The organism is Gluconobacter japonicus, assembly GCF_002723975.1.
GTDB lineage: Bacteria > Pseudomonadota > Alphaproteobacteria > Acetobacterales > Acetobacteraceae > Gluconobacter > Gluconobacter japonicus.
Window position 1 is genome coordinate 173,015 of record NZ_BEWO01000003.1, and the last position, 44,447, is coordinate 217,461.

Consider the following 44,447-nt stretch of genomic DNA (forward strand, 5'->3'; position numbering starts at 1 on the left):
ACCATCTCAAACGGCGAGGTGTGAAGGCAAAGGTCTCGTCCATCCGTGGTCTGACGCTGTATGGCGTTCAGTGGCTCACACGAAAGACCCCCAAGGTCACGATCATCATCCCTTTCAAGGATCAGGTGGAAACCACACGCCAGTGCGTGGAGGCTCTGCTAACCAAGACGGCCTACAAGGCGTTCGACATCATCCTCGTCAACAACTGGTCCGTTGAAGACGAAACGGCTGCTTTCATTGAGGAAATGCAGGCTCATCCGAAGGTGTCCGTGCTGACGGTTGAGGAGCCCTTCAACTACTCCCGCCTCAACAATCTGGCCGTAGAACAGACCAAGGCCGACTATCTGATGTTCATGAACAATGACGTGTTCGTGGAACATGAGGACTGGCTGCATATCGCCATCGGGGAAGCGCTTTCCGCTCCGGATGTTGGGGCTGTGGGCGCAAAACTGCTTTATCCGAACGATACCATCCAGCATGCTGGCGTGATCGTTGGGCCCGCGGGCATTGGCGCGCATGTCCATCGTGGTGACCCGGTCTCTGAATATGGCTTTATCGGACGCACCATGCTCTCCCACGAAGTCACAGCCGTCACGGCAGCAGCAATGCTTGTTCGTGCCGACGTCTTCCGGGAAATCGGGGGCTTCGATGAGAAGGAACTGACCGTCGCCTACAACGACGTCGATCTGTGCCTGAAGATCCGTGATGCGGGATACCGAATCATTTTCTGTGCGGAAATCGTTGCGTACCATCATGAAAGCCTGTCACGCGGCAGCGATGACCGTCCGGAACACGAAGCCCGGTTCTTCCATGAAACCCAGACGATGCTGGCCCGTTGGAGCAACAATCCACTTTTCGAACGCGACCCGGCTTACCCACGCTACTTCACAGTAGACCACCAGCCGTTCTTCGATCTCGTGGATCCGGAAACACTGTGAAACCCATTTGGGAGTTCTGCGTTTCTGGATAACGAACCTGTTACAGGAGACTTATCGTGGCTACCAAGTCCAACCGTCATGTCACGCAGAACAACACGGCAGACAACACCAAGAGCGTCTCAATCGAGACGCTCAATGCCCGTCTGGCAGACCTGATTGATCTCGCCTTGATCACGAAGCAGGCTCATTGGAATCTTAAGGGTCCACAGTTCATCGGTGTTCATGAAATGCTGGATGGTTTCCGCGCCAGCATTGATGACTTTGTCGATACGACAGCAGAGCGCGCCACCCAACTTGGCGGTACAGCCTATGGCACAGTGCAGGCTGTTGCGAAGAACAGCAACTGCACCCCTTATCCGACCGATATCTACCGCGTTGCAGACCATATTGCCGCTCTGATTGACCGCTACGCAACCGTTGCCAACAACGTCCGTGAAGCCATCAAGATTACGGATGAAGCAGGTGACGACGATACTGCTGATCTGTTCACGGAAGTGTCCCGTGGTCTCGACAAGCACCTCTGGTTCCTTGAAGCCCATGTTCAGGAGCCAACAGGTCAGATGCGCGACGGAGACCACGACGGCAAACGTAGCTGATTAGCTACTACCGGCCAGAAACAGAAAAACGGGGCAGTTATCTGCCCCGTTTTTTATATGCATTCCAAGTGAAAGTTTCTTCGCTTCTTCAAAGGCAGCGCGCCAGATGCTCTCGCGCAAACCGGAAAGCGTCTTCATCCAGAAGCACGGAGTCCTGAGGCATTCCATCTGAAATTTCAGCCGGATTCTGAGACGCCTCTATCACTCTCACTGGTGTCAGAAGCCCTTTAAGAGCCAGCTCCACAAACATCCGATACTCTTCGAACCTGAGGGGAAAGGGTATCTGACCTCTTTGGCGCTGAACAATCCATGAAGCCGTCAGGGTCTGGAGGCTGCCCCATTCTAAGACCAGCTCTCCAACGGCACGTTGCTTCAGCGTTTCAATACTCGCCTTCGCAAGGACTTCGATATCTTCGTCCGTCAAGCGCCGTGGCGGTAAGGAAACCTCTTTCTTCACTACCCAGGACTGTACGATGTCACGCAAGCCGGGAAGTATTTCGAAAGACATTCGGACCGCTCCTGTCACATCCGCCTGCGTAGCGCAGATGTTTCTGTAACTCTCTATGGCAGGAAGGTTATCATACCTGCCAGTGTCATGGAACGTGACTTTATCCATGCCTCTGCCACAACTTCAGAGTCACGGCAGAAGGTATATTAAATACAAACCGTCAGAGCCTGTTCTGACTCACAACATCCCGGACCAAGGCATCATATCGTTGCAGATAATCCTGCAAGGACAGTTCGGCTTCTGCATATCCTCTGGCTCCCTGCCCCAGACGACGTGCCTGTTTGCGATCTTCAAGCAGTTCAAGAACGGTCTCAGCAATCCGATCCGGTTCAAGAAATGGCACCAGACGGCCCGTAACTCCATCTGTAATAAATTCACTGACCGGGGCCGTATCGCTGCCAATAATCGGGCATCCCGTCGCCATGGCTTCCCGCAGAGACCAGGAAGCCACGAAAGGATAAGTCAGGTACAGATGAGCATCTGATCTTTTGAGCAGATTACGGAAATCATCATAGGCAACCTTACCGACGAAATGAATCCGACTGAGATCCAACTTGCCTTCCAGTTCCTTGAGCATGATGTCTTTCCAGCTTCCGCGATCCGGAGGCGGCGCACCGTAACTGACCTGATCACCCCCGACCAGAATGACCTGCGCGTCCTTTCGCTCATCCAGAATACGCGGCAAGGCGCGCATGACGCTATGAAAACCACGATAAGGTTCAAGGTTACGTGCGACATACGTCACAAGCGCATCACGTGGTGAAATCTTTACACCATTGATCACGAGGTTCCGTCGACGCGCCTGACCATCAGGCTGACACAGCTCGAGATTTACGCCTTCCCGGAGCAGAGAGATTCTGTCCTGCGCCCAGCCGGGATAGGTAGATTTCTGAAACTGCGTTGGGGTCTGTCCATAACCATTTGGCAAGGAAAGCGCCTGAAGATTTATGGCATTTTTCACCCGGACAGCCGCCGCCAAATCCGGACTGGGAGGAAATTCCGGGTCGAACCCTACGTCATTCCGATCAGTATGATAGAAAAATTCAAAATATCCCAAAATAGGACAGCCAGGGAAAACATCCACAAGATTCAGCAGCTCACCCCAGCCATGATGACCGATGATAATATCCGGCACATAGCCAAGCCCCTTGAGCGTCTTGGCAGCCGTCGCAACGGCCTCCGCCCTCAGGAGCCCATATTCAAATTCGCGCAGATGCGGGTGCGTGGCGGATGAGGGCAGACGCGGGACACGATAAACAGCGCGCCTGACGCCAGGAATTTCGCCTGCATTTGCCTCAGAAATGAAGACAATTTCATGCCCACCCTGCTCATGAAGATGGCGCACGAAATGCAGAAACTGACCGGGAAAATTCTGATGGACAAAAAGATACCGCACACCAAATCCCGGTCATTCAAAAAGGGCGGAAGGCAGAGTTGAAACATAACGGCGCTTCAACTCCGATTTGATATTTGAAAGCTGGCTTCCCGCTCAGGCAGCCAGCTTTCATTCGTCATCAGTCTGCAGCGTCAGCCTTAGACTTCGCAGCGGCTTTTACAGACTTCCCACGAGAGCGTTTGGCGGCCGGTGCTTCAGCGCCTGCATTCGGAATGATTTCCAGAAGGAAAGCCTCAAGCGGAGCAAGGCTCTCTGCTTCCAGAGCATCCGTCCCATCAAGCGGGCCAAGGCGTGAGCCGTCCGTAAAGGTGGAGGAAAGACGGATATGATGTGTTTCTGCCGATGCTCCCTTCAGACGAACCCGCAGACCGAGAATGGGAAGCGCCATACCGCGCGAGCCACAATACTGGCCGCCCTCAGACCAGGGCGAGAGCCACCCCTTCCCCAGAACAGCCTGATATTCGATATCGGAAGCCGGAATGCTGTTTTTCGGAGCGATGGCAAAACCTTCGATCCAGGACTGGCTGCCCGGTGTTCCCATCCATTCGCCGATAGGAGCCGCAACATCGCCGACCCGCTGGACATGGGCAGAAATTTCAGCCGCTTCGATGGGCAGAGGCGCTGCTTTCTGCGCAGGCTGCGCGACAGCGACCGAAGCCGGACTGACTGAGGTTGGACCTGCAAGCTGTGCGACCTGAAGCTTGGGAGCGTCGTGGGGGCTACCAGGCTCCTGATAGGTGGTTACCAGAACAGCTGCCGGCCCGCGGGTAACACGCACCAGAGCAGCGCCATTGGCACCACCAATCCAGCCATCTTCCTCGAATGTACTAACGGTCACAATGCCCGGAGGCGTCCCGGGAGCACGGGAAATCCGAATACCTGGAAGCCCGGAGGGCCCTGGGTCCTGCTGTCCCGCGGCATGAAAAATGCAGAAAATTCCCGCATCGAGAACCATCATGTGAGCGCCAGACTTGAGGTCAATCACCCGGTTCTGCGTTGGTGCTTCAGCCGTCTTTGACATTCCCTACTCCACTTGTTCCCGCATAACGGGAGGAAAAACTTTTCAAGCCCAGCGGCTATAGCAGCCAGTTCAAGACAGGCATTGTTTGCGGGTTATATTTACCCGTTCCAGTCGAAGCGTAAACCCCGTTCACTTCAACTTACCGGCCCCCAGCGACGCAAAATAAATCGAACAAGAAATTCAACAGGCATTCCCAGTGGAACAACTGCGCCCCAATCACTACAACGCACCCGCTCCGATTGCGCTCCAATGTCAAAGCACAAAACTTCGAGCCCGCTTTTCCACAATATTCCAAGAGCATAACACCAGGTTTCCGGTGCAACGGAAGGAATAAATCCAATATCGGCGTTCTGTTCGCGAATCAGGCCCAGAACTTCGCCTTCCTGATATTCTCCTGTGACCTTAACTCCAGCGGCAATCAGGGTTTCATCATCGGGCGTATGTCCTACCAACACAAGCTCGACTGGAAGAGACATGGCCCTGATGCATTGCGCCATAGACAGGAGAACGTCATATCCCTTCCAACGGCTCAGCCCTCCAACAACACAAATCCGCAAGGCACGGCCCGAAATAACGCCTGTTCGTCCTGAAACATTTGACAAAAGAACGGCATCATCTTCCAGCGGAACAGGCCGAAAATGAGTTTGTGGAAAATGCCGCGCCATTCTCTGTGCGGTATCACGAGAAGGCACCATCACCGTATCGGCCTGCCTGAATTCGCGTTGGGAGCGACTGATAAGATCCGGGACCGCCAGATCCTCTCCCAGATAACCGCCCCACGTCGCGATACAGGCCTCACAGCCTGCCACATCCGGCTCACCACAATAGCGGCCATTTCCATCCAGAAGAGAAATACGAGGGCAAAACCAGATATAGTCGTGCACAAACACATCATAGGGGACACAAAGATCTTCATGGAGTGTTCGAACACAGGGCGCATGGCCTACGAGATGATGCCACTCGATGCGACAAATTTTCAGCCGTAACAGTGCTGCGACCAGAAGAGGCAATTCCTCGGGAAGGGTAAACTTCAGGTTCGGGGCGAAGTTTTTCTCCCCCATTGGCCATTCAAGTTTACATCCCAGAGATGTTGGCCGAAGCGTCAGGGCCAAAAAACCCTGCTGCTCAAAAGACTGGGCACGCTCCAGCACGACACGCCCTACACCCCCGCCTGCATCATGCTGAACCAACAGCATGGAAGAACGTCCTTGGCGTTGTTCGTCTATCCGGGACATATCCAGTTGCCGCCGGAACTGCCCGAGGGGATCCCTCTCTATAAACGCTGCGACTTCTGCATCGTACCCGGGATGCAAGGCATTCAGGATTTCCAGATTTCGCCCCATCAGGGCCTTACGGCTGCTTCCAAACGACGTTGACCCTGTATGCGCCACATACACATCCGGTGCAGGAAAGTGACGATATCCCTGCGCAGAGGCCCGAAGACAGAAATCATTCTCCTCGCCATAGCCCTGTGCAAACAGGTCTTCCCTGAAAAAACCCGTCTCAGCCAGACATTCGGCGGTTATCGCCATGCAGAAACCATTTCCGGTTGGCAAATCGATACACGCGTCTTCCTGTGAAAACAGAGCCTGGCACAGAACATCCAGTTCTCGTGTGCCCGATCCATCAGGCACCATGTTTTCAGTGTCCACCGAAGGATAGGACAGGATGCTCGCATCATTGGAAAAAGGCGTTACGGTTCCCACATCTGTAAAAGCCAGTCGTGTCCGTAACCGCTCAATCCACCCTGAACACACAAGTGTATCACTGTTCAGAAGAATAACGTCCCGCCCTGCCGCAAGGCGCATACCGTCATTCGCAGACGCCGGGAATCCCTGATTGGACTCATGTCGGACAAGCGTAATTTTGCCGTCCTGCGCCAGCATATCCAGAAAGTTTGCCAGCTTTGGCTCTGGCGTTGCATCATCCACAACGATGATTTCGATACCCGGCGGGACCGTTGCCAACACACTGCGCAAACAGGCCTTGCTTCCTGCCAGATCACGATACACCGGAATAACAACAACACACCCGGAACTGCCTCTGGGCCTTCTCGGTCTATGAGGCCATGCTTCCACATGAACAGGGCGCAGACGTTCTGGCAGCCTGCCACGCTTAGAAACCAGTCGGCCGACCATGGGATCAATCGGCGCACCCACAAGAGGCCGCCCGTGCTCATCCCTTAAAAGTAGCGCCCCACAATCGCCTTTCGGCAAACAGTTTTTCTCAAAACGAAAAGAACGCGGCCGCGACAAAGGGACATCACTGTCTACATCAACCGCAAACGCCGAAACTGACAGAGTGCGATCGTCCCATAACGTCACGGAGGGAACATGGTCTGGTTCTGCAGGGTACCAGAGCCATCCCTCAAGTCCCTTGCCCGTCGCACGCACAAGCGATTCACAGCGTATGAGCGCCTGCACATTAATCGGGCTTCCAAGTACATGCTGGCGGCCTGCCCGAACCTCAAGACGTGCGGCCTTCTGCCAACCGTCCGGAAGCTTATAGCGTCCGCAGAGACCTCGTCCCGCTTCGACACCATCCAGTAGCACCCGGATGCTGCCAGTCGCCTCCACTTCCACCCAGCCGGCATTGGACGCCGTACACCATCCTGGCTTCCCTGCACTTTTGGAGAGCTGGCTCGCCAACTGCCGAAGTTCAGGCAGAATATGAAATTTCGATAATGCAGTCCCCAGCCTCGAAGAAGCCTGCGTCGTCTCATTCAACCGAACAAGACAGACAACGGAAAGAAACGCCGCTTCCCGCAAACCATATGTCTGGTAAAGCCGCTCCATCCGTTCCAGACAACTCTGAACACGACCAATATTCAGAAACGCGATGGCCAGCGCCCAGATAACATTCGGGCTCTGACGCGCCATTCTTTCGGCACGCTCCAGCCAGAAAATACCGTCCTGCAGGCGCCCAGCCTGTATGGCCTCCTGTCCGCGCTGAAAAGCTACCTGCGCGCGAGCGTTCATCACCTCCCGCCATGCCGCTCGATCTTCCGGAGTTACGACATGACCGTATCCTCCGAAGGCAGCTCTGGACGTTGTTCCCGTAAGATCAGGATTGCTATCGGACGTCACGCCGATCAATCGTCCTCGTCAGGCTGGGCCGCATCAAGATTGATGAGTTCGGCCTCAGCATCCGCAATCCCCTGGGCTTTCGCATGCTCCAGCCATTTCCGGCCTTCCTGCAGATCCGTCACCCCTGCCAGACCGCGGATCAGATACCGCCCCAACATAAGTTGGGCCAGACCATTCCCAAGTTGGGCCGCCTTCATGAACCACTTCTGAGCTTCAACGCGATTTTCCGGCACATCATGTCCGCCGCCATACATGGCTGCGAGCGAGAACATCGCATCCACGTTTCCGCTTTCTGCGGCGGCACGATAAAGCTCCATTGCACGACCATGATCTTTGCGGCCATTGATCTGCCCCGTGACGAGAAGCTGCCCGACGGCAACCTGTGCCTCTCCCATTCCGGCCTCTGCCGCCTTCTCCATCCAGTGCATGGCCTGGGTTGGATCGGCCTGTACGCCGCGCCCCTCCAGTAGCATTTTACCGTACCAGAACTGGGCGTTCACAACGCCATCTGCGGCCTTCTGCATCCAGCGGGCTGCTTCCCGACTGTCGACCGTACCGCCGACACCCTGATCGAAGCACACACCAAGATTGAAAGCCCCAACCAAATCCCCACGTTCGGCAGCACGCTCGAAACGCTCTTTCAGGGCCTGCTTTTCATCATCCGTTGCAGAAGCTCCTGTCAGAATCAGATTGCCGAAATCGGCATCCGCATGACGGTCTCCGGCTTCTGACGCTACCTGGAACCAATGGGTCGCCACCTCCGGATCACGGTGGACGCCATTTCCAGTCAGGTAAAGCAGACCCAGTGCTCGCGCTGCACCACCATGTTTCTGCTCTGCAGCCAGGCGATACCAGTTTGCCGCTTCCATCAGATTGGGGGGAAGCTCACCACCCTGGGCATAAAGATCCCCTAGCAGCGCAGCTGATTCCGCATCCCCGTTCAGGGCAGCCCGTCGCAGCCAGGTTTCGGCACGACCATAATGCTGCTCAATCCCGACGCCTTCCAGCAGGAAAAGGCCATAGCGGGCCTGTGCACCCACAATATTCCGTTCTGCCGCCTGCTGATAATATCGTGCGGCAGCTCCCATGTCCCGAGGAACACCAGCACCGGCCTCGCTCATGCGCCCAAGAATATCGAAGGCTGTCCCCAGCCCACCCTTGGTCGCTTCTTTCAGATGATGAGCCGCAAGGGTTCTAGCCTCATCTGTTTCGGCCTGATGGAGAATGGCCAACGCCAGACCAAGATGCCCCTGTGAACATCCCGCAGCAGCAGATCGTTCGTACCAGGCTCGCGCCTGAACAGCATCCCGCAGATCCTCGGGGCCATTGGTCAGAATATAGCCAAGAAGGGCCTGCGCATCGGCAGATCCTGCATTGGCGGCAATCTGTCCCCAATGAAACCCTTTGTGGAAATCAGGGTGTCGCGTTCCCAAAGTCGGGGGAGCTGCAAGATCAAACGTTGCCGCCGTTTTGCGGATTTCAAAACCTTCAGGAAATCCGATCGTATAGAGCGTTGCCAGAACAAAGGCAGCTTCAACATGGCCTGCTTCTGCAGCACCAAGCATCCAGTATGCGCCTTCCTCGAGGCTGGGCGGAACTCCTGTCCCATCAAGATAGGCCCGCCCGATGCGGAAAGACGCTTCCGTATCGCCCGCGATAGCCAGACGGCTGAGAAGCGCAAACCCCCGAACGGAATCGCCTGCTTCCATCAGCCGAACGCCTTCCTCCACTTTCCCTTTTGAAGAAAGAAGAGACGCAATGCGACGCTTGAATGTCATGGTTTCAATCCCGGTCCGATAGAAGTGAAAAACGCCCGGAGAGCCCGGGCGTTCTCTGGCCTTACGGCTCTCTCATACCGTTCGTCAGGGCCGGAGCAACCCGCCCGAAGAGATACTTCAGGATTGTCCGCTGGCCAACGTCAATATCTGCTGTTGCCGGCATACCGGGCGTAGGATGGAAGAAGTCCGGCTGTCCGTGGAGTGTGTAACGATCAATCCTTAGGCGGACACGATAGTACACTGATCCGTCTGGGCCTCCTGCTACCGCACTATTGTCTCCAGGATTGCTCCCATCAGATTTTTCAAAAGAGTCTGCGCTGATAACATGCACTGTTGCTTCAGCACCGCCGTACTGATTGTACTGAAACGCTGCAAATTTCACGATCGCATGATCTCCAATTTTCACGAAAGCCGCATCGCTGGCTTTCATGACAGCTTCCATCTCCACACCGGAACCTGTCGGAACCAGTGTCATGAACTGACCGGCTGACTGCAGGACAGAACCGATTGAAGCCTTGGCAATCGTGAGAACAATACCGTCTTCCGGAGCCTTGAGCAGAATAAGATCCTGACGCAGACGCGCCTTCTCATATGAACTGCGATATTCATCCAGATGATGCTGGGTTTCCGTCAGGTTCGTGTAAACCTGAGCTTTCCAGTTCTCGATATAGCTGTCGCGTTCAGCTTTCATGGCCGCTATCTTGCTTTCAGCAGAGTTTGCACTCTGCTGCGCAGAGATTTCTGCACGCTCAGCTTCCATCATATCATTCTGGGCTGCGAGCGTAGAGAGACGTGATCCGACCTGATCAGCCTGTTCATGCTGGCGCATTTTCAGAATTTCAGAAGCAACACGCATCTTGCTGGCATACATGGCCGCATTGGCCCGATACCCTTGCAGATCGCTTTCCAGACCAGCCAACTGCTGATTATAATTCTGGACCCGCGCACGATATTCACTCCGCCGCCGCAGGAAAGCAGCTCCCTGCTGAACAGATGCGGGATTGGATGTATCAGGCACATAGTCCTTGTCGTCAGCTTCCGCTTTCAGACGATCAAGTTCAGCCTGATAGGCATCCCGCTGCAGACCCATGTTCGTGATGTCGGCTTCTGTGATGGTCGGATCAAGATGCGCCAGCACCTGTCCCTTCTTCACGAAGTCGCCCACATGCACATCGATGGAACGAACAATCGATGTTTCCAGTGGCTGCACGACAATGGTGGGCTGCGTAGACGTCAGACGTCCTGTCGTGCTGACAACACGATTGATTGGGAAAAATGCCATTCCTGCCAGACAGGCTAGAAACAGACATCCAATCAGCCAGACCACGTAACGCGCAGAAGGCGTGGCAGGCAGATTAACCAGCCCTGCTGTCGGGGAATGGAATTCCAGCAGGGCAATGGGCATATCCTGCGGCGCAAACGGATCTGTCGCGGCACGCGGTACATGGCTGTTGAAGTTCTCGTGACCATTCTCTTCTGGAGCCTGACCATTCTGCGGAATCATGTCGGAGGAGCTCATGTCTTATTCTCCTTCGGTCAGTTGGCTGGACTCGCCAGAGGCGCCCGCAGAATTGAGATGGCGATTCTGCTGTAGCCACAACGTCCGGTAGATCTCACAGCGTTCCAGCAGAACATGATGCGGTGCGATATCCACAAGCTTACCCTGGTCCATCACGGCAATCTGATGACAATCCACCAGCGAAGACAGACGGTGAGAAACGATCACCATCGTTCTTCCCTTGCCGATCCGCTGAAGATTGGCGTTCACCAAAGCTTCGGATTCAGGATCAAGAGCGGACGTTGCTTCATCAAGAATCATCAGCTTCGGATCACTGATGACGGCACGCGCAATGGCCAGACGCTGACGCTGACCACCCGAAATGTTGGTCGACCCTTCCTCAATAAAAGTATCGTATCCGGCAGGCATCCGTTCGATGAATTCTTCAGCCCCCGCCAACCTTGCAGCGCGAATGGCGTCATCAATGGTTAGTCCAGGACGTCCCGCGGTAATATTGTCCTTGACTGTACCACGGAACAGGAAGTTGTCCTGCAACACCACACCAAAAGAGCGACGCAAATGAGTCAGGTTGATCTCACGCAGATCCACCCCGTCCAGACGAAGATAACCCGTATAGTTGCGGCTGACACCCTGAAGAAGGCGTGTAACAGTCGACTTACCGGAACCAGACCGCCCCACCAATCCCAGCATCGTTCCTGCCGGCACTTCAAAACTGACGTTATTCAGAGCTTTCGTGGAAGAACCCGGGTAAGAGAAGTTTACATCCCTGAAAGACAGAGCCCCCTTGATGGGAGGCCGCATCCCGGTCGTAAGCGCTTTTGTCTCGGTCGGCTGGTTCAGCACAGCGCCTGCCTCACTCAGTGACACCGTCACTTCATTCACAGCCTCCATCAGCCTTGCCAACCCAACCAGCGGCTGGGCCACACGACCACCTAGCATCATGAAGCCCGCCAGCGCGCCAGCCTGCATATTGCTGGCGTTCGTCAGCACCAGATAAGCGCCGACAAGAATGACGCCACGACTGATGAAGGCATCGAAAGGCATCACGAGGGTCTGAGGCCAGTTGGACATGCGCCCAGCAGCCAGTTTCCACCGAACCACTTCCGCCGTTTTCTCATCCCATTCTTCACGACGGGTTGGCTCAAGCGCCAGTGTCTTGACGGTTCGAATACCAGCGACTGTTTCGTAAAGGGTTGAGCCGCGGTTCATTTCCGCCCGAACCTGACGTCCCATGATACGGGTCAGAATAGGCAGGAAGATAACGACGACCAACCCGATACAGCCAGCCCCGGCAATCGTTATCCAGGCAAGTGTCGGACTGAGTACGAAAAGAATTGGCAGCACGACAACAAGTGTAAACAGATCCAGAAGGGTACTCATCAACTGGCCAGTGAGAAAGTCACGGACCTTGAAGATCGCCATAAAGCGACCCAGAATTTCGCCTGTCTGTTGCCGCTCATAGAATTCGAGTGGAAGGGCAAGCAGGCGGTTAAAGGCATGCAACGAAATTCTCGCGTCCAACCGGGTCGACAAGACCAGCGAAAGCTCTCGTCGGGCGTAACTCAGGAGAACTTCATAGAACGTCAGAATAACAACGAAAGCCGTTAGAGAAACCAGTGTCGCCATCGAGTGGTAGTTCACCACCCTGTCCAGCACCTGCATCACGATCAGGGCGGGAAAAACCTGAAGAATACTGAGTACCATGGAAGAAAAAGCAATATCCCGGAGAATATACTTCTCCCGCATGGTCATCTTGGCAAACCAAAGCAGGTCAAACCGCGCATCAGCTTCAGACTCGTTGATGCGCCTCTTCACCAGAAGCACATCCCCAGTCCAGACCTGGGAAAGACGCAGTTCATCAACGGGAACAGGCGCATCCCCTTCGCCACCCATCGGATCCCGGAGCCAGACAATGCCCTTGTCCGCATTCGCCGAGACCATAAGTCCCGCAGAGCCGTCTTTGAACATCAGAACAACAGGCGGGGTATTCCGAAGACGGATCAGGTAGCGCCACCGGAGACGCATTCCCTTGGCCACAACACCCTGCGATGTCAGCCAACGTGCCAGAGACGCAGGAGAAGGCGAGGATTCACCCGGCTCGGCCGCAAAGTCGCGGATATCAAGCTCAACCCCGTGGAAACGGGCAGCAGCCATGGTTGCATATAGTCGGATGACTGCCGGGCTTACGTCCCTTCCGGGGCCAGACACGCGCTGGGTTTGCTCCACGAAATGTCCTCTATGCTGTGGTCCCGCACAGGCGGCATCAAAGGCAGAAACGCCCGTTCATATTTCATGAATAGAGAATACTATCTTTTCCGTCACCTCCCCCTTTCTCCCTGAAGAAAAAATCTTTTCAAAAAGAAGAGTCACTTCCTTCCAAAACTTGTTTCTTTTCGAAGAAACACCAACACGAAACTCTGTGCGGAAATGTCTTTTTATGACTGTGCTTCACTGGCGTTTGGAATTCCATGGTAAAAACCTCCATAAAAATCCTGTGAGTTCTTTCATGATCTTCCGCGGTGTCCCATGTGAGAAGGCACCAGCATCCATTTGACAGAGACGTTTCATGCAGCTTCTTCGCCAGTACGCCACCCTGCCGGAACGGTTCTCTACCCCCCTGCAAAGCCGTCCTTTTCAGGCGCCTCTCCTGATCGCGCTGAATGAGCCGCTTGCCATAGCTCTTGGACTCTCACCCGAGTGGCTGAAAAGCCCTGCCGGAATGTCCCTGCTCTCTCACGGCCTGCGTCCGGACGGCCTTCCCTCTGTCGCCATGGCCTATGCGGGCCACCAGTTCGGGCATTTCGTTCCTTCTTTAGGAGATGGGCGAGCCATGCTGGTAGGAGAACTTCAGGACTTGCACGGACAGGTCTGGGATCTACACCTCAAAGGCTCCGGCCCAACCCCTTTTTCACGTCGCGGAGACGGACACGCAGCATTGGGGCCAGTCCTGCGCGAATATATTGTCAGTGAAGCAATGGCCGCTCTGGGTATTCCGACAACCCGCGCTCTCGCCGCCCTTGCAACCGGAGAAAATGTTCTTCGGGAAACGCTGGTGCCCGGCGGCGTCATTGCACGCATTGCCACAAGCCATATTCGCGTTGGCACGTTCCAGTACTTTGCAGCACGCGGAGATCTGGAAGCCCTGCACATTCTCATCGATCATATGATTGAGCGCGTCTATCCAGAACTGGCGACCAGCCCCAATCGTGCTCTGGCGCTGCTGGAAACTGTCGTACGCCGCCAGGCCCGGCTGGTCGCCCAATGGATGCTTGTCGGCTTCATCCATGGCGTCATGAACACGGACAATATGTCCATCGCCGGAGAAACCATTGATTTCGGTCCCTGCGCGTTCCTTGACGCCTATGATCCGGGGCAAGTTTTCAGCTTCATTGACCAGAATGGCCGCTACGCCTACGGCCAACAGCCAGACATGGCACTATGGAATCTGGGCCGCTTAGCAGAAGCTCTTCTGCCGTGCATTGATCCAGATACGGACAGTGCCGTCAAAATGGCAACAGAAGCCCTGACAGGTTTCGACGATATCTTTGGAGAAGCCTATCTCGCAGGCTGGCGTCAAAAACTGGGGCTAGCGACAGAGCAGAAATCTGACACTACGCTGATTTCCAGACTTCTGACCCTGATGCATCGCAGTGAAGCAGACTTCACTTTGACGTTTCGTGAACTTTGCAATGTTGCCCAGACCGGCAAGGCATTGAGCTTCCTCAATATCTTCAAGGATCAGGCGCCAGCGACTGTCTGGCTACAGGATTGGCAACACCGCCTTGCCCCGGAGACGATAAGCGCGGAAGAGCGTGCGTTGGCGATGAAAGCCGTCAACCCGCGGATCATTCCTCGCAATCATCATATTGAGGCCGTCATTACAGCCGCTGTGGCAGGCAACTACGCGCCTTTCCATCGTCTGAGAGAAGCTCTGTCGCATCCTTTTGACGATGCAGACGATGGTTTGGATCAGCCCCCCGCCCAGCATGAGCAGGTTCGAAACACGTTCTGTGGAACCTGACGGATCAGGCGCCCTGCAAGGTCAAACGGCTGTTGTTGAAAAGACGTCTGACCTGACAATAGAGCGCCAGAAGATCTGGCATGCACGCATTATGCAATGCCCGAACACTCTCATGCGTCGCATAGAATCGCAGAGTGTTCATGCTGCTGTTCATGATGGCCGTTCCCAGAAACACGCCGTTGACATGAATAACCTTGGAATTCAGCATCGATCCTGACCTTGATTGTCCTTCCAACCGCGAAAGAACGTCCTTTCTGCCGCCACCGACACAGGTCAGGGCAGTGCAATAACGGGGTTCATGCCAGATCGTTTCCCGTTAAAGCGTGACCTTTTTATGATATCTGATGACAGCATCATGGCCGGGGGGATGGACTTGCCCCGGACCATGCGGGAAAACGCTGGAATGTCCTGTACAGTCTCACCCGCCACAGTCTCATCCACCGAGGCGAACCGTTCCGCGGCCGACCTCCCGCATCTTTGGCTACCCTACACACAGATGCAGACCGCTCCTTTCCCCGTGGAAGCCGTCCGCACATCCGGAAGCCGCATCACGCTGGCGGATGGTCGCGAACTCGTGGACGGTGTGGCGGCCTGGTGGACAGCCTGTCACGGCTACAGCCATCCGCACATCCAGCAGGCGCTCATCCAGCAGGCGAGCGCCATGCCCCATGTCATGTTCGGGGGCATGGTCCATGAGCCGGCGCGCCGTCTGGCCGCGCGACTGGCAGAGCTTCTGCCCGGCGATCTGGAACGGACATTCTTCACGGATTCCGGCTCGGTCGCGATGGAAGTCGCGGTCAAGATGGCCGTGCAGTACCACATCAATCGCGGAACAGAGGGACGCACGAAAATGCTGTCCTTCCGTGGCGGCTACCACGGGGACACGCTGGGCATGATGTCCATCTGTGACCCCGAAGAGGGGATGCACAGCCTGTTCGCAGGCGTACTGCCAAAACAGGTTTTGGCTGACCTGCCCGTCGATGACGCCAGCACTGCCCGGCTTGAAGCCCTTCTGGAAAAGGAAGGCCACACGATCGCCGCCATCGTCACAGAGCCTCTGGTTCAGGGCGCGGGCGGCATGCTGTTTCACAACCCCGAGGTGTTGCGTCGTCTGCGGGAACTCTGTGACCGCTTTGGTCTCCTGCTGATCCTCGATGAGATCTTTACGGGCTTTGGCCGGACCGGGACCATGTTCGCCTGTGAGCAGGCCAACATCGTGCCTGACATCGTGGCCCTTTCCAAAGCCCTGACCGGTGGAACCATGGCACTGGCGGCCACCGTTGCAAGAAGGAGCGTGTTTGAGGCGTTCCTGTCGACGGAAGGTGGCAAAGCACTCATGCATGGCCCGACTTTCATGGCGAACCCATTGGCCTGTGCAGTCGCCAATGCGTCATTGGATCTGTTCGAACAGGAGCCACGCCTTGAACAGGTCGCCCGGATTTCCGATCAGCTTCGCCGCGAACTAGAACCCTGCCGAACGATCCCGGGGGTCAAAGATGTGCGCGTGCTGGGCGCAATCGGCGTGGTCGAGCTTGAGAAGATCGAAAACCCGGATGTCCTGCGTCGCGCCTTCGTCACGCACGGTACCTGGATCAGACCTTTCCGCAATATCGTGTACCTGACACCGGCCTTCACGATCACACCCGCAGACCTTTCCCGCCTGACGTCCAGCATCGTGACCGTTCTTCAGGACAAAGCATGACCGTGTTTGACGCCCATTTCGCTGCGGCCCTTCAGAAACGTGAGACAGCCGGAACTCGCCGGAGTCTCCGCCCTGTCACCCGCGAGACAGGCGCCATCCTGCGCGATGGGCAACGCCTGATCGACGTTTCCTCCAACGATTATCTGGGCCTTGCGGATCATCCCCTGTTGCGGGAAAGGGCAGCGGACTGGGCCCTCCGGTATGGAACCGGCGCACGGGCTTCCCGACTGGTCTGCGGCACGCTGGATCTGCATCACGCGGTTGAAGAGAAACTGGCCCGATTCAAGCATTGTGATGCAGCACTGCTATTTGCCTCAGGCTGGCAAGCGAATGCCTCAGTTGTCCCCGCACTCTGCGCCCTTTCGGTGGCTCAGACCGGCCATCCAATGATCGTGTTTTCGGACCGGCTGAACCATGCCAGCCTGCATCATGGATGTGCGGCAGCAGGCGTCCGGCAGGTGCGGTTCCGCCACAATGACCTTGCCCATCTGGAAACACTCCTGAAGCGCGAAGCCGCCACACCCGGCTTGCGGATGATCGTAACTGAAAGCGTATTCTCCATGGATGGAGACCGTGCCGACATCCCGGCTCTTCGAGCGCTGGCAGATCGCTACGACGCATTCCTCTACGTCGATGAAGCCCATGCGACTGGCGTTCTAGGGCCTCATGGACAGGGTCTTTCGGGCGGTCTGGCTGATTTGACCATGGGCACATGCAGCAAAGCCCTCGGCGGAATGGGCGCCTACATCGCCGGCTCCCGGCTGCTCTGCGACTATCTGATTAATCACGCCTCAGGGTTCATCTACAGTACGGCACTCCCTCCGGCAGTTCTCGGGGCCATAGATGCCGCGCTGGACGTCATTCCCGGCATGGACACGGAACGGACAACCCTGCTGGGACAGGCCGAGACACTCCGGCCCCTCCTGAACAACGCCGGGTTCGATACAGCCGAATCCACGACGCAGATCGTCCCCGTTCTGATAGGCGAGGCCCAACGCGCACTAGACGTCGCAACAGCATTGGAAAGCGAAGGGTTGCTGGCGGTCGCAATTCGCCCTCCCACCGTTCCCGCTGGAACGGCACGGTTACGGATTGCCCTGCATGCCGGCCTTCAGGATGCCGATATCAAGCGACTAGCCGAAGCCATCATTCGACTGGCCGGAAACGAGCAATGACCCTTCCCCTGTACCTCGTGCATGGCTGGGGATTTGATGCGTCGTTCTGGACCGCCATGCTGGACCACTTACCGGGCGTCGAGGCCTCCATCGTAGACGCTGGTTATTTCGGTGCCCCCTTCCATCCGCCATTACTCCAGGCCCCTTATCTCGCCGTCGGTCATTCAGCAGGCAGCCTTACCCTGCTGAGTCAGGATCTTCCGGGGTGCGAAGGTCTTGTCCTTTTCAACGGATTTGCCCGCTTCTCTGCTACCGACGACTTTCCAGACGGTGTTCCCGCCCGTGTTCTGGAACGGATGAGGCGCCAGCTCCAGAAATCGCCAGAAGCCGTTCTGGCTGACTTCCGCAAGCGATGTGGCACGGATGAGCCACTCCCCGGCCCTCCTGCTCTCGAACGCCTTGATGCCGGACTGGAAAAACTGCTTCTGGATGACGCTAGGGAGCAGGCTGCCAGATGGGGCGACCGCCTTCACTGGATGACAGGGCGGTCAGATCCGTTCCCACCAGCCCGGTCCGGCTTTGCCAGTCCCGGCTCCACGGTGGACGGAGGTCATCTCCTGCCCCTGACGGAACCCGCTCTTTGCGCCAACTTTATCAGGCAATGGTCGGCACGCCATGGATGAGCGCAAGCACCAGATTGCCCAACGGTTTGACGCGGCACAGGATTACAATGCAGCAGCAGATATCCAGTATCGCTGCGCCGAACTTCTGGCCGAACGCATCCGCGAAGAACTGGCACAGTCACGCCCGACACGGATTCTGGAATTTGGCTGTGGTACAGGCTTCCTGACCGAACAGCTTGCAACTGCCTTCCCTTATAGCACCCTGATCGCTACGGATCTGGCACCCGGCATGATTACCCGGGCACAGGAACGACTGACAGACCGGCCTGTCACATTCCGCGTCATGGATGGCGAATATCCAGACGTGGACGGCCCTTTCGATCTGATCGCGTCCAGTCTTTGCTTTCAATGGTTTGAAGACCGCCCAGCCGCTCTTCAGCGCCTGTGCCAGAAACTTGCCCCCGGCGGCTCTCTCATGCTCACGACACTTCTGCCGGGGAGCCTTGGGGAATGGCGCTCCTCCTGCGAGCAGGAAGGCACACCCTGTGGCGTTCCTTCTTATACGGACACATCAGCCCTTCAATGGGAATGGCCAGAGGATGGCTCTGGAATGTGGGACGTCACCACCCTCCACGATCCAGTCCCAAATGCCCGTACCTTCCTGCATAGGCTGCGCCAGATCGGTGCCTCCCTACCCCAGTCTGGCAGTACTCCGGCAAGTCTAGGCGTCCTGCGTCGCGCCATGCGCCACTTTGACAGGCACCATCAGGCTGTGACCTACAGGATTGGCCTCGGAATTTTCAGAAAGGACACTCCATGAACAGTTTTCGCGGCGTGTTCGTCACCGGAACAGACACGGAAATCGGCAAAACGCTTGTCAGCGCGATCCTGACGAAAGCGTGGAACGCTACTTACTGGAAACCACTTCAGACCGGGTTGGCTGATGAAGCAGGTGATACACCGACCGTCCGCACCCTTGCCGAACTCACAGCCGACCGAATCATTGCCCCGGCTTACGGATTGCAGGCCCCGCTAGCGCCCTTGGCCGCTGCCAATCTGGAAGGCGTGACCATCAATCCTGGCCGTCTGGTGCTCCCGGCCGTACAATCCCCCCTCGTGGTCGAAGGCGCAGGCGGCCTGATGGTTCCGATCCGGGAAGACATGCTGATGATTGATCTGATCCAGCAGATGGATCTGCCCGTCGTTCTTGTCGCCCGAAGCGGGTTGGGCACAATCAACCATACCCTTCTCAGCCTGGAAGCACTTCGCAGGCGGGGAATTCCGATTCTTGGCGTCGTCCTCAGCGGACCTGAGAATTCAGGAAATGCGCGGGATATTGAAAGGTTCGGGAACGTCCGGATACTGTTCAGCGTTCCACATCTTGAAGAAATAAATGAAACGGTTGTTTCTGAAATATCCGACCGCGTGCCACCTTTTTATGTCTGCCAGCAACAGAGTTCACAATGATGTGTCCTTTTCCGGCTCTGCCATGAAAAGGACATGCCCAACCCTTGTGAAATAACTCTGCAATCATAGAACGTCTCTTCGCAACGAACTGCATCCGGCGTATCGGTGGGACATAACCACTCCGATTTCGGAAGTTTGGTAGAAACTGGGACTGTAGGGAAAAGTATGAGTATCCTGCGTCGTGATCTGGTAAAGCTTGGAGCTGGGATGTCCCTTATGGGGGCTTCCGGTGGCCTGGCTTATGCTCAGTCCGCGCCGCCTGCCGCAAAGCAGGCTCCAAAAACTGTTCCGTTCGATAACGGGACCGTTCGCGCTATTGCTGAAAAGCTCTCCAGATCGCCCTACGCTCCTCCCCCCCAGAGTCTGCCCTCCGCAATCGCCAATCTCGATTTCGATCAGTTCCGTGGCATCGCGTTCAATCCGGACCGCGCCTTGTGGCATGGCCAGAATCTGGCTTTCGAAGTTGAGTTTTTCCCGCGTGGCTTTCTCTACAAACCCCGGATCGGGATGAATGAAGTGATTGGCGGTCAGTCGACCCCGATCGCCTATGATCCAGACCTCTTCACCTACGCCAACTCCATGCTGCGCGTAACCGACGATCTGGGTTTTGCCGGCCTCCGTCTGCGCTATGCCATCAACACCCCCGGCGTGATGGAAGAATGTGCTGTCTTCCTCGGAGCGTCCTACTTCCGGGCCGTCGCAAAAGGTCAGAATTACGGTCTTTCCGCCCGTGGCTTCGCAAACGGAACAGGAAATACCAAAGGGGAAGAATTCGCGCTCTTCCGTGAATTCTGGCTGGAAAAGCCTGAACCCGGTGTTGAATCCGTTGTGATCCATGCCCTGCTGGACAGCCCATCCGTCACAGGAGCGTTCCGCTTCACGATCCGTCCGGGTGACACGACTGTTTTCGATGTCCAGTCCTCGCTTTTCCCGCGTCAGGACATTACAGAATCCGGCGTCGCACCGCTGACCGGCATGTTCTATTTTGATGCCAACGAGCACAACCACGTCGATGACTGGCGTCCGGCCGCTCATGACAGCGAAGCCCTTCAGGTCTGGACCGGCTCGGGCCAGCAGCTTTATCGTCCGCTCGTTAACCCGACAGATCTCCAGTTCTCAGCCTTTCAGGACAGCAGCCCGCATGGCTTTGGCCTGATGCAGCGCAAGCGTTCCTTCCACGATTACGAAGATCTGGCGCTTAACTACGAAAAGCGCCCCTCCCTATGGATCGAGCCGATTGGGAACTGGGGCGACGGCGCCGTCGATCTGGTGGAAATCCCGACGCCCAATGAAGTAAACGACAACATCGTGTCCTTCTGGCGTCCGAAGGCACCGCTCAAGGCCGGTCAGGAGTACAGCTTTACCTATCGCATGTACTGGGGCTGGGACACACCGTGGCCGACACCGCTGGCTCGCGTAGGCGGGACCCGGATTGGTGCGGTAACGGATCACGCCGATGCCCGCATGTTCGTCATCGACTTCACGGGGGCACCTTTCCAAAACCTTCCGGCGGATGCGCATTTTCACCTGATCTCACAAAGTACGCCGGGTACGATCCGCAATGTCGTTGTAGAGCCCAACCCGAACATCAAAGGCTGGCGCACCACTTTCGAGTTCGTACCGGGGGATGCCAAAGCCTCCGAGCTTCAGGCCCAGTTGGCAAACGATCAGGGGCCGGTTTCTGAAAAATGGATGTATCGTTGGACGCCGTGACAGATTTTTCCCCGTCCGAAGCCCCTTTTCTTCCCCGTGAAGCTCCGCTCAAAATGGAGCCTCAGAACCTCCAGCAGCAGCCGGATCGCCACGGGCGCCCCTTCCGCATTCTGGACACAACACCGAAGCTGCTTTGGCTGCGGCGGTTGTTCGTGTTTGGTACGGCCATTCTGCTGACAGGCTTCGGTGTTTATAAAATCAACCAGGTTTTCAACTCGCTCGGTGTTTCGACATTGGGCGTGATTGTTCTGGTGCTGTTTGCCATTCTGGGCTTCTGGATCGCGCTATCCTTCACGTCCAGCCTTGGCGGATTTGTGTCTCTGATCTGCCGTGGTGGGTTAGGCCTCGGTATCCAGCGCACGGGCGCACTTCCCCGTCTGAAGGCCAGAACCGCCGTCCTGATGCCGACCTACAATGAAGACCCGACGCGGGTTCTTGCAGGTCTCAAAGCCATCTACGACAGTATTCTGGCGACCGGCCAGATTGACGCATTTGATTTCTTCATCCTGTCAGACACAACCAACCCGGATGTCTGGCTACAGGAAGAGCGGGCTTTTCTGGCGTTCCGTCAGGCTACTGGCGATCATCAGCGCATCTTCTATCGCCGCCGTCACCAGAATACGGACCGCAAAGCCGGAAACCTGCATGACTGGGTGGTACGCTTTGGTGGCTCCTACCAGCAGATGCTGACGCTGGATGCCGATAGCGTCATGGATGGCAGCCTGATCGTCCGCGTCGTGTCTGCTATGGAAAACCATGATGGCGTCGGCCTGATCCAGACACTTCCAGTGATCGTTGGCGGCCGCACACTTTTCGCACGGATGCAGCAGTTCGCCGGGCGTGTTTACGGCCCCCTCATCGCGCATGGAATTGCGTGGTGGCATGGCTCGGAAGGCAATTACTGGGGTCATAATGCGGTTATCCGCACCCGTGCCTTTGCCGAACAGGCTGGCCTCCCGCATCTGAAGGGCCGTCCTCCCTTCGGTGGCCACATTCTGAGCCATGACTTCGTTGAAGCCGCTCTGATGCGCCGCGGTGGCTGGGCCATTCACATGGTGCCAGGGCTCTTCGGCTCATACGAAGAGAGTCCTCCCTCGCTAACGGACGTCGCTATCCGTGACCGCCGCTGGTGTCAGGGCAATCTTCAGCATGCCAAGATCCTTGGAACAAAGGGCCTGCACTGGGTCAGCCGGACCCATATGCTCACCGGCATTGGCTCGTACGTCATGTCCCCGCTGTGGCTGCTATTCCTGCTGTTCGGAATTCTGATTTCCCTTCAGTCGCATTTCTATCATCCGGAATATTTCGGCACGAAACCAACGCTCTATCCGCACTGGCCGCGCGTTGACCCGGTCCAGGCGAAGTTCGTGTTCATCGGCACGATGGGCATCCTGCTGGCACCCAAGGGGCTGGCGTTTATCGCCATGCTGTTTGACCGTGCAGCACTCCGGGGGTCAGGCGGTGTTCTCAAACTGTTCCTGTCCATCATTCTGGAAACACTGATTGGCGGCCTGATTGCCCCGATTGCCATGCTGATCCAGACATCCGGTGTGATTTCCATCCTGCTGGGCCGGGATTCCGGCTGGAATGCCCAGAACCGCGAAGATGGTCGGGTTTCCCTGCGTGAAGTTGCGCGTGGCTATTGGGTTTACACGGTTTTCGGCGTCCTTCTGGCCGCAGCGGCCTGGTCTGTTTCGCAGGCGCTGTTCCTGTGGATGACGCCCGTGCTGCTGGGGCTTGTTCTGGCTATTCCACTGGCGGCCCTGACGGCAAGCCGCGATGTCGGGCTGGGATTGCGCAAGGCTGGCCTGCTGCTGATCGAGGAAGAAACGGCTCCGCCGCCAATCCTGCGCCTTGCGGCAGAGAATGATCGTCTGCGGACTGAAGCCATGCATGCGCCGCATCAGCCGCCAGAAGAAGCTTTTGCGTTGCTCCGGACAGACCGTACCTTGCTGGACGCGCATCTCGGCGCCCTTCCTCCAGCCCGCAAACCGGGAAGTGCCATTGATGCAAACCTTCTGGTGGGTCTGGTCAAGCTGAAGGAAGCCTCGTCTCTCAAGACCGCTCTTTCCAAACTGAACCGTCAGGAAAAAGCTGCTGTCCTTGGGTCTGCCGAAGGTGTGGCCCTGCTCGAAAACCTGCCTGAGTAAGCTCATTCCACGCCTGACACCATTCTGTCAGGCATGGACTTCATCTGGCATCAAACGCCGTCCGGGCGGCTTCCACTTCCGTCAGATTTTTCTCCGCCCAGATCCAGACCCCGCAGAACGCAGCGCCGAGGCTTAGACCCAGCGGCGTGAGACGATAGTCCACGCGCGGCGGGATGACAGGATGAATGGTTCTGGTCACCATGCCGTCGCGCTCCATATGGCGGAGCGTCTGTGTCAGCATTTTCTGGCTGATGCCCTCAACCTTGCGCGCCAGTTCCGTGAAGCGCAGTTCTTTATGCTCTTCCAGCACTTCCAGAATAATCATCGTCCACTTATCGGCCACACGTCCGATCAGATCTGTCACCAGTCGCCCAACACGCACGTCACACTCGGTCGGCGCTGTCTCAGCAAGCCGCTGGGCACGGCGCTCTGGAGACGCCTCATAGGGATTATCCGTCATGGGCCGCTCTCCTTTTGGTGCGTATAAATCTTTGAGGTGCCTTCTTCCCGATCAACGATAGCCCGCTAGATAAAGTGTTCCAATTCATGAAGGAGCAACTCCGATGAAACAGACTGGAAATACAATCCTGGTAACCGGTGGCGGCTCGGGCATAGGACAGGCCCTGGCACAGAGGCTGCATGACGCGGGCAATACAGTCATCGTTGCCGGACGGCGGAAGGATGCTCTGGAAAGCGCCATTGCAGGCCGTCCCAACATGCACGCGCTGACACTGGATATTGAGAGTGCTGACGGCATCGCCGATTTTTCGGATCGCCTTCTGAAAGCCTATCCAGACCTGAATGTCGTTATCAACAACGCCGGGATCATGCGGTTTGAAGATCTCACCAAAACCCACGATCTGACAGACGCTGAAGACACGATCACGACGAACCTTCTCGGCTCAATCCGTCTCATCAACGCCCTGACCGATCATCTGGTGAAGCAGCAGGACGCTGTCATCATCAATGTGACGTCCGGGCTGGCGTTCGTCCCGCTCACCACCACGCCAACCTATAACGCCACGAAAGCCGCAATCCATTCCTATACGATCGCTCTTCGCGAAGTCCTGAAAGGGAAAGTCGAAGTCATTGAACTGGCCCCGCCTGCGGTCCAGACGGGACTCACGCCAGGACAGGAGACACGTCCGGGCTATCAGCCTCTCGATGACTTTTCCGATGAGGTCATGGCACTGCTTTCCCAGCAGCCAACACCCCGGGAAATCCTTGTGAAACGTGTCCGCTTTCTGAGATTTGCCGAAGCCAACGGGCAGTTTGACGACACGCTGGTCAAGCTGAATGCGTTCGCTGCAAAGGCGCGCAACGGCTGACACCAGAAACGAAAAAAGCCCCGGAGGATAACCCCCGGGGCTTTTTCAGGACGAAAACTCAGAAGTCTCAGTTGTTGAGGCTCTGGGCCTTTTTGAAGAGATCACGGCAGACCAGAACCTGCTTGTCTTTCGGCAGCGTGGAAATGTCGAAAGGCGTGTTCGTGCTGGTCTGGAGAAGGCCGCGACCACCCAGTGAGTAGTACTGGTCATTCTGCACATCCGGGCGCTTGGCCAGCGTGCGGGACGCAGAACGCGGAGCCGTACCCAGAGACAGCTTCTTGTGGATACAATAGGACGTCAGACCTGCCACATTGCCAGCCTGTGCGCTGTCAATGGACGGCATGCCGTTTTCACCCAGCGTGCCCGGCGTTGCTGCGGTTGCAACACCATTGATGCCACCCACGGCCTGAACATGGTTTGGCGTGATAACGGCCTGAGTTCCCGGCGGAACAATCGGCTGACCCGGCTGTGGCGCCGTCTGGGCAACAGCAGCACCAGAGAAAGCCAGACCAAGAGCAGCGAAAGCGGCAAAATACTTATTGGTATTCATGGAGGAAATCTTTCCATGTCTGATATGATTACATGACGGCTATTGAGACCCAACCTCCCGGAGACAAGCCCCGGTCTGAAAAATCATCCGCCGTTGCATGAAGAACACCTGAGAAGCCTTCTGGTTTCTTTTCCGATTATTTTTCCCGATACCGTCCTCTCTGATCCAGCTTTGAATATTCCCGCCATCCTGGCGGATTGAGTCATCCGCATTTCTGCGCCAAGGTTTCGGCCATGTCAGAAACCCAGCACCCCTTCCCCGTTCCGCCCGCTCCCAAAAAGGAGCCTTTCTCAACCACGCAGCTTGGCCGGACCCGCACCGATTCCTATGCCTGGATGAAGGATGAGAACTGGCAGCAGGTTCTGCGTGATCCGTCCGTTCTGCGACCGGATATTACCGAGCACCTCAAGGCTGAAAACGCCTACGCCGAGAGCGTGCTGGCCGGTATGGAGCCGCTCCGCAAAGAACTTCTGCAGGAAATGATCGGGCGCATCCCGCCGGCTGAAGAATCCGTGCCTGTCCCGGATGGCCCATGGGCCTACTACAGCCGCTTTGAAGATGGCGCCCAGCATCCGCTTCGGGCACGCCGCCCGCGCGACGGTGGGGACGAGCAGGTTCTCCTTGATGTGGATGCCCGCGCCAAAGAATTCGATTACTACGCCCTCGGCGGAACAGCTCACTCCGCCAATCATCGCTACTTCGTGTATTCGGAAGACGTGCAGGGATCAGAAGTCTATCGCATCCAGGTCAAGGATCTGGAGAGCGGTGAGCTTTGCGCCGCACCGGTTGAAAGCACGACTGGCAGCTTCGCCATTTCGCCAGACAGCGCATGGCTGTTCTGGATCTTCCGGGACGACAACGGCCGCCCATCCCGGATCTACCGCCGTCCGCTGACGGGGGGCGAAGATGTTCTGGTCTTTGATGAAACCGACCCCGGCTTCTTCCTGAGCATCGGCACCAGCGCGTCCCGCAAGTGGATTGTCATCGAACGCGGCGACCATGACACGAACGAAACGCTGCTGATCCCAGCCTCTGAACCAACCGCCCTGCCAGTCGTGGCTGCTCCGCTGATCCGTGGCGAGCGTTATTCTTTCACGCACTGGAATGACCGTTTCATCATCCTCACCAACGCTGGTGACGCTGTCGATTTCCAGCTTATGCAGACGCCTGATACGGCCACAGGACGGGAGAACTGGGCCCCGTTCGTACCGTATCTGGAAGGGCACTATATTCTGGGTGCAACCGCGTCCCGCAATTATCTGGCCTGGTCAGAGCGGAAGGACGGCAACGTTCATATCCGCGTGGTGAAGGCCGGTGTCAGCGGGGATGTTCGCAGTCAGGCCGTGACCATTGGCATGGACGAACCGGCTTACGATCTGACGCTTCAGGGCGTTCTCGAATATGAAGGCTCGGTCCTGCGCTACGTCTACCAGTCCCCGACGACCCCGGCACACTGGTATGACTACGATCTCGCTACCGGAGAGCGCACACTCCAGAAGGTTCGTGACGTTCCGTCCGGACACGATCCGGAAAAATACGAGACACGTCGCCTGTTCGCGACGGCCCCGGACGGGGAGCAGATTCCCGTGACGGTCCTGATGCGCAAGGGACAGGTTCTGGATGGGTCCGCGCCCCTGCTGCTTTACGGTTACGGCTCATACGGCATTGCCATGGACGCCAGCTTCTCCACAACGGTTTTCAGTCTTGTGGACCGTGGCTGGGTTTATGCCATCGCGCATATTCGTGGCGGCTCGGAAAAGGGCTGGAACTGGTTCCTGCAAGGACGTGGCAAAACCAAGCCCAATACCTTCACGGACTTCATCGCGTCAGCGAACTATCTCGTGAAGCAAGGCTACGGCTCCGCAAGCCGCATCGTGGCCCATGGTGGCTCGGCGGGTGGTCTGTTGATGGGCGCTGTCGCCAATATGGCGCCGGATCTTTTTGCCGGGATCGCCGCGCAGGTGCCGTTTGTGGACATGCTTAACACCATGTCCGACACGTCCCTGCCCCTCACGCCACCGGAATGGCCGGAATGGGGAAATCCTTTGGAAGACGAGGACGCTTACGACCTCATCGCCAGCTATTCGCCTTACGACAACATTCAGGCACGGCCTTACCCGCCTATTCTCGCCATGGGTGGCCTGTCCGACCCGCGCGTCACGTATTGGGAGCCCGCGAAATGGATTGCCAAGCTGCGTGAAGTGGCCTCAGGCGGCCCATTCCTGTGCCGCATCAACATGGATGCAGGCCATGGCGGATCATCCGGGCGCTTCAAGCGGCTGGAAGAAGTCGCGCTAGTGCAGGCTTTTGCAATCTGGGCCATGGACCGCGCGCCTCTGCGCTAACAGATAACGGTCTGGCCCATACCAAAACGTGGGCCAGACCTCACTCCGGCTTCGGTTTCCCGATCCGCCCCCCGAATATCCAGACACCTGCAAACCGTGAGAGCAAAATGGCCGCGTTGCAGGCTGCTGTTGTCAGGCACGCACCCGCCAATCCGAACTGCATGGTCAGCACGTAAAGGGCTGGGAAATAGATCGCCATAATAGCCGTCCGGCTGGTCATCAGGAACTTCACGTGCCCCACGACGATCAGCAGGGGCTCCAGCGGAATGACCAGCAGACTGAAGACCGCGGCCATCAGCATGATGGAAATATAGAGCGATGTGTGATGTACATGAACATGCAGCATCAGCCTGAAAATCTTTGAGCCAAACACGGCAGAGAGCAGCAGAAGCAACAATGACAGGGCCGTCAGGACGCCAAACATCTTCCATGTGACGCGCTTGAGGCCCTTCCAGTCCTGCTTGTCCCGCATCTTGACCAGTTCCGGGTACAGCACCGGCGAGATGAGCTGGGCGGGTGTGACAATCCCGTCTGCGATCTGACGGCAGACGCGGAAAACAGCAGCCTCCGCCGGACCAAGGCCATTACCCACCAGAAGCGTCGCTACATGCCCGGAAATATTGCCGAGCGTCTGGTTCACACTGGCTGCGCGGGTGAACTGCCACATACCGGGAATCTGCCAGCGCCAGCTCCGGTAGGCCTGGAAATAGCGGAACCTGAACTTCTGCCGCAGGATGTCCATCGCGTAATAGAAGTAAAATCCGTAGTCGATGATGATGGCGAGCGCCCACATCGCCAAAAAATATCCCAGCTTCAGATGCAGGACATATCCCAGCAGAACGCCAAGCGTTTTTACAACAGCTGCACAGGTATCGATGATGGGAACAAGATGGAATTTTCCTGCCATTCGCAGGATGCCATTCGCCCAACCCGAATACATGAGCGGACTCACAATCACATACAGATCCGCCAGAAACCGCACATGCCGGGACCATTGCGCCGTCACCCCATAAACCTGCACGGCAATCAGCCCGAACAGAATGGCAAAAGCAGCAGACAGCGTATCCAGCCGAATACAGAAGTGAACCACCTTTCGCAGCAGATCCGTATCGTTTTTCGTAAACGCATCACTGCCGAACCGGATGAGCGTCTGCCAGGACTGCATACGCGACAGCACAGACCCCGTAGAGGCCAGGGAATGAATGAGGATCAGCAGTCCGAAATCAGACAGGCCCAGCGCCCGTACCGTAAATGCAATGTAGACGAAGCTGCACAGTGCATTGACGACACGGCCGACGGTGAGAACACTGACATTTCGGAAGATGGATCTGAAAACGGAGTGTTCGGCGGACATGCGGGCTTTCTGACCACAAAGCCCCCCGGGTGTCCATGCCGGAAGCCATATCTTCGCCTCTGGCCCGATTCCTTGACAGTCAGAGGGTGAGGATTATGAACGAGGCCATATTCCATGTCTTTGAAGCGCTTCAAAGACATTCGCACCCGGTCTGGCTTTCGCTTTCCGCACACGTCATTCCGGGCATAAGCCGCAGGTCGCGGTGACGTCAGGACGCAACAGACGACCATGAACATCGCCTTCATCTATATTGCAGAACCGTATCAGTGCTATCACACAGCCTCTGTCGCCAGCGCTCTTGCCGCCATTCCCGGATGTGAGGTCACGGAATACTACAGCTTCCCCGAGACCGTGACCCATCTAAGCCGTATCCGTCGCGCCCTTGGCGTTCCTGCCCTTCCACTCAAACCCTTTCCCAAATCATGGAAGGCAAAAGTGCTGAAGAAGGCCCGGCGTCTCGATCAGGAACGACTGCTGGTTCTGCGTGAAAACGTGGCTGAACTGAACCGGTATGACGTAGTGGTCGCGACGGAATATACGGCCGGTGTTCTGAAAGAAATGGGGCTGAAGGGGCCGAAACTGGTCCTTCTGATGCACGGCGCGGGAGACAGATACGTCAATGACGAGCACCTCGTGCGAGAGTTTGATCTGACGCTCGTTCCGGGCCCGAAGGTGGAGACGTATTTCCGGGACAAGGGCCTGTTCCAGACGGGTGCGTCCCAGATCGTGGGCTACCCGAAGTTCGACGTCTTTGAAGCCGTTCGCAAAGAGAACGCCATCTCATTCCCGGATGGCCGACCATTCGCGCTCTACAATCCGCATTATCAGCGTGCGCTAACATCGGCACCGGCCTGCATGACCCCTCTCATCAAGGGGTTTAAGGCACAGACCGAATACAATCTGGTTGTGGCCCCGCATATCAAGATGTTCCACAAGGGTTTCGGCATCCGGGAACGTCAACTCAAGCGGCAACAGAGCACGGATGTTCTGGTCGATACTGGCTCGGACGCCATGCTGGACATGACTTACACGTCCCAGGCCGCTCTCTATATCGGGGATGTCAGCAGTCAGGTTTACGAGTTTCTGGCGATACCGCGCCCGTGCATCTTTCTAAACCCACGACGGATACCGTGGCGGGATGATCCCTATTTCCTGCACTGGACGTTAGGCGATGTCGTGGAGGATCCGGCAGACATCATGACGGCCGTGGCGCAGGCGCAGGAACGCCACGCACTCTACAGGCCCGCTCAGGAAAAGCTGTTTCAGGAAACGTTTGGGGAGCCTCTGCTTGGCGCTTCACAACGTGCCGCAGAGGCGATTGTCCGCTTCATGTCGGACATATGAGAAACCCCGAATGACGAACATCCGGGGCTAAAGGCATCATTGTGGGATCGGCGTGCACTGCGGCGTCACAGGCTCGCCCGCCATAACCGCCTTGGTAAAGGCCGCGGAATCCGGCAGAGACGCATTCACCGTCTGGGAATGATCCAGCCCCTTGTACAGATGCGCCTGTACCACGGTTCCAGCCGCACAGGCTGCCTTGACCAGACCCACCTGTAATTGCGTCGGCACGTCTTCATCAGCGGTTCCGGTACCAACAAAGAGAGGCTGTGCCAGTTTCAGCGTCGGATACATCATACCCTTCATGGCCGGAGACATGGCTTTGGCATAGGTTGGCTGAAGTGCATTTGCCAGCGTCAGGCCATCTTTCTCTGCCAGATCAGACAGACCCGTCAGGCATGACGTTTCTGCCGCCTTGAAGGCTGGCATGGCCTTGGGCGTAAACGCCTCTTCCGGACGGAAATGCGGGTTCAGGCCCGCGTAAGATGATCCAATCAGAAGCGTATAGGCCACAAGAGGGCTGTAGCCCGTTGCCTGACCAGCCTGCGCCAGCATAGCCGAGAGAATTTCCGGAGTCAGGTAGGGAATACCCGTTGCGACAGTTCCACGGATGTTGAGGTCCGGCGCGTAGGCAGGAGCGAAAGCTGCGGAAGCGAAAGCAGCCCCACCACCCTGAGACTGACCAACGATCATGATCTTGTTCTGGAGACCCGGAACCGATTTCAGTGCAGCGCGGACGGAATCCAAAACACTGTAAGCTTCGGCCCGCGTGTTCAGATACGGATGAACACCCGGCGTTCCCAAACCCTGATAGTCTGTCGCGACAATGGCGAAGCCGCGCTTCATCCATTCCGAAAGATAGTGTGTGTTGCGGGCACTGTACGGATTCAGGGAGGGGGCACAGCTATCGTCGTTGCCCACGGTCCCATGCGCCCAGGCGACAATTGGCCAGCCACCGGCAGGAGCTTCCCCCGCAGGAACAATCACCTCAGCCGTCACGGGCACGAGCCCTTTCCCCGTCACACCATCCGTCGAAAGATAGGTAATGCGCAGGGATTTCCCCGCATCCGGAAGACTCAATGCGTCCGCCAGAGGGCCTGAACTGACAAGTGCTCCGGCTTTGCGGGCTTTATCCGTCGCAGCGGCTTCAGCCGTTGAGAAGGCAGCGACAAGGCACAGACCACTCAGCGCGAAGCCCAGTGTCCGGCAAGAAAGGGATGCGTGCACAATTCTTCCTTCTCAGTTTGTAAAATCAGGGCAAGCTACCTGCCGCCCCGTTTTCAGATATCCGATTTTCTGTCCGGTATGTTAACGGCTGAAACAGAAGATGGATTGTGAAAATCACAAGACAATCCGTTACTTATGACCAAAAAGATGTCGGATATCGTCTCCGAAATGCTGGAACGCATCCTGTGTGGAGCGATGGCGGCGGTTTCCCGATTCAGACACAACCGTGACCGTCGCTGTCATGCCCGCAGCAAGTGTCAGATCATCCGGCAGTTTGTCGATTTTCACACGCACCGGAATACGTTGTGCCAGCCGCACCCAGGTATAAACAGGATCGACCGTCGGCAGGCCCTGCTCGTTCACAAGCGCATTGTTACTGGCAATACCCCGCGTGATGCTCTCGATATGCCCGTAGAGGGGGTCATGGTAGCCCATCAGATCCATACGGACGAGATCGCCCTCATCCAGATCATGAACCTTGGTTTCCTCGAAATACCCGTCAATCCAGTATGAACTCGTATCAATGACGTGCATGTTCACTGTACCCGCCGTGGCGAAATCACCCGGACGCATGATCAGGTTCGTGACGATCCCGTCCAGAGAACTTCGGACCTTCGTGCGGTCCAGATTGATTTCGGCCTGCCGCAGTTCCGCCTGTGCCGAAGCGTATTGCGCCGCTGCCTGCTGGGCGAGAGCAACGTACTGCTTCTTCTCTTCCTTTGAGACAGCCACGCCTGGAATGGCCTTGCGCCACTCGGACTGAACCTCCTTGAACTCCATATCCGCCTTGCGTTCCGCCACCTTCGCCTTGGCAGCATCCACAGCCACCTGAAAATCGAACGGGTCAATTTCGTACAGAACATCCCCCCGATGCACGGGCTGGTTGTCATGAACGTTCACATGCAAAATCTGCCCGGAAACGCGCGGCGCAATATTGGCAACCTGCACACGCACCTGTCCATTCCGGGTCCAGGGAGAGGCCGTGTAGTAGTCCCACAGGATGACCACCACGACAGCAGCCACCACAAGGATGGAGATGGTAATGGTCAGGCGGATCAGACGATGGGCACTGGAAAGCACTGGAAACGGCCTTGTATCAGAGGATCAGGGTATAAAGCCCGAGAAGGCAGATAAGGATGCCGAACTGGGCCAATGGCGGATCCCAGACGAAACGCCAGAGATCGAACCAGCCCATGAGCCAGCGGAGAATGGCCAGCGTCAGAAGTGACAGAGCCAGATTGACGACAAACGCGGAGACGAGCAAACCCCCAAGGTCTACGACCTGTGTCATCACCATCGTTTGCGTCCTATTCCATAATGATGAACAGCCGTCCGGTTCCGCAAAAGCATGACCCGTACGGCTTCAAGTCCACCAACACAGTTGATGATCAGGATTTCCTCACTGGGCGCCCCAAGGCGGAGACGATCAAGAAATTCCTGCGTCATATCCGCCAGCTCACGCTCCAGAACGCCAAGACTGTCCCGCGCCAGAGCCTTGCGGGCGGGACGGACAAGATGTCGCAAGGACGGCATACGGGCAGCCTGATCGAGATACAGCCTCACACGGGCAATCGTGCTGGACAGATCTTCCAGCGCCACGAGACGTTCAAAAACATGCTCGGACGCTGTCCCTCCTTTAGGGAGACGCTTCGTCCAGAGCAGAAGCTGGCTCAGTCGATCATATTTCCGGCTCAGAAGGGCTGGCCCCATCGCCTCACCATGGCCGCCAAGCTGGGACTCCAGGTCAGAGGAAATGGCCACGGCAATCCGGAAACGATGCCGCCGCGCCGTGGGTGGCCACAGCAGAACCAGCAGAATGAAGGACAGGACCGCGGAGATGAAATAAAAGGTGTTGCGTTCGATGAAGGCTTCCGGGTTATAGCTGTGGTGGTTGCCCAGCCCTACGAACACAAGGAAGAATGCACCGTAGTGGAAGCCTATGGCTGAGGTCTTCGGGTTCATGAGCAGCAGACAGGCAATAACCGTCTGAGGCAGCAGAACAAACGCAAGCCCCTGCAATGTATAGACGTAGGGCAAGACCCAGAAGGACAGAAAAGCCGCAGCCACAATACCCAGCGGGGTCCCGATCATCGCACCTTTGCCGAACTGCGCCGTATCAAGAGATGACGACGCCAGCACAAGCACCAGCGCGCACTGGGACAGGGCTGTTGCCGAAGCAGGCAGACTTGTCCCGATACAGAAAGCGGCGACAAAACTGAAACCGATCAGCACCCGCATACTGTTGATGAAGGCGGTAATGTAATCCGTATTATTGGCCAGGGTTGCGAGCTTGAGAGCCTCTCCAGCCGGAGTGGCCTTCATAAGCGTGCTGATACCCGTATGAATATGGAGCCGATTACTCAGCAGCGTTGCCGCACGTTCCAGAAACCAGGCATCCCGAGCTGTCGGAAAATATTCAGGATCTTCCTTACGAATATTGGACAGGATCGTTCCCATTGTTTCCTGCCGGTTCGTGCCATCTTCAACACGCTCATGCCACTGACGGACATAGCGCACCATGACCTCCGTTACGCCGCCTTCCTTCAGAAGCGTGGAAATGGCACGACTGCATGTCAGAACGGTCAGCATGCCGATAATGCTGAGTTTGGCACCCGCCATACGCAAACGGCTGCGATCAAGCTCTGTCCGCGCATAGGAAATCTGGGTCATCAAAGACAGGATTTCGGAAGCAAGCGCCGTGGTGCCCTGCGCCGAAGGAGGGGGATCCCCCATAATCGCCGCATGACTCAGCCCACGGATTCTCTGCCCCAGATTCTGTAATCCCCGCGCAAGATTTCGCCAGGCCTGAGGCGAGCCGGACAGCAGGTTGACGACCGCTACAGAAGCCACACCGATTGCTACGGTAGACGCTCGGGCCACGCTGACATGATAGATGTTCTGGGGACTATCAACGCTGGCGACGGCAACAAGCGCCACCATGTACCCGGCCAGCAGGGCGCCATAGGCCCGAAAATCCCGCTCCAGAGTACCGACAAAGGCACATCCGGCCATCCACAGAGCGACACCCCCAAGGAACAGCCCACGGTCCTGACTGAACATGGAAATCAGCAGGATAGAGACGCCCACGCCCAGCAACGTCCCGAGAAAGCGATAGAGCGCCTTGGAAAGAGCCTGCCCCCGCAAAGGCTGGGCAAGGATCATGACGGTCACACCGGCACCCGCAGGTGTATCAACCTGAGCCCAGAAGGCCGTAGCCAATGCTACGACCAGCGCAATCCAGGTTCTGAGGCTGAACTGGATCCATCCCGGACGGAAGACCGACTGAAGTACAGTGGTCAAGAAGGGCTATCCCTGCCAGGCAAACGGGTCATTCCGGAGCAGTCTTGCAGTTCCTGTCATCAACTCAGACCGAAAACCCTACTCCTCCGATACTGTAATGGTTAGCCCCTGAATGCGTATGACATGATTTGACGAAATTTATCGCCGTATTGTGATGTCGACCAAAATCCGGCTCCATCATTCCTCTTCGTGGGGAAGGCCACGACAGGCAGCGGCCAGCGTTGGGTTCTGTCCGGCAGAAGCCCGACACAGCGTCCGAGCATCTGTTCCGCAGATAGTGGTCACGTCTTCCATACTGGACGCCGTAACGTCACGCGCCACCTCAACGTCCTGATTATTCTCGTGTCCTTCTTCCTTGCTCAACTGGTCCTGTGCCGCATGCATCTCTTTGAGCGCATTGATACAGGCGTCACTCGCAGAATCAGGATGAACCTGCAAAACCTTGAGGATCTGGTTAACTCCGATCCCCAAAGCATTGATCGACGGATCATCATCGTTGGTTTTGGCCCCTCCATCTTCGGCATGAGCCAGAACCGGAAAGGCGAGCGGGACGGCCAGAAGCAGGGTGGCCACAAAGCGACGCTTGATCATGACGGCATGATTAGGGGAAAATAATCTCGGGACAAGCCTTCTGACCCGGTAGTCACACACCGTTGCAGAACCCTTTGCCGTAGCTTTTCCGCGCTTCGGAACGCAGTTGTCCTTGACTCACTGACGGACCATCGGTAAGCGGGGCCATCCTTTTGCGGGCGTTCCGGCCCGCTATCCGGTCCATCATGGACCACACAGTCGAGAGCCTGGAAACATCATGAAGATCCGCAACAGCCTGAAGTCCGCAAAGGTCCGCGACAAGGACTGCCGCGTTGTCCGCCGTCGTGGACGCGTTTACATCATCAACAAGAAGAACCCGCGCATGAAGGCACGTCAGGGCTAATTGCCTTGATCCGCTGGATGACAACTGAACGGCGCTGGCTGATGGCTGGCGCCGTTCTGCTTTGTACTCCAGTATTTTCTGCCTCTGCAGCGCCGGTTGCTCCTCCTGCCCCCGCGCTTGCAGGTCAGACACACTCCCCATCGCCCGTAAAAACCGATTCCAGCAAGGCACATCCGCACCACAAGACCGTTCAGGAACGGCTTGTTGAAACGGAAAAGGCTCTCGCTCTCGCTGGAAACGACAAGGATGCGCGCAAACTCGCCGATCAGGCGGAAACATTGCGGAACCGCAGCCTGACCGGAGCCGTTCGGATGCTTCTGACCGATTCGCAGGATGCTCTCGGCAAGCATGATTTTCAGTCCGCCGAAGATGATCTGACGTCCGCCATCACTCTCCAGCCCGATCAGCCCATCCTGCGACGTTACCGCGCCGCCATCCGGTCCGCCGCCGGAGACAATAATGGAGCGATTTCCGATCTGGGCGTCGTGATTCAGGCTGATCCCGGAGATACCACCGCATGGAGCATGTTGGCAGAAGCTGAGCGGGACCGACACGAGCCTGATGCTGCCCTACGGGCCTACAAGCAGATGATGCTCCTTGATCCACACGCCCCGGATGCAGACAAGCAGCTCAAGATCCTTCAGAAAGAGAAAGACGGACAGGAAGACTGACGGACACAACCTCTTGTATTCGTCAGCGTTCATTCCCTGATTCACTCTATTCAGGAGGATTTTCATGAAGACCAAAACCGTTCCCGTTGAACAGGTCCCCGCTAAAACTGGCTGCTGCAGCAAAGTCAAAGCCTGTTGCAAGCATGCCGGTCGTGCTCGCGAAATCGGCCTTGCAGGTATGACCGCCATGGCGACCATTGGCCCGAAACGTTTTCGCCCCTATTTCCAGCAGGCTCTGGCCGTTATTTCTGTCGTGGCCGCGACCATCCAGTTCTTCCGTAACCGGAAAGGCTGAACTTTTCTCTGGCCAGACTCCAAGCCGGAACTCTGGCCAGAACCCTCTTCAGAATCGCTTTGTCAGACCGCCCATGATTGTCCTTGGGGTTCCGACAACCGTTCGGCTTAAAGAAGCTGATGGAAAATATCGTTTGTCGGCCGCATTCTGCACGTTGATCTGCGCGCTCCAGGACCCTCTTTCATAATATGCCGCCAGATTGACCAGAGCATAGGCAGATGTTTTGTACGTCAGGCCGTAGACAGGATCACGTGGCGTATAGTTATCGGCTGGGCTAGCCCCTTCAAAATGCACACCCGCCCCAATACCAAGCCCCTTCAGCATCCCTGACGGGATGGAATACTTTGTCCAAACATTGAAAATATGGTGCGGAACGCCCGCAAGCCACAGAGTTCCGCCATTGGGCAGAAGCCGGTTGTCTTTTGTGATTTTGGTATCGAGATAAGTGTACGCAATATTGGCAGTCCAGGTTGGGAGAAGTCTGAGATTGCCTTCCAGTTCAAACCCTTTGCTCCTCTGCTCACCCTGCGCAATTGAGTAAAGCGGATGGAGTGGATCTGTTGTCGCGACATTTGTCCGCGCCAGATCGAAAAGGGTCGCCATCCCTGTCAGAACACCGTTTCGCGTCTGCGCTTTGAGGCCAACCTCGTAATCCGTTCCCCTCTGGGGCGGCAGGATTTTCTGCTGATAATCAACAGACGTCGTTGGCAGAAACGCCTTGGACCAGTTGAAGTATGCAGACATCCAGTCCGTAAAGGCCCAGGTAATGCCCACGTGCGGGCTGAAAGCCGTCGTTGGCGGATTGTTCCCGCCACGACCACTGGTCGCACGATCCCAGCGCACACCAAATGTCACCGCAACCTGACGGCCAATTTTCATATGGTCCTGAATATAGGCCCCGAACTGGTCCTGCCGTGTTTTGGAAATGACACCGCTGCTCGCATAGTCGGGAACATCCCCATAGACCGGATTTGCGAGATTGAGATTTGTTGTAGTTGCAAAGCCGGTGGTGGAATTGGTCCCATTCTGACCATAGTCGGTCCCGACCAGAACGTAATGCGAAATCAGGTGTGTTGTATGGAATTTGAAATTAACATTCGTATCAATTCGGACGTCAGTTCCATGATTATTATACGGTCCATAGTAATAACGACCAACCTGTGAGAGATCGTTCGAGAACCCCGTCGTTGCAAACAGCCATCTGTTGTAGGTCTGACGGTAAACCTGATACCGAAACCCTTGATGGAAGCCGATGTTCTCATTGAACTTGTGATCAAACATGTAGCCCAGATGAACGTAGGTCTGTCGCTGCTGGGCAGGATTTTCAACATCGTTGATGGCAAAATCCCTGGGCAGTTTTCCCCAGGGAGACGGCAGAACCGTTCCGTACGCCGGAATCGCCGTATAAGGGTGACCGCTCGTGCGATTATAGCGGAACAGGAGCGTCAGATCGGTATGATCTGTCGGACGAATTGAAATGGATGGCGCGATGTAAAGCGTCTCCATATCCGAGGCGCGAACGAAGTAATCCTGCTTTCGGTAAACGGCATTCACCCGGGCTGTAATCATCCCATTGGATGTCAGCTTCCTGTTGATATCCGCGCGCCCTTCATAATACGACCAAGATCCACCCTGGGCCGTGAAGGTGGCAAAATTACTGTCTGTCGGCCTCTTGCTGACCATGTTGACCATGCCAGAGAGCGGCCCCTGCCCAAACAGACCCGAAGCCGGCCCTTTAATGACTTCCATGCGGGACAGGCCCACCGTCTCGTTCATGGAAAGGCTGTCGATGGTTTTCATACCATCGAGATAGGTCATGCCGGATGTGCTGAAACCACGTACACGAATACTGTCATACAGGCCGTAGCTGTCCGCATGGGACACGCCTGCCACGTTTTGCAGCGCATCCGAAAGACGAATGACATTCTGCTCGTCCATCAGTTTGCGGGAAACAACGGAAATGATCTGAGGGTTTTCCAAAAACGGAATGGCCATCTTGGCGGCACTGACAGAAGCAGCCTGCTGCTGCCCAACCACCGTGACAATATCCTGCTTTCTGCGCCTGGCCGCAGCAGAAGGGCTGTTTTTACGAGCGTGGGGTGCAGAGGCGCTTTTCTGCTTTTCCGGTTTCTCCACCAACGAGCCTGCACTGGCGGAAGAAGACAGCAACAACTGGGAAACGATCATCAACGCCATTGGTTGAGTGCAACGAAACACACTCCGACCAAGGCTGGCTGTTATAGGGCTCATTTGATTCGCATCTCAGAGAGTAAGGATTTGATGCTAATGCGAGTCATTCTTAACAAAAACAAGCACCCAGACTTTGTTTGTCATAATCCGGATTATCGTTATCAACGCTTCAGAGAAACGAGATGGGATCGATATCAATATCGATCTTGGCACTTCCTTTGGGTCGGATGTCTTTCAGCCAGTCCCGCAAAATCGGCTGAACAGCAATTCCGCGCATAGTCCGCAGTAGCAACCGGCGCCGGTGCCGCCCGCGTAAAACAGCCAGCGGTGCAGGGGCTGGCCCCAGAACCTGAACCCCTTCCCGCTCTGGTGCCGCAAACGCGATTTCCTTTGCCAGCGCATCCGCCGCATCCGCTGTCGCAGCGCTGACAATCAGCGCCGCCAGCCGCCCATAAGGCGGCCAGAAAGACGGACGTCTCTGCTCCGCTTCCTGCTCCATAAAGGTCTGGAAATCATTGGAGACGAGCGCCGTCATGACCGGATGCTCGCCCACATAGCTCTGAAGCAGCACACGGCCGGGGCGTTCCGCACGACCTGCACGCCCCGCGACCTGATGCAGAAGCTGAACGGTGCGTTCCGCTGCTCTAAGATCACCACCGCCCAGCCCCAGATCTGCATCGACCACACCAACCAGCGTCAGCTTTGGGAAATGCCAGCCCTTGGCGACGATCTGCGTTCCGATGATGAGATTGACCTCGCCATCCGTGATCTTCCGCACAGCCTCCGCCGTAGCAGCCGGAGACCCAAGTGTGTCGGAAGACATGACAAGGATTTTCGCCTCGGGAAAACGCAGTTTTGCTTCTTCCGTAATGCGCTCGATCCCCGGCCCGATCGGTACCAGCGAATGTTCGGCATGACATTGCGGACAGTCCGACGGAATACTCTCTGTATGGCCGCAATGATGGCAGGTCAGGATACCGCGCGCTCGATGTTCCACCAGCCAGGTGGAGCAGTTGGGGCACTGCATCCGATGCCCGCAGGCGCGACAGAGCGTCAGCGGAGCATAACCACGGCGATTGAGGAACAGCATCGCCTGCTCCCCGTTCTTCAGCGTCTCATCAATGGCAGTGCAGAGCACCGGAGACAGGAACAGCCCCCGCTCCGGCGGATCAGACCGCATATCGACCAGAGACACATCCGGCATCGTCGCGCCACCATGTCGGGCGGTCAGAAGCTCATGGTGATAACGACCACCTTCGACGTTCGCCAACGTCTCCAGAGAAGGTGTAGCAGACACGAGAATGGCGGGCGCGTTGGCCAAACGGGCGCGGACCACAGCCATATCCCGCCCATGATACATGACGCCCTCTTCCTGTTTGAAGGCGCTCTCATGCTCCTCGTCCACCACAACGAGACCCAGATCTTCAAACGGCAGGAACAGGGCTGACCGTGCGCCAACCACAACGCGTGCCGTGCCATCAGCAACAGCACGCCATGTTTCACGCCGACGCTTGGCCCCGAGATCGGAGTGCCAGACAGCCGGTTCCGCACCAAAGCGACGGATAAACCGATCCGTCCACTGCGCTGACAAGGCGATTTCCGGCAACAGGACCAGAACCTGCTTTCCTTGAGCCAGACAGGCCGCCACAGCCTCAAAATACACTTCCGTCTTGCCAGACCCTGTCACGCCCTCAAGCAGGGTCACGTCAAAGCGCTGCTCTTCCACCGGACGGCAAAGCTGCTGTGCAACCTCTGCCTGCTCGTCAGAAAGACGCGGCGCGCCATGGCTTGGGTCAGGTGTCGCGAAAGGTGCCGCCACCGAAATCACGGCCTCCCGCAACAGACCAGCCGTCGCAAGCCCTCTGATAACGGCGGAACTGGCTCCGCTGGCCGCCGCAAGATCGGATGTCGTCATCGCCGTGCTGGATGCCACATCGAGAACAGCGCGACGTGCTGGCGTCACACGCAGACCATCTTCGGGCTGCTCAGTCCGAACCCAACCAAGAGCAGGTTTGGGTGCATCTTTCAGGTGAATCCGGGTCGCCATAGCCAGAACCAGCCCCGGCGGCGTCAGCGTATAGGCTGCCACCCAGTCGATGAACCGCCGCAGGCTGCCCGGCAAAGGACGTACATCAAGCTTTTCGACCACGGGACGCAGGCGGGACAGTGGAACTTCACGTGTCGGTGCTGTCGCGAAATCAGCCGGAACCGTGGTGGTTGTGTCCCAGACGCATCCAACAGTCTCCCGTTTTCCCAACGGAACCGTAACCAGATCACCCGGCTGAAGCGGTATGGGGGCCAGATAGTCCAGCGGCCCCGGAAAAGGCAGCGGAACGAGCACCGAAACGCGCGTTCCGGTGGGGGGTGGCTTTCGCCAGAGGTCAGGCTTGGGTAGGCTGCTGGATGCCATGCCTGTGTCTAACCTCCCTGAGCCCGAAATGCCATGATGGCCCATGACGCATTGCGCGACTGGACCGAATGGTTGACCCATGAACGGCGCTCCAGCCTGCGAACAGTCGAAGCTTACCGGCACGATATTGTTCTGGCACTGGCCTTTTTCGAGCAGCACCTTGGCGGGGACGTTGATCTGACATCCCTCGCCAAACTGTCTCTGGCCGATTTGCGCGCCTGGCTGGCCCATGAAACCGCCCGCAGCGAAAAACCTACACGCCGCGCCACGAACGCAGACTCCCGCGCCCGATCCAGAGCCCGTCGCGTGTCGGCCTTGCGGTCGTTTTACCGCTATCTGGCCATCCGGTTCGATATATCAAATCCCGCTCCCGGACTTCTGGCCACACCGCGCCTGAAAAAACGTCTTCCCCGCCCCCTGGGTCAGGAACAGGCTCTCGCCGCTCCCGAAGGGATTTCCGACGACGCCTACACCAGCGCCGCTGCCCTCAGGGACAAAGCCCTTTTTACGCTGCTTTACGGCACCGGATTACGCATTGGCGAAGCGCTCGCACTGGACGTGCGGGATCTTTCAAACGCTGGCGAGAACATGCTCCGGGTTGTCGGTAAGGGCGGGAAAGAACGCCTCGTTCCCCTCCTTCCCGCCGTGCGCGAGACATTGGAGACATGGAAAGCCGCCCATCCATCTCCCTCCCCCGATGCTCCCTTATTTTGCGGCACGCGCGGGGGGCGCCTAAACCCCGGCGTCGCCCAACGCGCCATGCGGGAATGGCGTAAAGGCGAAGGTCTGCCGGATTCCGCCACCCCTCATGCGCTGCGCCACTCCTTTGCAACCCATCTGATGGAAGGCGGCGCAGATTTGCGCGCCATTCAGGAACTCATGGGCCACGCCAGCCTTTCCACCACCCAGGCCTATACGCTGGCGGACGAAAAGCACCTGCTGGACGTCTGGCGCAAGGCACATCCACGGGCGGAGCAGAAATGAAACGACTGATCGGCGGCTTTTTGACATCCCTTCTGGCGGTAACCGGATATGCGAATGCCGGAACCTGTCGCATGACCCAGGCCACAGTCCTCCCCCTTCGTAATGATGGCGGTTATCTGAGTGTTCCGGTTCAGATCAACGGTCAGGCTGCCTCCATGATTGTGGATACAGGCTCACAGGGAAGCCTGATGACGCCTGAAGGAATCAGGACGCTCCGCCTGCCGCAGGACCAGAACCGCCATACCGTCATGCAGGGGCCAAACGGGGCTCCCCGACTGGTCCCGAACAGCCGCATCGCCGATCTGCGTCTTGGCAAACTCGCGCTGGGAGCTGGCTCCATGCCCGTAGGGTCTCTCCCCGGCTCCCCCATGATCCGCCCACCCATTCTGGGACTTTTGGGAGCAGACGTTCTGGACGGATACGATCTGGAATTCGATGTGCCACATCAGCAGCTCATCTTCTGGAAAATCCTGCCCAGTTCTTCAGACTGCCAGCTTGCGCCATCATGGAAAGGCAAATGGAACACCGTGCCTGCCCGCGTCATTGATGGCCGCATGATGGTCACGTTCACCCTAGATGGCACCCACGGCACCGCCCTGCTGGATAGCGGTGCACGCTCGCATATCATCAGTACGGATTTCGCTTATCGGCTGGGTCTCACGGACGAACTTCTGGCTCTCGACCCCGGCGGCACGACAGCCGGGGTGGATCTGCATGAACGCCGCTACCACTGGCACCATTTTAAACGCTTCTCCATGGGAGGCACGGTCTGGGAAAACCCGGTTCTGACCGTAGCCCCAGTCCACGATCAAACAGATATGCTTCTGGGATCAGACTGGTTCGCCAAGCATGACATCTGGCTGTCGTATGCGACAAGCCAGATTTTTGTTCGCTAAAATAAACTCAGTTTCCCTCGTCCTGCCGACGGATCAACTCCAGGTAATTTTCCAGCCTGTTCTTTTCCAGATCGATCAGAAGAGGATTATTTGCAAAGGGCTCTAATAACGATTTGATTTCTTCTAAAAAAGGATGGTTCTTCGAGACGATAACACCTAAGCCGAACACACCTGGTATTGACAGGAACTCGACTTCATCCACTCGGCCATCCGCAATAAAATCTTCTATAGCGGTTCGGACACCATTTTTTTCGCCTCCAGACTGATGAGCCCAAGCAAAAGCACCCGCTCCCCTGAAACCTCCAGAAATTAGATCAGCCTGTTCAGGCACTGTCCCCAATTCCCAGCTATAATCATGAAGAAAATTTTCCGGAATAGAGGATGGATCGTAATACAGGTCACGCCGACCGGATGGCCAATCAACATCGTGGACAAATGCTAAAAATGGTTTCCCATCTCGTTTTGACACTTTGTCAATCAATGATAGCTCATTAAATACCGTATACCAATTATGGTCACCATCGACAAACCACACATCAATGCAATCAATATTGAAAATTGCATTGAGACTTTTATCCTTTATGAAAGATATATTTTCTTTATTTATTAATTTTTCATAAAAATTATTATCCGGGCACGGGTCTATACAAATGATGTGACCATGATTTTCATCTGCATACTCAAGAAGTATAGACGTGTTTCCACCAAGCTCGGAACCAATCTCACAGATTTTTCTAGCACCAGTCATTTTAAGGACTGGAAGATAAATACTAGAAAAATGCGCCATTGAATGAATAAGGAACATTTATTAATTCCGATCGTAAACAAAATCAGAAAGTTTATTGATACGAGAATGACCAAATATAGGAGTTAAAATAGATCGTGCGATTCTATTATGCCAACTTCTCTGTATGTTTTTCGCGCCCTCCGTAACAAAATCTAATTTACTCTCTTGTGAGAAATGTTTTTCTTCAACGAGAGATTCCACC

38 protein-coding genes (1 of these 38 cut by a window edge) are annotated in these 44,447 nt (G+C 56.5%); 18 read left to right on the top strand and 20 right to left on the bottom strand.

Translation table 11 applies throughout. The features are described from left to right. Together GJA01_RS03275 and dps are read left to right on the top strand one after the other, a co-directional pair. Window positions 1-938, top strand: the 3' portion of a protein-coding gene (locus tag GJA01_RS03275; RefSeq protein ID WP_062503890.1) for a glycosyltransferase family 2 protein. It extends 1,594 nt beyond the left edge of the window; only the last 938 of its 2,532 coding nucleotides appear in the window; its start codon lies off the left edge, out of view; the stop codon is at window positions 936-938. Between the two features lie 56 nt (window positions 939-994). After that, window positions 995-1,534, top strand: coding sequence for a DNA starvation/stationary phase protection protein Dps (gene dps / locus GJA01_RS03280; protein WP_010504102.1), 540 nt, complete (start codon window positions 995-997; stop codon window positions 1,532-1,534). A gap of 88 nt (window positions 1,535-1,622) precedes the next feature. Here dps and GJA01_RS03285 read toward each other — a convergent pair whose 3' ends face one another. The 7 genes from GJA01_RS03285 to GJA01_RS03315 all read right to left on the bottom strand — a co-directional run bounded on the left by GJA01_RS03285 (window position 1,623) and on the right by GJA01_RS03315 (window position 12,996). Continuing rightward, window positions 1,623-2,042 (bottom strand): hypothetical protein, encoded by a 420-nt coding sequence (locus GJA01_RS03285; RefSeq protein WP_061931965.1) that lies wholly within the window; start codon window positions 2,040-2,042, stop codon window positions 1,623-1,625. 160 nt (window positions 2,043-2,202) lie between these two features. Beyond that, a complete protein-coding gene (locus GJA01_RS03290) occupies window positions 2,203-3,438 on the bottom strand; it encodes a glycosyltransferase family 4 protein (RefSeq protein WP_062503888.1) in 1,236 nt (411 codons plus the stop codon). Between the two features lie 118 nt (window positions 3,439-3,556). Beyond that, the gene (locus tag GJA01_RS03295) at window positions 3,557-4,459 is read right to left on the bottom strand and encodes a hypothetical protein (protein WP_062503886.1); all 903 of its coding nucleotides are present in this window, start codon (window positions 4,457-4,459) and stop codon (window positions 3,557-3,559) included. 134 nt (window positions 4,460-4,593) lie between these two features. After that, window positions 4,594-7,554, bottom strand: a complete 2,961-nt coding sequence (locus GJA01_RS03300; RefSeq protein ID WP_062503884.1) for a glycosyltransferase — start codon at window positions 7,552-7,554, stop codon at window positions 4,594-4,596. After that, a complete protein-coding gene (locus tag GJA01_RS03305; RefSeq protein ID WP_062503882.1) occupies window positions 7,551-9,323 on the bottom strand; it encodes a tetratricopeptide repeat protein in 1,773 nt (590 codons plus the stop codon). The genes GJA01_RS03300 and GJA01_RS03305 overlap by 4 nt, the downstream gene beginning before the upstream one ends. 61 nt (window positions 9,324-9,384) lie before the next feature. Next, window positions 9,385-10,842 (bottom strand): HlyD family type I secretion periplasmic adaptor subunit, encoded by a 1,458-nt coding sequence (locus GJA01_RS03310; RefSeq protein WP_062503880.1) that lies wholly within the window; start codon window positions 10,840-10,842, stop codon window positions 9,385-9,387. Between the two features lie 3 nt (window positions 10,843-10,845). After that, the gene (locus GJA01_RS03315; RefSeq protein ID WP_062503878.1) at window positions 10,846-12,996 is read right to left on the bottom strand and encodes a peptidase domain-containing ABC transporter; all 2,151 of its coding nucleotides are present in this window, start codon (window positions 12,994-12,996) and stop codon (window positions 10,846-10,848) included. 412 nt (window positions 12,997-13,408) lie between these two features. Here GJA01_RS03315 and GJA01_RS03320 point away from each other — a divergent pair, with 412 nt between their 5' ends. Continuing rightward, a complete protein-coding gene (locus tag GJA01_RS03320) occupies window positions 13,409-14,863 on the top strand; it encodes a protein adenylyltransferase SelO (protein ID WP_062503876.1) in 1,455 nt (484 codons plus the stop codon). A 4-nt stretch (window positions 14,864-14,867) separates the two neighbouring features. Here the strand turns inward: GJA01_RS03320 and GJA01_RS03325 are convergent, their stop codons facing one another. Next, a complete protein-coding gene (locus tag GJA01_RS03325; RefSeq protein ID WP_010504113.1) occupies window positions 14,868-15,071 on the bottom strand; it encodes a hypothetical protein in 204 nt (67 codons plus the stop codon). 126 nt (window positions 15,072-15,197) lie between these two features. Here GJA01_RS03325 and GJA01_RS03330 point away from each other — a divergent pair, with 126 nt between their 5' ends. From GJA01_RS03330 to mdoH, 7 genes are all read left to right on the top strand, one after another. Continuing rightward, a complete protein-coding gene (locus GJA01_RS03330) occupies window positions 15,198-16,565 on the top strand; it encodes an adenosylmethionine--8-amino-7-oxononanoate transaminase (RefSeq protein WP_082785263.1) in 1,368 nt (455 codons plus the stop codon). Then, window positions 16,562-17,740, top strand: a complete 1,179-nt coding sequence (locus GJA01_RS03335; RefSeq protein WP_062503874.1) for an aminotransferase class I/II-fold pyridoxal phosphate-dependent enzyme — start codon at window positions 16,562-16,564, stop codon at window positions 17,738-17,740. The genes GJA01_RS03330 and GJA01_RS03335 overlap by 4 nt, the downstream gene beginning before the upstream one ends. Next, window positions 17,737-18,363, top strand: coding sequence for an alpha/beta hydrolase family protein (locus GJA01_RS03340; RefSeq protein ID WP_062503873.1), 627 nt, complete (start codon window positions 17,737-17,739; stop codon window positions 18,361-18,363). Before GJA01_RS03335 ends, GJA01_RS03340 begins: the two co-directional genes overlap by 4 nt. Beyond that, window positions 18,356-19,123: a methyltransferase domain-containing protein gene (locus GJA01_RS03345; RefSeq protein WP_062503871.1), complete on the top strand. Its 768-nt coding sequence runs from the start codon at window positions 18,356-18,358 to the stop codon at window positions 19,121-19,123. The genes GJA01_RS03340 and GJA01_RS03345 overlap by 8 nt, the downstream gene beginning before the upstream one ends. Then, the gene (bioD, locus tag GJA01_RS03350; RefSeq protein WP_023943821.1) at window positions 19,120-19,770 is read left to right on the top strand and encodes a dethiobiotin synthase; all 651 of its coding nucleotides are present in this window, start codon (window positions 19,120-19,122) and stop codon (window positions 19,768-19,770) included. The genes GJA01_RS03345 and bioD overlap by 4 nt, the downstream gene beginning before the upstream one ends. A 165-nt stretch (window positions 19,771-19,935) precedes the next feature. Next, on the top strand, window positions 19,936-21,483 hold the full coding sequence (locus GJA01_RS03355; protein ID WP_062503869.1) for a glucan biosynthesis protein: 1,548 nt from the start codon (window positions 19,936-19,938) through the stop codon (window positions 21,481-21,483). Then, window positions 21,459-23,633 (top strand): glucans biosynthesis glucosyltransferase MdoH, encoded by a 2,175-nt coding sequence (mdoH, locus tag GJA01_RS03360; protein WP_062503868.1) that lies wholly within the window; start codon window positions 21,459-21,461, stop codon window positions 23,631-23,633. The genes GJA01_RS03355 and mdoH overlap by 25 nt, the downstream gene beginning before the upstream one ends. A 40-nt stretch (window positions 23,634-23,673) precedes the next feature. On the opposite strand, the gene GJA01_RS03365 is transcribed toward mdoH, so the two are convergent. Next, complete coding sequence (locus tag GJA01_RS03365; RefSeq protein WP_062018069.1) at window positions 23,674-24,093, bottom strand: winged helix-turn-helix transcriptional regulator; 420 nt, start codon at window positions 24,091-24,093, stop codon at window positions 23,674-23,676. Window positions 24,094-24,196: 103 nt separating this feature from the next. Here GJA01_RS03365 and GJA01_RS03370 point away from each other — a divergent pair, with 103 nt between their 5' ends. Beyond that, window positions 24,197-24,961, top strand: a complete 765-nt coding sequence (locus tag GJA01_RS03370) for an SDR family oxidoreductase (RefSeq protein ID WP_062503866.1) — start codon at window positions 24,197-24,199, stop codon at window positions 24,959-24,961. A 67-nt stretch (window positions 24,962-25,028) separates the two neighbouring features. On the opposite strand, the gene GJA01_RS03375 is transcribed toward GJA01_RS03370, so the two are convergent. Further along, window positions 25,029-25,511 carry a hypothetical protein gene (locus GJA01_RS03375; RefSeq protein ID WP_023943831.1) on the bottom strand — a complete coding sequence of 161 codons (483 nt, stop codon included), beginning with the start codon at window positions 25,509-25,511 and terminating at the stop codon, window positions 25,029-25,031. A 233-nt stretch (window positions 25,512-25,744) separates the two neighbouring features. Here GJA01_RS03375 and GJA01_RS03380 point away from each other — a divergent pair, with 233 nt between their 5' ends. Continuing rightward, a complete protein-coding gene (locus GJA01_RS03380) occupies window positions 25,745-27,856 on the top strand; it encodes a S9 family peptidase (protein WP_253783284.1) in 2,112 nt (703 codons plus the stop codon). A 40-nt stretch (window positions 27,857-27,896) separates the two neighbouring features. Here the strand turns inward: GJA01_RS03380 and GJA01_RS03385 are convergent, their stop codons facing one another. Next, on the bottom strand, window positions 27,897-29,210 hold the full coding sequence (locus GJA01_RS03385) for a lipopolysaccharide biosynthesis protein (protein ID WP_062503861.1): 1,314 nt from the start codon (window positions 29,208-29,210) through the stop codon (window positions 27,897-27,899). 228 nt (window positions 29,211-29,438) lie between these two features. On the opposite strand from GJA01_RS03385, the gene GJA01_RS03390 reads away from it, so the two are divergent. Continuing rightward, a complete protein-coding gene (locus GJA01_RS03390) occupies window positions 29,439-30,554 on the top strand; it encodes a CDP-glycerol glycerophosphotransferase family protein (protein ID WP_062503859.1) in 1,116 nt (371 codons plus the stop codon). 36 nt (window positions 30,555-30,590) lie between these two features. Here GJA01_RS03390 and GJA01_RS03395 read toward each other — a convergent pair whose 3' ends face one another. The 5 genes from GJA01_RS03395 to GJA01_RS03415 form a co-directional block, all read right to left on the bottom strand. Beyond that, window positions 30,591-31,778, bottom strand: coding sequence for a lipase family protein (locus tag GJA01_RS03395; protein ID WP_062503857.1), 1,188 nt, complete (start codon window positions 31,776-31,778; stop codon window positions 30,591-30,593). 129 nt (window positions 31,779-31,907) lie between these two features. Next, a complete protein-coding gene (locus GJA01_RS03400; protein ID WP_034880664.1) occupies window positions 31,908-32,858 on the bottom strand; it encodes an efflux RND transporter periplasmic adaptor subunit in 951 nt (316 codons plus the stop codon). 16 nt (window positions 32,859-32,874) lie between these two features. Next, complete coding sequence (locus GJA01_RS03405; protein WP_010504136.1) at window positions 32,875-33,075, bottom strand: DUF1656 domain-containing protein; 201 nt, start codon at window positions 33,073-33,075, stop codon at window positions 32,875-32,877. Next, the gene (locus GJA01_RS03410) at window positions 33,069-35,078 is read right to left on the bottom strand and encodes an FUSC family protein (RefSeq protein WP_062503855.1); all 2,010 of its coding nucleotides are present in this window, start codon (window positions 35,076-35,078) and stop codon (window positions 33,069-33,071) included. Before GJA01_RS03410 ends, GJA01_RS03405 begins: the two co-directional genes overlap by 7 nt. A gap of 177 nt (window positions 35,079-35,255) precedes the next feature. Then, window positions 35,256-35,669, bottom strand: coding sequence for a hypothetical protein (locus GJA01_RS03415; protein ID WP_062503853.1), 414 nt, complete (start codon window positions 35,667-35,669; stop codon window positions 35,256-35,258). 217 nt (window positions 35,670-35,886) lie between these two features. On the opposite strand from GJA01_RS03415, the gene ykgO reads away from it, so the two are divergent. The 3 genes from ykgO (at window position 35,887) to GJA01_RS03430 (ending at window position 36,978) form a co-directional block, all read left to right on the top strand. After that, complete coding sequence (ykgO, locus tag GJA01_RS03420) at window positions 35,887-36,012, top strand: type B 50S ribosomal protein L36 (RefSeq protein ID WP_007281615.1); 126 nt, start codon at window positions 35,887-35,889, stop codon at window positions 36,010-36,012. 17 nt (window positions 36,013-36,029) lie between these two features. Beyond that, on the top strand, window positions 36,030-36,683 hold the full coding sequence (locus tag GJA01_RS03425) for a tetratricopeptide repeat protein (RefSeq protein ID WP_253783282.1): 654 nt from the start codon (window positions 36,030-36,032) through the stop codon (window positions 36,681-36,683). A 64-nt stretch (window positions 36,684-36,747) separates the two neighbouring features. Beyond that, window positions 36,748-36,978 carry a hypothetical protein gene (locus tag GJA01_RS03430; RefSeq protein WP_010504142.1) on the top strand — a complete coding sequence of 77 codons (231 nt, stop codon included), beginning with the start codon at window positions 36,748-36,750 and terminating at the stop codon, window positions 36,976-36,978. Between the two features lie 48 nt (window positions 36,979-37,026). Here GJA01_RS03430 and GJA01_RS03435 read toward each other — a convergent pair whose 3' ends face one another. Beyond that, window positions 37,027-39,228, bottom strand: coding sequence for a TonB-dependent siderophore receptor (locus tag GJA01_RS03435; RefSeq protein WP_253783280.1), 2,202 nt, complete (start codon window positions 39,226-39,228; stop codon window positions 37,027-37,029). A 109-nt stretch (window positions 39,229-39,337) separates the two neighbouring features. After that, on the bottom strand, window positions 39,338-41,578 hold the full coding sequence (locus tag GJA01_RS03440; RefSeq protein WP_062503845.1) for a primosomal protein N': 2,241 nt from the start codon (window positions 41,576-41,578) through the stop codon (window positions 39,338-39,340). Between the two features lie 33 nt (window positions 41,579-41,611). On the opposite strand from GJA01_RS03440, the gene GJA01_RS03445 reads away from it, so the two are divergent. Next, window positions 41,612-42,562: a tyrosine recombinase XerC gene (locus tag GJA01_RS03445; RefSeq protein ID WP_062503843.1), complete on the top strand. Its 951-nt coding sequence runs from the start codon at window positions 41,612-41,614 to the stop codon at window positions 42,560-42,562. After that, window positions 42,559-43,458 carry a retroviral-like aspartic protease family protein gene (locus GJA01_RS03450; protein ID WP_062503841.1) on the top strand — a complete coding sequence of 300 codons (900 nt, stop codon included), beginning with the start codon at window positions 42,559-42,561 and terminating at the stop codon, window positions 43,456-43,458. The genes GJA01_RS03445 and GJA01_RS03450 overlap by 4 nt, the downstream gene beginning before the upstream one ends. 7 nt (window positions 43,459-43,465) lie before the next feature. On the opposite strand, the gene GJA01_RS03455 is transcribed toward GJA01_RS03450, so the two are convergent. Together GJA01_RS03455 and GJA01_RS15395 are read right to left on the bottom strand one after the other, a co-directional pair. Next, window positions 43,466-44,263 carry a class I SAM-dependent methyltransferase gene (locus GJA01_RS03455; RefSeq protein WP_062503839.1) on the bottom strand — a complete coding sequence of 266 codons (798 nt, stop codon included), beginning with the start codon at window positions 44,261-44,263 and terminating at the stop codon, window positions 43,466-43,468. 3 nt (window positions 44,264-44,266) lie between these two features. After that, window positions 44,267-44,447, bottom strand: a 181-nt coding sequence (locus tag GJA01_RS15395; protein ID WP_218017415.1) for a hypothetical protein, incomplete at its 5' end; no start/stop codon positions are given.

Bases quoted from the DNA above. Each gene is read 5' to 3' on its own strand.
- GJA01_RS03370 (WP_062503866.1), top strand. From the start codon at position 24,197: ATGAAACAGACTGGAAATACAATCCTGGTAACCGGTGGCGGCTCGGGC.
- bioD (WP_023943821.1), top strand. From the start codon at position 19,120: ATGAACAGTTTTCGCGGCGTGTTCGTCACCGGAACAGACACGGAAATC.
- GJA01_RS03295 (WP_062503886.1), bottom strand. From the start codon at position 4,459: ATGTCAAAGACGGCTGAAGCACCAACGCAGAACCGGGTGATTGACCTC.
- GJA01_RS03430 (WP_010504142.1), top strand. From the start codon at position 36,748: ATGAAGACCAAAACCGTTCCCGTTGAACAGGTCCCCGCTAAAACTGGC.
- GJA01_RS03315 (WP_062503878.1), bottom strand. From the start codon at position 12,996: ATGGCTGCTGCCCGTTTCCACGGGGTTGAGCTTGATATCCGCGACTTT.
- GJA01_RS03335 (WP_062503874.1), top strand. From the start codon at position 16,562: ATGACCGTGTTTGACGCCCATTTCGCTGCGGCCCTTCAGAAACGTGAG.
- GJA01_RS03325 (WP_010504113.1), bottom strand. From the start codon at position 15,071: ATGCTGAATTCCAAGGTTATTCATGTCAACGGCGTGTTTCTGGGAACG.
- mdoH (WP_062503868.1), top strand. From the start codon at position 21,459: ATGGATGTATCGTTGGACGCCGTGACAGATTTTTCCCCGTCCGAAGCC.
- GJA01_RS03435 (WP_253783280.1), bottom strand. From the start codon at position 39,228: ATGAGCCCTATAACAGCCAGCCTTGGTCGGAGTGTGTTTCGTTGCACT.
- GJA01_RS03440 (WP_062503845.1), bottom strand. From the start codon at position 41,578: ATGGCATCCAGCAGCCTACCCAAGCCTGACCTCTGGCGAAAGCCACCC.
- GJA01_RS03445 (WP_062503843.1), top strand. From the start codon at position 41,612: ATGATGGCCCATGACGCATTGCGCGACTGGACCGAATGGTTGACCCAT.
- GJA01_RS03365 (WP_062018069.1), bottom strand. From the start codon at position 24,093: ATGACGGATAATCCCTATGAGGCGTCTCCAGAGCGCCGTGCCCAGCGG.
- GJA01_RS03380 (WP_253783284.1), top strand. From the start codon at position 25,745: ATGTCAGAAACCCAGCACCCCTTCCCCGTTCCGCCCGCTCCCAAAAAG.
- GJA01_RS03375 (WP_023943831.1), bottom strand. From the start codon at position 25,511: ATGAATACCAATAAGTATTTTGCCGCTTTCGCTGCTCTTGGTCTGGCT.
- GJA01_RS03450 (WP_062503841.1), top strand. From the start codon at position 42,559: ATGAAACGACTGATCGGCGGCTTTTTGACATCCCTTCTGGCGGTAACC.
- GJA01_RS03385 (WP_062503861.1), bottom strand. From the start codon at position 29,210: ATGTCCGCCGAACACTCCGTTTTCAGATCCATCTTCCGAAATGTCAGT.
- GJA01_RS03345 (WP_062503871.1), top strand. From the start codon at position 18,356: ATGGATGAGCGCAAGCACCAGATTGCCCAACGGTTTGACGCGGCACAG.
- GJA01_RS03425 (WP_253783282.1), top strand. From the start codon at position 36,030: ATGACAACTGAACGGCGCTGGCTGATGGCTGGCGCCGTTCTGCTTTGT.
- GJA01_RS03320 (WP_062503876.1), top strand. From the start codon at position 13,409: ATGCAGCTTCTTCGCCAGTACGCCACCCTGCCGGAACGGTTCTCTACC.
- GJA01_RS03310 (WP_062503880.1), bottom strand. From the start codon at position 10,842: ATGAGCTCCTCCGACATGATTCCGCAGAATGGTCAGGCTCCAGAAGAG.
- GJA01_RS03340 (WP_062503873.1), top strand. From the start codon at position 17,737: ATGACCCTTCCCCTGTACCTCGTGCATGGCTGGGGATTTGATGCGTCG.
- GJA01_RS03330 (WP_082785263.1), top strand. From the start codon at position 15,198: ATGATATCTGATGACAGCATCATGGCCGGGGGGATGGACTTGCCCCGG.
- GJA01_RS03285 (WP_061931965.1), bottom strand. From the start codon at position 2,042: ATGTCTTTCGAAATACTTCCCGGCTTGCGTGACATCGTACAGTCCTGG.
- GJA01_RS03415 (WP_062503853.1), bottom strand. From the start codon at position 35,669: ATGATCAAGCGTCGCTTTGTGGCCACCCTGCTTCTGGCCGTCCCGCTC.
- ykgO (WP_007281615.1), top strand. From the start codon at position 35,887: ATGAAGATCCGCAACAGCCTGAAGTCCGCAAAGGTCCGCGACAAGGAC.
- GJA01_RS03355 (WP_062503869.1), top strand. From the start codon at position 19,936: ATGAGTATCCTGCGTCGTGATCTGGTAAAGCTTGGAGCTGGGATGTCC.
- GJA01_RS03390 (WP_062503859.1), top strand. From the start codon at position 29,439: ATGAACATCGCCTTCATCTATATTGCAGAACCGTATCAGTGCTATCAC.
- GJA01_RS03455 (WP_062503839.1), bottom strand. From the start codon at position 44,263: ATGTTCCTTATTCATTCAATGGCGCATTTTTCTAGTATTTATCTTCCA.
- GJA01_RS03405 (WP_010504136.1), bottom strand. From the start codon at position 33,075: ATGGTGATGACACAGGTCGTAGACCTTGGGGGTTTGCTCGTCTCCGCG.
- GJA01_RS03305 (WP_062503882.1), bottom strand. From the start codon at position 9,323: ATGACATTCAAGCGTCGCATTGCGTCTCTTCTTTCTTCAAAAGGGAAA.